Genomic DNA, 57,671 nt, shown 5'->3' with positions numbered 1-57,671 from the left:
CCCGGTTCAAACTGGTAGCTCAGTTTTAGCTTCAAGTTACCTTGATGCCAGAAATTTGGATAATCTAGATCAGTGACATGACTTGCATCGCCACGGAATAACATCTCACGCTCAAAGTTCAATAACTCAGGATCTTCTTTCGATGCTTTCTTCCACCATGAATCAAAGTGGCGACCTGACGTTACTTTCAAATCAATACGCTGATCGTAGAAATTAAACAGCTCGTCATCATCGATCAGAATGTCACGACGACGTGATTTATGCTCAAGTTCTTCAACTTCGCGCAATAGCTTACGGTTTTGTTGATAGAACTTATGGCGCGTATCCCAATCCCCTTCAACCAATGCTGAGCGGATAAAGATTTCACGTGATAACGTTGGATCAATATTGCCGTAGTTAACTTTACGTTTGGCAACCACAGGAATGCCATACAGTGTGACTTTTTCAAACGCATGAACGGCAGCTGACTTCTTCTCCCAATGCGGTTCGCTATAACTACGTTTAATCAAGTGACCTGCTAATGGTTCAACCCACTCCGGCTGAATTTTTGCGCCAATTCGCCCCCATAAACGTGACGTTTCCACCAGCTCCGCAACCATCACCCACTTTGGCTGTTTCTTGAAAATGCCAGAGCCTGGGAAGATATTAAAGCGAGCGTTACGCGCACCTTGGTATTCATTTTTCTCTTGGTCTTTCATACCAATATGCGAAAGCAATCCGCTTAATAGCGAAATATGAATACTGTCATAGCTTGCTTCGTTGCCATTCATTTTCAACTCAAGCTCTTTAATCACTTGGTTTACTTGGAAATAGATATCTTGCCACTCACGAATGCGTAAGTAGTTTAAGTATTCTTTCTTACATAAACGGCGGAATTGATTACTAGAAAGCGCTTTTTGTTGCTCTTGGACGTAATTCCATAAATTAACGAACGCAACAAAGTCAGAATCTTTGTCGTTAAATCGGCGATGTTTTTCATCAGACTGTTGCTGTTTATCTGATGGACGCTCACGTGGATCTTGAATAGATAAAGCCGATGCAATGATCATCACTTCACGTAATGCACCATGCTTAGGCGCTTCAAGTACCATACGAGCTAAACGCGGATCAATAGGAAGACGCGCTAATTGGCGACCCATTGGTGATAAACGTTTACGAGGATCTGTGGCTTTAGAGTTAATCGCACCTAACTCTTCCAATAATCGAATACCGTCTTGAATATTACGATTATCGGGCGCTTCTACAAATGGGAAAGCTTGGATATCACCCAAACCAATCGCGGTCATTTGAAGAATAACTGACGCTAAGTTAGTACGTAGAATTTCTGGATCGGTAAATTCTGGTCGCGATAAAAAATCTTCCTCAGAATATAGACGAATACAGATACCTTCTTGAACACGACCACAACGCCCCATACGCTGATTAGCACTAGCTTGTGATATAGCTTCAATCGGAAGACGCTGTACTTTAGTACGGTAACTATAGCGACTAATTCGGGCTGTACCCGGATCAATAACGTATTTAATACCCGGAACAGTCAGTGAAGTTTCCGCTACGTTTGTTGAAAGTACAATACGGCGACCAGAGTGAGATTGGAATACTCTGTTTTGCTCACCCGCCGATAGACGTGCGTACAAAGGTAGAATTTCAGTATGGCGTAATTTACGTTTTTCTAACGCATCTGCAGTATCACGAATTTCACGCTCACCGTTTAAGAAGATCAGGATATCACCCTCACCCTCATCGCACAGTTCATCGACCGCATCAAAAATTGCATCTAACTGATCACGATCGGTGTCATCACCGTCTTCAACCACAGGGCGGTAGCGAACTTCTACTGGGTACGTACGACCTGACACTTCAATAATAGGTGCATTATTAAAGTGCTTAGAAAAACGCTCAGGATCGATGGTTGCTGAAGTAATTATGACTTTTAAATCTGGGCGCTTTGGTAATAACTCACGCAAATAACCCATGATGAAATCAATATTTAAGCTACGTTCGTGCGCTTCATCGATAATGATAGTGTCATATTGACTTAAGAAACGATCGTGTTGAATTTCAGCCAGTAAAATACCGTCTGTCATTAACTTTACGTGGCTATGCTCTGAGACCTGATCGTTAAATCGGACTTTATAACCTACGTGAGAGCCCATTTCACATTCCATTTCTTCTGCAATACGAGAAGCAACAGAGCGCGCAGCCAGACGACGAGGCTGAGTGTGGCCGATCATACCGTGGGTACCACGACCGATTTCTAAACAGATTTTAGGTAGCTGAGTAGTTTTACCTGAACCCGTTTCACCCGCCACAATAACCACTTGGTTATTTAAGATCGCTTCAGCGATATCATCTTTCTTCTGGCTTACGGGTAACTGTGCTGGGTATATGATTTTTGGACGCTGAGTACGGCGACGTTCCACCGTTTGCATTGATTTCGCAATCTCTAATGCAATTTCGTCAAATACAGCGTGCTTGGATTTTTCGTTTTTAATTCTTGATGCGCCTTGTACACGTTTGTGTAGACGAAAACGATCGCGCATCATGCAATCTTTAATAGCAGACTTTAATGTTTTTTCGTTATTCAACACGTCTGCTTGAGTTTGATTCGACTGACTCAATTTAATTCCTGTCTTTCAATGACTAATGGATACCGAGAACATCATGATGACAACTCGCTTAGTATCACTTGGCGATTCGAAATTTTTGTTAATTCTATCACAATTAAAGCGGCGTGAGAGCAGGTTAAAAGACAATTACTGGGATGTAATGATGCGATATAGAACATGATGTGTAATGAATAAAAAAATAAAGCCGACTCTAAAGGTCGGCTATTGATTACGCTTTAATTCTAAGTGGATTCTCATTTGATAAATCCAACACTTCCCCTCGCGATGGGAAAACCCTGAAGTGCGTTGTTGGCTCTGTAATTCTGAACATGTGGAAAATTCTAGCCAGTGCCGCCAAACGTAATTTTAAGTTTGATAAATTATCTTTATTCTCATCAAACTCTTCATGAGAACCTGCTTCAGGATCAGCCTCAATATAGTCTTGAGAATAATCATGATTTTCGAGGTTATTGTCGATATCACAACGACCAAAAAGCTCTGCAACAACGCTGTAGCCAACAACCTTATCTAAACCAATGTCTTGTAATGCAAGCTCATCACCGTTTCGAATATGTAGCATTGCATTACAGTAATCTGTAAAAATAGCCTGATTTAATTGCTGACGGCTGTAGTTCATATTGATTAAGTGCTGATTGACGTCTTCAATTGCGTTATTAACACTCACTTGTTCTAGCCCCGCTCCCACCAATAAATCAATAACTTTAGTATCATTGGTATCTGGGTTGATGTTGTCTACAAGCGTTGAAAGTACCGTTCCTGATAAATCATCATCAATCACGCTTAAAACCATTAGCCAATATATTGGAAACGTTGACTGGTAAAGATGGCGCATATCCCAGCCCCAATTATCAGACTTATCATTAACAGTTAAGCAAATCAGGTGTTGATACATTAACTCTCGGTAAGAAGACACCTCAAGCATCGATTTCCAATGTGTATCTAAACCTTTAGCTGTACGCCAGCTTATTTCATTTTCATAATGATTAAATAAAGAATCAAATTCAGGCACATCTTCAATGACTTTGGTTTCTATTTCGAAGTCGTCGGGACCATAACAGGTGATTTTTTTATACGCTGGAATATAAGCAGCTAATGACGGTGCCTGAACATTAACTAAGGTTTGTCCATTACGACCAACATATTTAGCGGTATCGTTAATATGAATATGCCCAGCAAAATGCAGCTTTAAACCACAATCAATGAGCTCTTCAGTAGTTTCTGATGTTGGGACTCGCTTGTGGTTATACGATGAGTCAGCGAACAAATAATAAAAATCGTCAGCGCTGTAGTTTAAATATTCAATAGCAGGGTAATGTGAAAAAACGAGTAATGTTTTTCCTTGCTCATCTGCTCGCTTAATAACATCTTTTAACCAAGTTAATACCTGCGGTTTTTGAACTTTACCATCTTCATACCCTTTTGCATCATGATCCCACTGACTTCCCAGCGGATCCAAAGGTACATGAGTGTTCATGTCTACAGAGCAAATCCAAAAACCTTCTATTGGTTCGACGAGATAACTAGAGTCAGGACATTCTACTGTATAAGCTCCATCAGCAGATATTGCTTGATATACACGATCTTCAAGTTTGTTCGATTTCCATGGCGTTTCATAATAGTGATAATGCGGCTGAGATTGAAAACCAAATCGACCTAATTTTTCCATTAATGGTGTGAAACCTAGAGATTGCATTTTCGGGCTATAGAGTACATCGTCAACTTCATCACTAGGAATAAAGCTTTCAACATCGCCCTGATTGCTGGTTACTTTTACACCAGCACCATCTGATCGTAAGAAGGTCTTATCACAATTTTCACCATAGGGTGTAGTAGGATCGTGATTGCCATGAGTTAAGAAGAACTCCAATCCATATTCGTCACTATATTGTTCAAGTACTTTTTTCAAGCCATCAACATGGGCTTCTTGTCCATCATCAGAAAAATCGCCAACAAGAATAACGAACTTAATGCCCTCTGCAACAATGTCATCTAATGTCGCTTTGAAGACAAAGTAGTTTTCATTAAACATACGAGTAGAACCAACTGAGTCTTGCATCGTTCTAATACAAACTTCGTTATTGTTGAAGTCAAAATCACCATGAATATCATGAAAATGGACATCACCAAGTAAAGCAATTCTATGTGTTTGATCAGTCTGGTTATTATTACTTTGCATTTTACAACCAGGTAATACCGTTGCTGATGTCGCAGCAACACTTGCTGAACATAATAAAAACTGACGTCTTGATAATTGGTAACTCATATACAACCTTGGTTAATACCCTAAAAAATGGATGGATATTAAGAAGCTGTTATTTCATTTCTATTATTTAAAAATGACAGATTTATTAAATACTTACACGTGGCAATATTCTACCTGCAAATTTTACTTGTGTAATAAGCAACAAAATATGTTTAATATTGATATTCTTAGGCGAGTTGATTACAAATAAAAAAAGCTAGACAATCTCTGTCTAACCCTTTTTATGCAGACTTAAATCCATCGCTATGTATTGTTTTATTTTTATGCTGTCATAGAAGAGGATTCTACGTCATCATTAATAAGGTTTTTTAACCACTTACGACCATAAATCCGATAAGTTGTCAGTCCAACTTTCACGACTTCTTCTGCCAATATAGCCACAAGCACCCAATGTAATGGCCAGCCTAAAACAATACCCGTGAGGATGGCTAAAGGAATACCTATTGCCCATTGGCCAAATAAATCAATAAAAATACTGTATTTGATGTCGCCACCGCTACGTAATACCCCTCCAATACCCACCATATTGAACACTTTTAGGAACATACCTAACGCCATCACTAAGGTAACATTGAGCGACATTTCAAGGTTCGGTGCTTGAGCCTTTGCCAACCACTCACCAACAAGCCCACTCGATAGCCAAATAGATACACCTAGCACAAAAGCAATAGACACACTCAAAGCTAAAAAGAACCACGACTGATGAAACGCTCGTTGATAATTTTCAGCGCCTAATTCATGCCCAAGAATCGTTGATGCGGCAACCGCAAAACCAATAAAGGCAGAAATTAATACCGCTTCTATCGGCGATAATAAGCTAATGATGGCAAGCTCTGTTACACCTAATTTGGCAAAAATAACGCTATAAACCAGTATTCCCATCGCCCATGCACCGTCATGAACAATCATAGGCCAAGCGACATTAAAATAACGTTTCCTTGCTTTGGCGTTACTTGCTGGCTCTATATCTTCCTGTATTGGTAATACTTTTTTATAGGTTTTATAAGTAATAAACAGCAAAATAACTGTTTGTGCAGCACGCGAAATCGTTGTCCCCATCGCGGCACCAGCAACACCCATTTCAGGAAAACCATATAATCCGAAAATTAATAGCGCATTAAGTACGCCATTAATAATGACAGCCACCAGCCCAACATACGTAGGCATTTTAGCTTCGCCTACTGCACGTAAAGCAGATTCAAGCGGTACGACAATGGCTGTAAAAATAATGCTCCAGCCGCAGACATATAAATAATCTCGTGCATAGTGAATAAAGTCGGCTTGATCATTAACCAAAGCAACAATTTGCTCTGGAAAAACACGGTATGCAACAGCAAAAGGCAATGTTAAAAAGATTGCACATACCCAAGATTGCAATAACGTACGTCTCACCCCTTCCATTTTCCCTGCACCAAAATATTGAGCCGCGAGAACACCAACAGCTCCACTGACGCCAACAACAAGCAATAAATTAAAGAAAAATATGCGGTTACCAATACCTACAGCGGCAACTTGTGACTCACCGAGTTTAGAGACCATGATGACATCGACTAAACCAAGTAATGAAAACAACATAGATTGCATTGATACTGGCAACGCTAGACGCCATGTTTTTTGCCAAAAAGTTTTATCTGCTGAGTATCGCCAGTGTTGCATGACCGCCACCTAATTAATGTTATCTTACTGTGAAGCTGATCATACCTATGTTTACTCAAACACGTTTATTCTAAGCAATCAAAAAGCTTTGCTAGACTATCATTTTTTAATTTTGGAGCTCTGAATGGGGTATATTGATACTTTTACTATTTCGCCAAAATGCCAATCTATTATTATTGATCAAGTACAATCGATTGAACTTGAAAAGCAAAAAATTCTTCAATGTGGCATCAATTATGGCAAAGAGGCATTCAGTATTTATCGAAGAAACCCAGACATGTATATGCTGCTATACACAACGGGTGGAAAAGGGTTATTGAAAACACCAGACAGTGAATGGGCATTAGAAACCGGCAGTGTTATTTATGTACCGCCCAGTTATGAGAATGGCTTTGTCATCCACCCAGATGATAATCCTGATCTTATTTGGGATGTCGCATGGGTTATGCTTGAAAAACATAAGCGTTGGGATGAGAGCTTACCTCATGATATTACCTATCAAGATTCACAATCAGGCTCATTACTATTTAAGACTATCATTTGCTTAAGCGAATCTTTAAGTTTCAACTATCCATTGGGCGATGCGCTATGTAAAAGTATTACCGAACAGATTTGTTTATTAGTGAATACCCAAACCGCCTCTCACTCTCCTAAAGCACTTACCCGTTTAGAACATGTTTACCAGCAAACGAAAAGTCAGTTACATCACCCATGGCAAGTCTCCGATCTGGCCGCCTTATATCCATGCTCTGAGCCGCATTTTCATCGATTATGTCAACAGTATTACCAACAATCTCCCATTGCCTATTTAACTCAAATTCGAATGGAACATGCTGCTGGGCTACTGACTACCACCAATTGGCCAATTCAACATATTAGTGATTTATGCGGTTATCCAAACCCAACCAATTTTAGTACCCGATTTAAAAATTGGAGTAGTTTTACCCCTCGACAATTTCGAACGCAGTTTCAGCCTCAGCTTTAAAACCCCTATTCCTTTGTCGTGATTAAATAATTTTTCTCTCGAAGGCGATATCAGTTAAGCTAGTAAATAAATAAAGTGATAATAAAGCTTGTTAGATAATATACCTTTAACGATGAAAGGATCACCAGATGCAAAACTGCTTTACATATAGTTATCAACTTGATGCGAGTAATGGCGCTTCGCCTCTCTCACTTGATCAAATAAATAACTGGAGCAGTAATGATGGGCTAATGTGGGTGCATTTAAACTATACCGATGAAGAAGCACTAGCATGGATAAAAAATAGTCATTTGCCAGATGTAGAAAAAGAAGCCCTTACGACTCAGCGTATTCGCCCTCGATTAAATCAAACGAAAGAAGGTTTTTTCCTATCATTACGAGGAATAGATTTAGATTCTGATAATCAGTCTGATCCTCCATCAGAAATGGTCTCTATTCGAGGTTACTATACACACAACACCATTGTTACCACCTCAGATCGTCCTGTCAGAGCACTTGATCGTGTCGCGGCACATATAAATGGCGGCTTTGGGCCCAAAACCATTGGTGCATTCATTCTCTGTCTTTGCGATCACCTTACGAGCCATAAAATAGAAGTAATTGATTCCCTCGATGACAAGTTAACCCAGCTTGAAGATCAGGTGATGAATAATAGTGATGACGACCTCCGTAATAATATTGCACAATTAAGACGAGAGACCGTTTATCTTCGTCGCTATGTCACTCCACAACGTGATGCCATCGCTAAATTACTCACTATTGATACTCCACTGCTCTCACTATCAGACAAACAAAAAATACATGAAGTAAATGAAAAGCTACTCCATGTAATCGATGACTTAAACGCCATTCGTGAACGTGCTAATGTGACACAAGAAGAATTAATGAGCTTACAATCTGAAGCATTAAACCAACGTTTATATTTTCTGTCTTTAATTACCACTATCTTTTTACCACTCGGTTTTTTAACCGGTTTACTGGGTGTTAATTTAGGAGGTATTCCTGGCTCACAAAATCATTGGGCATTTTATATATTCTGTAGCCTGTTATTCGGTGTATTAATACTTCAACTTATCCTTTTTTATCGTAGAAAATGGATATAAAAAACTAAAATAGATAAATTGGTTACATATGTGTAATCCAATTTTTTTATTTTTAATGTTGATTTATTATAGGTATTATTAATATTATTAACTTAAACTGAAAAAATAATAAGGACAATAATGTTCAAATCGCTACGTACACTATTTCGACAACTGACGAATGATCCTAATAGTAATAAAGCCGTTGATACTCCAACGCTTCATTTAGCTATGGCTTCTTTATTATGTGAAGTAGCTATTGCCGACCATGAGAAGGATCCAAGAGAAGAGCAAGCTAAAATTCAGCTTCTAATGAAATTACTTGAAGTTGATGAAATCACATCAAAACAACTACTTGATAAAGCTCAACTACAAGCAGAGGCGTCTGTTTCTCTTTATGATTTTACTAATAAATTACGTTCACTTGAGCAACCAGAACGCTATCAATTAGTTGAAGCAATGTGGCAAGTTGCCTACGCTGATGGTGTGATAGACCCACAAGAAGAGGCTGTCATTCGCCAAGTTTCTGATTTAATATATTTAGATCATTCTGCATTTATAAAAGCCAAAATCAGCGCTAAAAATACTGCAAGCTAACCTATTTAAGAGCTATAACTATAGCTCTTTTTTTATTACCCCTTTCTTGATAGTTTTAATATCAAGACCTATCCTATGTATAGAGTGCAAAGTTAAACATATACTAATTTTTATGCACCTTTATATATTTTACTAGACAATTAAAGCAATCATTTAATAGGCAAATTTTAATAACACTATTATGTTATTAACATAGCGGCATTGATGGATAATATAACCATTTATGCTTTTTATTTAGAAAGAAAGACAGGTTTGAATATATAGACACTCCTGCCTAATTTATATTTTTATATTGATACTTATTTTAATAACTTCGCTATATGCAACGTACAATGGAAAAGTTTAAAAAATACTTTCCATTTATAATCATATAGATAGAAACACTGAAATTACTGCCTTATTAAATATTTGTTGGCTTGAAACTTGTACATTTTTTCAATGATGAACAAAACAATGCATGTCCATAAGTATTTTTAACTGAGTGAGGCAAGATATGAAGTGTTTGAAACACTCCCTGCTAGTTAGTTCGCTGGCTTTGTTCGCAAGTCCAGCTTACAGCATCATTCCCCACCCTTTTACAGATGATGGGGGGTGTCCACAAGAAGCCATCTTATTCCAAGGCGATCCAAGTGTCGTTCACAAACTTGATTTGTCGACAGGCTTCTATCAAAACTCTGATCCAATGACAGCGACTATCACTGCATCTGGTTATAACGAATCCGATGACTATGTTTACGGTCATGATAAAACTTCACAGACAGTAGTTAGAATTAATCAACTTTATCAACATGAAAGTTTAGCTGTAACAGGCTTACCAGCGACAACTTACATTACAGGTGATGTGATTAACAACAAATTGTACTTGTACAAAAATGGGGCTGGATTATATGAGATTGATTTAGTCACTTTAGCAGCGACAAATATCATGGCCTCATCGACGGCAACGCTTGGTTTGACTGACATGGCTTTCCACCCAGGTGGGCGTCTGTTTGCTGTGAATAATAGTAACCAACATTTATATGAAATTGTTGACCTCAACACAGGCAACGCAACTTTCAATGATCTCGGTGATATAGGCTTACCATCTGGTACTTATGGAGCTCAATATTTTGATTCAGCTGGCTTTCTCTATCTAAGCACCAACGGAAACGGACATGTTTATCAAATTGATTTGACTGATTTATCCTCTATCAGCCCAACAGCAGTGTTCTACTCTAACGGTCCTTCTACTAATATAAACGATGGTGCACGATGTGTTAGTGCAGCTATTACCTCGGAAAATACAGACTTTGGTGATGCACCGGACACCTATAAAACCTTACTCACTAGTAATGGTGCTCGACACTATAATGTATCAAGTGTTAATTACTTCTTTGGCCCTACTGTAGATACAGAGCCAGATGCCATTCTTTCCCCTAACTCTGATGATGCCGATAACATTGCGGATGAAGACGGTATCTCATTCCCTGCGAACTTTAAGCAAGGATCTGATGGTTTAGTCAATGTAACTATCGGTGGTTCTGCTTCAGGTTTCGTAAATGCATGGTTTGACTGGAATAATAATGGTGTGTTTGACGAAGCAACTGAGCATGCTGTTACTGATGAGGTGCTTATCGGTGGTGATGGTACAACACCTGCCAGCCATGTTCTTAAAGTGAGAGTTCCTGATGATGCTGCGACTGGTCAGATATGGGCTCGTTTCCGTATTTCACGAGATTCGGGAGTTCTCTCATACGGCGGTGCTTCCTATGGTGAAGTAGAGGATCATCAAGTTACTGTCGATTCACAAACTGTTACTCACAATTGGTACCCTTCAGCAGGTTCATGGGTAACACTGGCATTTGAGGATGATTGGCCGCAAGAAGGTGACTTTGACTTCAACGATATAGTAATGTACTACCGTGTAGACAAAGTGACTAATTCGTCTGGCGACATTCTTCGCTATGATATCTACGGAAACCTACGTTCTTACGGTGCAGACTTTGCTAATGGCTTCGCTGTTAAGCTTGATGGTATTGCAGCCACAGCAGTCGATTCAGACAGAACCAAACTTGTCATTAATGGCGCTACTCAACATGCGACACAAGTTCTAGAGTCTGGTACAACAGATGCTGTCGCTATTGCTACGAATAATCTTAAAACGGAAATTCCAGGTCCTACTTGTTCTGGTCCATTAGGGACTTATTATCGAGTATGGGCAGGTTGTACGGATGACGCTGCAGATTTATTCGAATTTGAAATGAGTATTCCGTTCTCGTCACCTATTGCAGCCTCTAGTGCCCCTAGTATGCCACTAAATCCATTCTTATTCGGTACCCCTGGTATTGATCATGGTGACGGTACTCGTGCAACCGACGGTCGTGCAATCGAAATTCATTTGAAAAATGCTGATGTAACAAGTAAGGCAAGTACTGCTTACTTTGCTACAGAACAAGATGCATCGGTTTATGTTGATGCAGATTGCCCTGGACCTAGCTGTAACACTTACCAAACTTCAAACGGTATACCTTGGGCTATTTTAGTTGATGGCACTTGGGATCACCCAAGTGAAGGTATTAATGTACTAACCGCATATCCAGATCTACAAGCATTTTCAACATCAGGTGGTGCAACTAATACAGATTGGTACCTTCGTGCTAACGCTGATGTAACTCAGCTCTTTGAATAATGGTAGGGAGTATTTAACGATGAAAAATTTATATGTGACTCTTTTTACTGCTGCTCTACTATTTGGTTGTGGTGGCGGTGGTGGTGATGATGGCGGCTCAACAAGTGCTGCATCACCAGAAGCATCACCAGAAGCATCTCCAGCAGCACCTGAAGTAAGCGATTCTGTTAGTGGTGCAGCACCAGTAACTGTTTCGAAGTTTGAGGATCTTGTTATTCCAGATAATTATGATTTGATTACTACCTATGATATGCCAATTAAGATAGACCTAAACACTTCTGAACCAATGAGTTTGAGTGTTTACTGTGATTATAATGTTGCTGACGATGGAACACTGACTCCAATTGCAAGTAGTCGCATTATTTCAGGTCAAATCGAAAATGGTGATTTTAATGGCGTTATTGCTGCAACGAGTTCAGTAAAATCTCTACTTATTGAGGCTTGGTATCAAGATACGACTAAAGCACCATTCCAAACTGTAGTTAATGCAGATGTTAACGGAGTTACCATCTCTAATTAATTCAAATAAGGCCAACTTTTACAACGGAGGAAAGTTGGCCATTTTTTTCAAAATGAACGTAAGAAAAACAGCTTTATTATTATTCCTATTTATATTTCTCGCTTGTAAAGGTGATAATGACCAACAAGCTACCACATCGTCATCTGAAAATACTTCAAATCTAATTGAAAGTTCATCAATTCAAGATGAAGTCGTAAATGATATTTATCTTGAAGGCGTCGTAACCGATAATTTTCTCCCTCAAAACACCTCACCATTAAACGATGACGAGATTTTTGAATCTATCGATAATAGTCAAGAAAATGAGATGAATTCGCAAGAAATAGTAAATAATCAAAACACTGAAACATCAACAAATAGTTCAGAAGAAATCCATTCTGTAAATAATATCGTTACATTCAGTACCCATTTTAAACAAGGTTCTGATGCTCTCATTGAAATTCAAACTCAAAAAGATATTAACTTTTTTCTTAATGCTTGGTTTGACTGGAATAACAATGGAATTTATGAAAATAATAATGAATATGTCTTAGTGAATGAACAATTAATATATGAAAAAGATAAGCCTTTTCATAAATTAAAAATTAGAGTACCAGAAAAATCATCTACAGGTCAGATATGGACAAAATTTCAATTATCTGAGCTTCAAAATAACAGCACTATAGATAAAAACACCCCCCCTATAACGGACATAGAAGAAGAGCATAACGTTACTATTGAAGCTCAAAACTTAATACATAATGTTTATCCATCAGAAAATAAATGGGTTACTTTAGCCTTTGAAGATAGTTGGCCATTTATTGGTGATTTCGACTTTAATGATGTCGCTTTACTTTACCGTGTAGACAAAATCACTAATAATCAAGGTGATATTGTACGCTATGATATTTACGGCAGCCTTAAAGCTTATGGCGCTAACTTAGCCAATGGCTTTGCAGTAAAACTTGACGGCATTCCTTCAGAAAAAGTAGATGGCTTGTTAACAAAACTTGTTGTTAATAATACAACCTTACATAATGTCCAAACGTTAGAACAAGGAACCATTGATGCGGTTATTATTATCAGCAATAACCTTAAAGATGAGATAGAACAGCCTACCTGTACAGGAGAACTTGGTGCTTTTTATCGAGTCTGGAAAGGATGTTTTGATGACGCTCCTAACCAATATATTTTCATTGCCAGCATTCCATTTATCACGCCTATTCCCCCTTCTGATGTTCCAAAAATGCCACTTAATCCATTTATTTTCGGTACTCCTGATATAAATCATGGCTCAAATATAAGAGGTATAAACGGTAGAGAAATTGAAATTCATTTAAAAAATCATGATGTCTCATCAAAAGCAAATATATCTTATTTTTCAACGCAAGATGACACATCTATTTTTATTAAAAATAGATGTCCAGGTATTGGTTGCGATACCTATCACAATTCAAGTGGATTACCTTGGGCAATACTCGTTGAATCGATTTGGAATCATCCTAGTGAAGGTTCCAATATATTACAGGCATATCCAGAGCTTACAAACTTCGCAATTTCGGGAGGCGGTGAAAATACTGACTGGTATATAAGAAGTAACGCTAACTTAGAGAAGATTTATGAATAATTCAATATTTTTTGGCACCTAACTTGCGTTAACAAATAACTGAACATATCTCTCTATAATTTTTTGATAATTATTTAAGTCTAATAAATGAAATTATTAATTCTATTAGTTGTAACTTTTCTTTTTGGTTGTAGAAGTGACACTTCTCCTGAAGCTGAGGAAAATATTAGTTACAATGAAGCTTCAGATTTGAGTGTTCAACAAAATATCGATGAACCCAGTGCCCCTCAGAATAATTCATCTATAGACACACAAGTAATTGATAATAGTCCCCCCCAAGATATTCTAAATGACTCTTCAACAACTGGGGCAACTGAGCAAAGTAATCATCAATTGTTAACTCCTTCTTTACCTGATGAAATAAAAGTTGAAAGTGAGCAGCACAGCGAAGAAGCGCCTTCATCGCAAAATGATAGCGGTAATAGTTCAGAGCCTATCTTATTAGGAGAGAATATTTCAGATTTAGAACCAGCAGAACCAGCAGAACCAGCAGAACCAGCAGAACCAGCAGAACCAGCAGAACCAGCAGAACCAGCATCAAATAATGAAAATGATGTAACAGCAAGTGACTTTAGCGAACTTTTCTTTCCTAATGATTTCAATTTAAACAGATCTTATGATATGACAATAAAACTCGATTTCAATACGGTAAAAACGTTAAGAATTAGCATTTACCAAGACTTTAATGTTATGACGAGTGGATCAGTATTGCCAATCTCATCGAGTCTGCTTACTTCCGGTACAATTGTGAATGGTGATTTTAATGGCACAATCCGTGTTACTCATTCTATGGAATTTATACTCATTCAACTTTACGACAGTAATGCCAACCAGCTCTTCTATCAGGCAGTAAAAGAAACATCACCAAGCGGCATTACTATTGTTGAATAGCCATTTAAATGAACAAGGATGAATAGTTACTGTGGATTACTATCTCATTATTTAATATCAATTGTTCGACTGGCTTTTTTATATTGCACTCGCCACCCTTGCCATCGTGGTAATTCCCATCGTTTTGGATCTGGTTTACGGTTGCCAGACTGATAATTTGCAACAACAAGTTTACGATGAATATCATATTCTATAGCCATCACAAGATCAGTGAGTTTAACTTCACACGGGTAACGCTCATCAAACTCTTGCCGTTCCCATTCAGGGATCCCCTCAAAGGTAAAATCTGAAGGTTCAAAGAGCTCGAGATCATCAATATGTTCAATCCCTAAATCTTCAATTTGTTGCGATAGCCATTCAATGGCATCAACCGGCTCAGGTGCACGTTTAACAAAATCTGCATTATATAAACCCAATGCGAGATATAAATTCCACTGCGAGATATCTGAGATAATTCGAGGTGCAAGATCTGGCATTACTTCACTTGCAAGTAGCATATCGACAATAGCAGAGCGTGCTGATTGCCCTTCAGGTTCAATCCATTGAGTATCAATAACCCGTCCAGCATAAATCCGCTGGACAGCCGTTTTAAAACTGCCATCCTGTTGTTCAACGGTATCACCTTGAACCAACTCACCTAACTCAGCATTATTTATTTGTGACAAGGTAACGGGAGAGCTACATGTTGCCAAAATGCGGTTTTGTTTAACCCCTCTTCCTGGTAAGGCAAATTGATCAAATACGATCACTGCTTGAGATAATGATCCATCTATCGGCGGGTTATCAATTAAGGAATCTTTCGCACTACTGACTTCAATAATACCGTTACTCATTGCCTGCTGACGTTTTTCTCGACGAAGAAAAACCAATTCAGGTACCGCCTTGATTACAGCATCTTGCCATAACTCTCGTTTAAATCGGCTAGCAACAGACAGCTCTGGAAGTTCAAGTAACTCTCGCATTTGAACTGACAACAAACGCGCTTCTGCTAGCATATTGTCATCTACCACAAGCCATTCTGGACACTCATCCATACGCACCATTTTTATTAATGCCGTCGCATCACAAAATACGTTACCCAGCCATCGATACAGTTGTTCAATATTTTCTTCTGATCGCGGTGGCTGCCATAACCGTTGCGGAATAGACAATGCAGCAGCAAGATCGACCATTGCTTCTTTATTTGCTCGGGTATCCATCGCTGTTATTAAGTGGGCAAATAAAGTATCGATAGGTAGTTGATATAAACAACGGCCATAATCAGTAATAACTTCATTTTCAGTCATAGCTCCCATCGACAACAAAGCCTGCTGCGCTGCAACAAAGGTTTTTTCAGGTAGAGGATCAATAAACGAAAGTTGGCTGAGTTTTGCGTTACAACATAAAGCAGCCAAATAGGCTTCTACCAATTCTTCGCGTTGCAACTCTGGCGGTGTTAATAACTCTAGCGCTGCGGCTTTACCATACAAGCGAATACAAACACCATCTGTTACGCGCCCTGCACGCCCTTTCCGCTGCTCTGAGCTTGCTTTGGAAATAGCGTGTAATGATAATACTGTTCGACCGTTTCGCTGGTGAGTACGACGTTCTAAACCAGAATCAATGATCAACGTAACCCCTGGGATAGTTACCGAGGTTTCAGCCACATTTGTCGCAACAATAATGCGTTGCTTATCACTTTGTGTTAGAGCCCGCTTTCTTTCATCATCGGTAACTGAAGCGTGTAATGGAATAATATCCATTAATCCTGCTTGTATTTGCTCACTAAACTGTTGCGTTAGTGCATTTTGCGTTGACGCTATCTCTTTTCTTCCGGGTAAAAAGATCAAAATGTCTTGGTGGCTATCAATATGCGTTTGAACCAAGCTAGTTATCCGCTTATCGATATTCATCACATCGGGCATATCTCGACTATCAGAGGTATGATGCAACACATTCACCGCAAAATTACGCCCTTTAGCTTGTAAGTGCTGTGCGGATAAATAGTTAACTAATCGTTGGCTATCAATCGTTGCAGAAGTAATAACTAAACGATGAGATTGTTGCTGTTTGAGTAACGCAAGTAGAAGATCAGTATCCCAACGTCTTTCATGAAATTCATCAATAATAATTGTTGAGAACTGATCTAAATTACCTTCACTTAACCAACGTAATGCAACACCGGGAGTCGCATAAATAATATCCGTATTTTCATCAAAGTGATGCTCAAAACGGATCGCATAACCAACGGATAACTGATCTGGGTTTGCGTCTTCTGTTAATAAATATTCAGCTAGCGATGTACAAGCAACCCGTCGAGGCTCAACCACCAGCACTTTCCCATAAATAGCAGCCCATAGTGGTAGACGGGTTGATTTACCCGACCCCGTTTCTGCTTCAACAACAATATGTTCATCACGTAACAAGGCTTTAAATTGTTGCTCAATGCTATCTATAGGTAAATTGTTCTGCATATCCAATATATCTTTAATGAATTCAAAGCTATTTTCGCAATTATTACCTACATTGTCAGTGAGAATCATAATATTCATTAAACTTGCTATTCGTATCAACCTAATTGTTTATTCCATCATCAATTACGTTTCATTATTTTATGTAAGTACTACTAATTTCATCGAAAAATTGACTTTTTTTTGTAACTCCCTAGCCTTACAGCATCAACTTATGGAGGCAACGCCACATGACAACGAAAACCATATTTAATCCTGAGCTTTGGAACGAAGTTGAAGGCTTTGATTTTGAAGATATTACTTATCATCGCGCCAAAGATCAGGGTACTGTTCGTATCGCAATTAATCGTCCTGATTGCCTGAATGCATTTCGTCCCAAAACAGTTGATGAGCTTTTCACCGCACTCGATCACGCTCGTCAATGGTCTGATGTAGGCTGTGTATTACTAACGGGTAATGGCCCATCTCATAAAGGCCAGTGGTCATTCTCATCGGGTGGCGATCAACGTATTCGTGGTAAAGATGGCTATAAATATGAAGGCGAAGAAGCGGGTACTGCTGACGTTGCGCGTATGGGTCGACTTCATATTCTAGAAGTACAACGCATGATCCGCTTTATGCCAAAAGTCGTTATCGCGGTTGTTCCCGGTTGGGCTGTTGGCGGCGGTCATAGCTTACACGTTGTTTGTGATTTAACGCTGGCATCTAAAGAACATGCCATATTCAAGCAAACCGATCCTGATGTTGCGTCGTTCGATTCTGGTTACGGCTCTGCGTATCTGGCTAAAATGATCGGTCAAAAACGTGCCCGTGAAATCTTCTTCTGTGGTTTTAATTACAGCGCACAAGAAGCCTATGAAATGGGCATGGTGAACAAGGTTGTTGATCACTTTGAACTAGAAGAAGAAGCGCTTCGTTGGGGTAAAGAAATCACAAATAAATCACCAACAGCAATGCGTATGCTAAAATACGGTTTCAACCTTTCAGATGATGGTTTAGTCGGTCAGCAACTGTTTGCTGGTGAAGCAACGCGTCTTGCTTACGGTACAGAAGAAGCACAAGAAGGTCGTGATGCGTTCCTAGAAAAACGCGATCAAGATTTTAGCCGCTTCCCTTGGCATTACTGATCGACTCAATTTCTAGATAAATAAAAGCCACTTACTGATTATCAATAAGTGGCTATACTGCTTTACTCATTTATTTTGCTATGAATCCTAACGTAGAATAATCAATCGAAACAACACTGAAGCCTTCGCTAAATAGTGATTTATGACACATCTCCTTGCGTAAATGTCTTGTTAATCTCCCCCATCGTTGGTCAATATTTTTAAATTGAGTATACCGTTGTGACGAGACGATATTGTTCAAAAAAATGATTTATAAAATATGGCACGCGTTCACGCATATAAACTAATTACATCATTAACTCGCCAAAAAACGTCACTAAAACCAAGTATCAATTTAAAAAACAGCATTTTCACAAATAATATGGCTCAACTTTCAAAATAAGTGATCATACCCTTTGTATTCTTATCTTTGACGTTCTAGCATTAGTGACCAACTGAAAACTTGCACTTGTTTTCAATTTTAATCTTCTAGCTACAGAGTCTATTTGCATGAACAACGATAAAAGACCTTTATATATCCCCTATGCAGGTCCTGCACTACTTGAAACACCTCTTCTTAACAAAGGTAGTGCATTCTCTGTCGAAGAACGTATGTTCTTTAACCTTGAAGGGCTTCTTCCTGAAGCTATTGAATCTATTGAAGAACAAACAGAACGTGCTTATCAGCAATACCTAAAGTTTGATAACGATATGGATAAGCACATTTATCTGCGAAATATCCAAGACACCAATGAAACCTTGTTTTACCGTTTGGTAGAAAATCACGTAACAGAAATGATGCCAATCATCTATACCCCTACAGTGGGATCTGCGTGTGAGGATTTCTCAAATATTTACCGTCGTGGTCGTGGTCTATTCATTTCATACCCAAACCGTGATCGTATTGAAGACATGCTGAACAACGCGTCTCGTCAGAACGTTAAAGTGATTGTTGTAACCGATGGTGAGCGTATCCTTGGTTTAGGTGATCAAGGTATCGGTGGTATGGGCATTCCAATTGGTAAGCTTTCTTTATATACCGCATGTGGTGGTATCAGCCCAGCTTATACTTTACCTGTTGTTCTTGATGTTGGTACCAATAACCCACAACGTTTATCTGATCCCATGTACATGGGTTGGCGCCATACCCGCATTACCGGAAAAGAGTACGATGCGTTTGTTGATGAATTTATCCAAGCCGTAAAACAACGTTGGCCTGAAGCATTAATTCAATTTGAAGATTTCGCACAAAAAAATGCAATGCCTTTACTTGAGCGTTACAAAGATAAAGTTTGTTGCTTTAACGATGATATTCAAGGCACAGCAGCGGTAACTGTTGGCTCTCTACTTGCGGCATGTAAAGCAGCAGGCAATAAACTGTCTGAGCAGCGTGTAACCTTCCTTGGTGCGGGCTCGGCAGGTTGTGGGATTGCAGAAGCGATTATTGCACAAATGGTGTCTGAAGGTATTTCTGATGCACAAGCGCGCAGTCAAGTATTCATGGTTGACCGTTGGGGCCTACTCATTGATGGCATGCCAAATCTACTCAACTTCCAACAAGCTCTTGTTCAGAAAAATGCACAATTAGCAGATTGGGATGTGGCAGATAATAACATCTCACTCCTTGATGTTATGCGTAATGCAAAACCAACGATTTTAATCGGTGTATCTGGTGTTCCGGGACTGTTTAGTGAAGACGTGATCCGTGAAATGTACGCGCACTGCGAACGCCCTATCATTTTCCCACTTTCCAACCCAACCAGCCGCGTTGAAGCAACACCGTTTGATTTGATCCGTTGGACGGATGGTAATGCACTTGTTGCAACAGGTTCACCATTTGAGCCTGTGATTTATGAAGGTAAAACTTATCCAATCGCACAATGTAATAACAGTTACATTTTCCCAGGTATTGGTTTAGGGGTATTAGCCATTAATGCTCGCCGTGTTACCAATGAAATGCTAATGGAAAGTAGTCAGGCCTTAGCGGAGTGTTCTCCACTTGCTATTCATGGACATGGCCCACTATTACCGCCATTAGAAGATATTCAGAAAGTCTCACGTAAAATTGCTTTTGCCGTTGCGAAGAAAGCGGTAGAACAACATAAAGCACCGAAAAACTCCGATGAACGTATCCGTGAAAAAATCGATGCTAACTTCTGGAAATCAGAATATCGTCGTTACAAACGAACTTCGTTCTAAACCTCAGTTTAAAAAAGGTGCCAATCTGGCACCTTTTTTTGATGTAAGTAATACTGCGCCTTTACTCGTTATTGAATATTATTTCAGCAGTCATAAGGTAAAATGACAATACGCAGACATTTACCTCTTAATTAATAAACATTTTATTAAATGATTAGGGTAAGATATAAGATAAGAACTTTGTACTTTCGTGGATAATTATGAAACTGCTCAACTTCATCCGTATTTCTGCAGTTATCTGTATCTTATTTGTTTCAACATTATTGTTATTTGATCGTTGGGTTTCAGCTCGTACATCTGATCGCATTTATCATGATATCTCTACAGTACCCAAACATTCTGTGGGATTAGTTCTTGGAACAAGTAAATATATAGCTAAGACACTAAACCCATATTATGAATATCGTATTACAGCAGCATTAGATTTATTTAAACAAGGTAAAATAGATTATTTTTTACTCAGTGGTGACAATGCACACCGCTCATATAATGAACCTTGGACGATGAAACGAGATTTATTAAAAGCAGGTGTTCCTGATGACAAAATTGTTTTAGATTATGCTGGGTTTCGAACGCTTGATTCTATCGTCCGCGCAAAAGAAGTGTTTGAAACGGATAACTTTACAATTATTACCCAACAATTCCACTGCGAGCGCGCCCTATTTATTGCTGACAGTTATAACATAAAAGCTACATGTTTGGCGGTACATGAGCCAAATGGTACGGCACAACTTAAAATCCGTATTCGAGAAGTACTTGCTCGTGTTAAAGCATTGAGTGATCTGTTTATACTGAATGTTCAGCCTAAGTTTCTAGGCCCTAAAGAACCTATTATAAAACCCGCACCTTCCACTGTTATCAGTGATGATACAGCACCATCTTCAGCTATTAATAGTCAAAAGCAGTTAGATAATTTAGCAGTGACAAAAAGTAACACTTCAAAGTAAAACATAAAGCCAGTGATTTCACTGGCTTATATTTTTAACCTGTCTTTAGCTTTTATCTCTCATCATCTTCATAAACCTATGCTTTACATCTTTCATATGATGAAAAACGTCGGTTTTCATCTTCTTTTTTAACTCTGTACGTTTAGTCTGTCTCTGCATCCCTGCCATTTTACTGCCCATCTTTGCGTCAATAATTTGTCGGAAAACATATTAGCACAGGCTACAAAAGTTATAGCGGCGATTCTTTGTGATCAACACCTAAATTATTAGTCATTGATAGAATGATATTGCTCTATTTTCTTAACCTTCGAATAAACAATAAAATATCTTTTTATTTCAATCGTCTAGAAATAACAAAATCACTTAATTATCACCAAAAATTAACCGATTATATACATAAGTCTCAAATTCTTTCGTTAACAAGCCTTATATTAGCAGCGCAACTAGATGCATTAACTACTGGCCTTGCTATTGGAGAAACGCTATGACAGCGCTCACACTCACGATTAAACAATGGATATTGAATCGTAATAGTCTAATTATCATTGCAGATATACTTTTGTTTTTAACGCTACTAAACACGCTACCATTTGAAGCTAATATCACATTAGGGCTTAGTATATTAAGCTTTATCGCTGTGCTCTGGTTAACTGAAGCATTACATGTCAGTGTCACTGCCATTCTCGTTCCCTTACTCGCCGTATTCTTTGGTGTTTTTCAAACTCAGCAAGCATTAGCAAACTTCTCTAATCCAATTATATTTCTCTTTCTTGGAGGCTTCGCGTTAGCTGCAGCATTGCATAAACAGCAACTCGATCAAGTCATTGCAGATAAAGTGCTAGTAGCTGCAAAAGGTAAAATGTCTGTTGCCGTATTAATGCTATTTGGTGTAACAGCAGGGCTATCAATGTGGATAAGTAATACAGCCACTACCGCAATGATGCTGCCATTAGTACTAGGGGTATTAAATAAGGTTAATAGTAAAACAGGTCATAACACTTATGTCTTTACCCTACTTGGTATTGCTTATTGTGCCAGTATTGGCGGCATTGCCACGATTGTCGGCAGCCCTCCTAATGCCATTGCAGCCGCAGAAGCAGGATTAAACTTTACCGAGTGGATGTACTTTGGCATACCTGTGAGTCTTTTTTTGTTACCGCTAACCGTTGGTCTGTTATATATTCTTCTAAAACCAAATTTAAATCACACCTTTGAGATTGACCACACTCCTGTCACTTGGACAAAAGGAAAATTTCTTACTCTAGCTATTTTCCTTCTCACAGTTAGCTGTTGGATTTTCAGCAAACCTATTAACGCATTTTTAGGTGGGTTCGCTAAATTTGATACGCTGGTTGCCTTAAGCGCCATCGTATTATTATGTGTATCACGCGTGGTTAGCTGGAAAGATATTCAAAAATCAACAGACTGGGGTGTACTTATTCTATTTGGTGGCGGTATCTGTTTGAGCAATATATTAAAAGCCACGGGAACAAGTGTCTTCTTAGCACAAGAGTTAAGTACGTTTTTAAACCAAGCGGGTTTATTCCTTACTATTTTAGTTGTTGCTATCTTTGTTGTTTTTCTCACCGAGTTTGCAAGTAATACTGCCAGCGCAGCGCTGTTAATCCCTGTATTTGCAACCGTTGCAGAAGCATTAGGTGTATCGCCTGTTGTGTTATCAGCTCTTATTGCTATCGCGGCTTCTTGTGCCTTTATGCTGCCTGTTGCGACACCACCTAATGCGATCGTATTTAGTACAGGCTATATAAAACAACAAGAAATGATGCGTGTTGGTATTTATCTCAATATCTTATGTATTGCATTTCTAACAATATTTACTTGGCTATTCTGGTAATTTTAATAAAAAATACATATAAAGAAGGTGCCTGCCAACACCTTCTTTATCTATTATTTCATAATAAGGTTATGAGTAACCTTTCATTGTTTCCATTTTCTTTTTCTAATTTACACTTTCCTTTTTGTTCTATTTTTTTTAATTGCTCTTCTTCTAAAGCAAAAGGTAATAATAATAAAATACTTTTTATACCTTCATTTCGTGATAATAATAATAATCGAATAATATTCTGCGTATCACTGGCACTGCTTGATAATACTTTTAACGCCTGTTGATGTAACTTTTCTGCGGGGCTTATTTGTGAATATGTGCCTGTTTTAATATTTAATTCAAAAGATGAAATGATGTTTTTTACAACATCAATAAATGTCCATTTTTGATTACAAAGAAGCGAGAGGAAATGCGTGTAATCAAATATGATTTGCTCTTTTTCTGATGTGTTCAACATTGTTTCCATAACTATCCTTAGGTAGAAACATAACATCTTCTAGCATTAACTTAATGTCCTTATCACTATACGACTAGTAGAATAACAAACTAAATCACCCAACCTTGATTTGTGATTATCGTCACATAAAACATTTGATTTAACATTACAAAAAACACTTTCAAAACAAAGATTTAACAACAAGAAACCTTTTATTATCACTACTCATTTATGATTAAGCATGTTACGTGACCATATATTCTGTGGTAGCAATACCCCAAGATCTCCTTTAATACACAAAAAAAAATGCTTAACCATTCGATCAGGTTATTGAGAATAACAATCAATCGATATATTTAAGCGCGTAATTTTACCTTTAAAAACGCTGTGCCATTATATAACTGCTTTATATGGTAATCATTTTGAAAAACGACTGGAAAATTTGTCAATACAAGACTAAAATCGCCTTGTTTTGGGGAGTAGTCACAATTGTTCGTCTGTCGTCATCTCGAAGTTTACACTTCCGGCAGCCGTGAATGGATTTGCATTATTATTCATGCACCATTTTGACGAGACCAATGCCATTATCGCTTGCACATTGGTGCAGTCATACTCAAACACTCAGAGGTTTGAGTTTTTAATGCGCGTAAGGTTGATTGTGAAACACCCTTTTACCCTGCCTTCCGCGTTTTTAATCTTTATGCGATAACATATTGTTGCCAAACTATATTGCCTTTTTATAGGCATATAACTTTATACTTATAAAAAACTAATATTTATTATTTAGTTTATAAAATAACAATACGTTATCGCTTTAAGGTCGATTTTTAGGAGAGACTCTATGAGCCTTTTTAGCTATGAAGGGTTCGCTGTATTAACAGTGTTAATGTTTGCGTTGGATTTGTATCAAACACGTGGTGGTAAGATTTCCATCAAGAAAGCAGCTATCTGGAGTGTATTCTGGGTTTTTCTCGCTTTCTTATTTGCGGTGTTTATCTACTTCAATTGGCAGTTGATGGCACCAGAAAGTACCTACAGTAATTCAAAAGCAGCAACTGCTTTTGTCACGGGCTACTTATTAGAAAAATCATTAAGTGTTGATAACTTATTTGTTTTCGCCCTAATTTTTGGCCAATTTATGGTACCTGAGCGTTTACGCCCGCGCGTATTAATGCTCGGCATTGTCGGTGCGCTTTTTTTACGTGGTGGTATGATCGCAGTCGGTGCTCAACTCTTGGATGACTTCCATTGGGTTATGTACATCTTTGCCGTTTTCCTTCTTTACACTGGCTTCAAACTCTGGAAAGAAGATGAAGAAGAACAAGAAGACTTCTCAGATGCGTTACCGGTACGTATTGTAAAACGCTTCTTTAAAGTTACAGATGATTATCACGACCATAAAATGTTCGTTAAAGGAGAGCATGGTTGGTTAGCGACACCATTACTTGTTGTGGTTGCAGTGATCGCGCTTACCGATGTCATGTTTGCACTCGATTCTATTCCTGCGATCTTTGCGGTAACACGTGAACCGTTCTTGGTGCTTACTGCTAACGTATTTGCATTACTAGGCTTACGCTCACTGTATTTCGTACTTGAGGGTATGTTAACGCGTTTCTGCTACCTACGTGTCGCACTGGCATTTATTCTAAGCTTCATTGGCTTGAAGATGCTTTTAGTCGGTACCGCTTGGGCTATCCCAACAGCGGTATCACTGTGTGTCATTGTTCTTACTATTTCCATCGCCATTGGCGCATCGCTATGGAAAACACGTAACGACGAACAAACGCCTATCAATCATGAATAAAAAGTAAAAAAAACGCCACAGGTGTCTGTGGCGTTTTTTATCTTTATTGTCTAAGCCAATTTAGCAACAATAGTTTGAATATCAACAGGGTTAGTAACAATATAGTCAGGTTTAATCAGCGCTAATTGCTGATGATCGCTGTCTTTTTGGGTATCAACCCATACGCTCTTAATACCTGCATTTTTAGCACCTATAATATCTGCCGCCAATGAATCCCCCATATGGATGACTTCTTCAGGTTTACAGTTCACCAAGTTTAGTGCTTTTTCAAAAATACTTACTGCCGGTTTTTCCTCAGGCTCTTCCCCACCCACAATAATATGATCAACATATTGCTGCATTTCTGTTGCGGCCAACTTTGGATGTTGTGAAAAAACCGGACCATTGGTAATAACAACCAATTGATATGATTTGCGCAATGCCAACAGCGTTTCTTTCATCTGAGGAAAAAAATCAAAGCTAGCCATACGAGATTGATCAAAGCATGCTTGAATAGCGACTGCAGCATCAAAAGATAACTCAATGCCCTGCTCTTTAAATAAAACTAAAATAAGGTTTTGGCGGAAGAGAAGCTCATCGGATATTAGTGGCACTAGCTCAGGTAATTCATCATTGAGTTTTTTATATACACCTGCAATATAGCGTTCTAAAAACATGTCTACATTTAATTGTGGGTACAAATTACTGACATATAATTTCAGCTCGTTCGCGGCATGTTTGTCAGCTAAAGACGTTGCACACAAGGTTTCGTCCATATCGAGAAAAATAGCTTTTAACACGTTAACCTTCTTTATTAGTGATTACAGGCACACTTATAGTAACGAGTATGGTGCGCTTAACCTAGTATTTATCATGATTTCATTACCCAAACTGATGAGTATCACGTATTTTAAGTATAAAAAAACCAGCAACCTAGTGCTGGTTTTTATCTTTAATTACGACTTAATTTTTAACAAAATCTTTCATCGTAATAAATTTATTTTTAATCTTATTTGCACTTGGCGAGTCATAACCGTAGATATCTTCACGCATTTGTACTTTACCATTATTATCAACCCATGCCGTGAGATAGACAAAATCGACACCAATCCGCTTAGATAAACTCACGGTTTTTTGCTTTTTCGCATCTAACATTTGTTTAAATTCTGGAATGTTTCCACGATTTTGGTACTCAATTACATAATTAGCAAGATCATAAGCACGTTCAACACGTACACAACCAGAGCTTAAATCACGCTTAGTTTTGCTAAACAATCCGCGTGAAGGAGTATCGTGCAAGAAAATAGCGTAATCATTTGGCATAAGGAACTTAACACGACCAAGTGAATTACGAGGACCAGGACCTTGCTGAAACTCATGCGGAAATGTTTTTGGATTCACCGTCGCCCAGTCAATACTCGTTGGTGAAATCACAGTACGATCACGCCAACTATTTAAAATCTGCATATTATGCTGCTTTAAATAATCAATATTGTGCTTCACTTTTGGGATAACATCATGCTGCTTGATTGTAATCGGTACGTTCCAGTATGGGTTTACAACCATAGTCGTAATAGCCGATGAGAATAAGTTTGTAGGACGGCTATCACGACCGACAATGACTTTAGATTCAAATACGATGTTACCTTTATCAAACACTTCTAACTTATAGTTAGGAATGTTAACCCAAATATGAGGACGATTTTCATTATACTTATTTAAGGTAGCCACACGTAGCGTATTCAATGCTAAACGACGCGCAATATCCGCATAAGGCATAACAAGTTGCTGAACAGTTGCCTCACCAATAATACCATCACTTGCTAAACCATGACGTTTTTGGAATGCTTTTAAGCTTTCAAAAACAGCACCAGAATTGGTGATCTGATGTTCAAGTGATAAACGGTCGTAATCTGTCTGATCCATATCACCAAGGGTATACAATACTTTAATCAACTCATGCCCGTTAGGCAGTGTTGCCCCTTTGCGATAAACCTGCTTAAAGTTCGATGATGTTAAAGTATGCGCGGGTAAATTCAGGTATTTGGCAATCGCATCCATTGTTGGTTTAAATGCAATATAACCAGGACGTAATTGCTCAAGTCTCGCAAGTGTCATCGGATAAACATTAACGCCATCGGCATATTTGCTCATCGACTTACTCATGTTAATAGGCTTAGACAAGAACAGTACATCACGGTGAGTTGCAATGTAGTTTTGGAATGCGCGATACACATAATAGGTATCAGTCGCTAATAAGTCATAAGCTTGCTCGTTATTTTCACTCTTAAGCTTATTCAGTTCGGAAAGACGTTGGGATAAACCCGGTAGCATTTTTGTATCTACAACGGCTTTTAACTGTAGTTCAAACTCATCTCGCAGTGCTTTATTTTGCCAAAAAGGATAAAACTTATTCTCAGTATACGCTTGTTCTATTTGAGACTTAAAACAAATCTTATTCACCGAATCAGCACAAAGTGTTTTGGTGCTAAACACTGTTTGATTGTTTAAAGAAGACCAATCCACACTACCTGTACTCGTTGCAGGAGCTTCTCTATCATTTACAGGAGGAAACACAACAGTATCTTTATCCGGCCCTGTAATGTTCACATAGTTATGTGGTGCAATGTGTGCTAATTCAATAGCAAAAGCACTACTCGGAAGAATCAAAGATAAAACAAGAAGCTTGCTGAAACACTGAGTGACAACACGCTGAGAATTAAACATCTTTAAAGCGATCCTTATCAAATAAAAGAAGAAAGATATCCGTATTAAAATAACTAAACGTTCATTTACAAGCATGTAACGCTTACATACGGCACACAAACAAAATAACCTGTATAAAGGCCAATATCAGTATATTTAGACAAATTTTTAATCACGATACAATTCAAATAACGTAACTTTAAACGTTAAATATACCCTAACAGGATTTTTTATACTGAGTATCACACATTTAATACAAATATCACCTTGATTTAAAAGATAAAAAAAACATTATTTGAAATGGTGTTCATAAAAACACCATTTATCTAAAATATCTATTAGCGCAAGTTAATCGGCATTTTATAGTGAGTTCGTCTCAATTATGCTCAAAAATAAAGCTACTTATTGTTTTCGCGATAGAAAGCCCACTCTTCTACAACTTTACCATCCGCTAAGTGACAATATCCCACTTCACCTTTTTCTTCTTTTTTAATTTCAAGTTTCCCACCCTGCTCCTCACAGTAAACAGAAGCTGGATTCGCCATACCAACCGCTTCTTTTTTGGGTTGTTCTGGTTGTTTTTGCTCTTCTTTATTACACCCAACTAATGCGATACCCAAACCGATAACAGCGAATAAAACTGTCCACTTTTTCATATTCATCCCTTATGTCATTCGCTTTTCCATTTTGGAAAACATACGTTAATTCTTTTTCACTTCTGGAAATTGTTAATCTCATCTAAAGTGCCACTAAATTATAACAATGCACGGTACTTGCAATGTCATTACATTCCAAAATAAAACAGATTATTTCTTCTTCTACATTAAGCCCGAAACAAAAAACATTGTTTCTCTCTCTCGAAGCTGAAGCAATTGTAGACTATATGCCAGTAAGTGACGAAATTTTAGAAGCAAAAAATGAAGGAATTATCTGTGATATGTTCGAAGGTAATGCGCCTTTTAAGCCTCGCTACATACTGCCCGACTATGCTAAATACTTACAGAATGGTTCAAGCTATTTAGAGCTAGAGCCCGCAAAAAATCTGGATGACGCGCTCAATGCGCTCACCATTATTTATCATCACGTACCATCTGTAACTAACTACCCTGTTTATATCGGTCAACTTGATGATTTATTGTTACCGTTTGTAAATAGTGAATCTGAAACTGATATTTACAACAAGCTAAAGCGTTTTTGGATTATGCTCGACCGCACCCTACCCGATGCGTTTATGCATGCCAATATTGGTCCAACTGATAACATTATTTGCCGTACTATTTTAAAAATTGATGCAGAGCTTAAGCAAGTCGCGCCTAATCTCACTTTTATGTACGACGCTGAAGTATCACCAATATCTTTACTCGAACAAGCTTGCCAAAATATTTGTGAATGCAGTAAACCCCATATTGCCAACTACCCAATGTTTAAAGATACATTTGGTAAACAAGGCTTTGGTATTGTTAGTTGCTACAACTCACTACCGTTAGCAGGCGGCGCAAATACACTTGTACGCTTAAACTTAAAAGCGGCGGCAGAAAAAGCAACAGATGTAGATAACTTCATCAACCAAGTGCTACCGCATTATTGCCAAATGACTTTCGGACTTATTGAAGCGCGTTCAGCATTTCTTCATGAAGAATCAAACTTCTATACTAGCTTTTTAGTACAAGAACAATTGATTGATGAAAACCGTTTTGCCCCAATGTTTGGTATCTACGGTATGGCAGAAGCAGTCAATTTATTATTGGAGAAATCAGGCTCAACAGAAAAATATGGCCACAGTGATTCAGCCAATGCATTAGCATTATCTATCACTCAACTATTAAGTGACATTGTCACGAATACACCAGTGAAATATGGTTATAACCAGCGAGCACTATTGCACTCGCAAGGTGGTATTAGCAGCGATCAAAACGTAACACCAGGGATCCGTATTCCTTATGGTACAGAGCCTGATCCTGTTTTGCACATTAAAGCGCTGGCTGCACATCATCAGTATTACCTATCAGGTATCAGCGATATTTTAACCATTGATGAAACAATCAAACAAAATCCACTCGCCATGGTTACCTTATGTAAAGGCGCATTAAATATGGGGTTTCGTGAGTTTACCGTAAACGTTCACTCAAACGATCTTGTTCGAGTAACGGGCTATATGATTAAGCTATCTGATGTTGCTAAATTCAAAGAGGCCGGTTCACGTACCAATACAACGTGGTTAGGCTCAGAAGCCAGCGAACAAACCGACATTTTAAAACGTATACCTCGTGTGTTAAGTCACGAGCAAACACCTCATTATTCACATCTCTCTATTGAGAATTAAGAGTTAACAAGTAAATGATTTCAGCCACTATTAGTAAGATACTTAATTTTTCGTGCGTTGATGGACCCGGCAACCGAATGGTGATTTTTTTTCAAGGATGTAACTACAACTGCAAAAATTGCCATAACCCACAAACCATCGGTCTTTGTAACCATTGTGCAGACTGTGTTAAGCAATGCCCAACACAAGCATTACAAGCTATTCATACGGAAAATGAAAAAACTAAAGTGGCATGGAATCAAGCATTATGCACTGAATGTGATAAGTGTATTGAGGCTTGCCCTCGACAAGCGAGCCCTAAAACCATAACGATGTCTGTTTCTGAATTAATTGAAAAAATTCATGAAAATAGGTTATTTATTAATGGTATTACCGTTTCTGGTGGCGAGGCATCACTTAATTTACCTTTTATTATTTCGCTATTTCGTTTAATAAAAACGACGGCTTCACTGAAACATTTAACATGCATGATAGACAGTAATGGCAGTTTAAGCGTAACGGGTTGGAAACACCTTACCCCCTACCTTGATGGTGCGATGATTGACTTAAAAGCATGGCACGATGAAACGCATAAATGGTTAACCAACAGAAGTAACCACCGCGTTTTTGAAACGATGAATTTTCTTCATGCTCAAAACAAATTACACGAAATAAGACTTCTGCATATTCCTAATAATACCGATTTTATGGAGCAGATAGAAAAAGTAGCGTATTACTTACGTCCCTTTTCAAGCAGTGTGAAAATAAAGCTCAATGCTTTCAGGCATCATGGTGTGGTAGGTGATGCACTCAACTGGGATGAGTGTAACCAAGAAGAGATTAATCAATTAGCTAACGAACTATCAGAGCGTGGCGTGAAAAACTTACTGACTCCTGCTATTTATTAAATCAAAAATTTAGATATTCCGTCTGCTGATCATAGCGACATAATTAATTAAGTCGCTCAGCAGTCGGAGTTACGTTTTCTTTAGAACCTCACTTCCTAACGTAACTTTTGAAGTGAGACTTTATAAATCAATCTCTGCTGTCTTATCTTCAACGCCACAAAGAATTAAAATTTGCTGATGTAACCAACGAAGAGCAGGATCATTCATGCTCGGTTGATGCCACACCAAACTATAAGCAACCTTGCCATAATTAAACGGTAACGGCTTTTCAACAAGTGCTTTAGACTGTAATGCAGTACTTGCCCAACGTTTAGAGCAGGTAAATAACAAATTACTGTTATGACACATCGTCGCTGCACCACCAAAGTCTGCGACATTCACCACCACTTTTCTTTTATGATGCTGTTGCGTTAATTGCATCTCAAAAAATGGCACACTTAAATCACTATCCAAAATACCAATATGACCACAATTTAAATAATTTTCTATTGTCAGCTCTTTATCGGCAAGAGGATGATCATGCGCCATTAAGCAAACCATCTCATCGGTAAACAAGGTCTGCCATACTAAGTTATTTTGCATCAATGGTGGCTGGCTAAGATCGTGTGGCAAAATCACAAAATCCAATATGCCTTTGGTTAAACCATCAAAACCAATGCTGTCTTTCGACCAAATATCAAAACGGACATTCGGCGCTTTTTTTAGAACATGGGCATAAAGACCACCGGCGATTAATTCAAAAGTACTTTCCCGCATCGCAAGTGAAAAACTCCCTTCATACTCTTCTGGCTGAAACGCTTCTTTGGTCATGATCTGATTCATATCACTGATCATTTGGTGAACCGTAGGGCCTAGCCTACGAGCTAAAGGAGTAGAAATTAGCTTATTACCATGACGATAAAAGAGTTCGTCATTGAGATTGTCACGTAATTGGCTGAGTGTTTTACTAACGGAAGAAGGGCTTACACATAATCGCTCTGCACATGCCGTAACACTTAGCGTATCTAGCATTACGTGCAAGGTAATTAAGTGTTTCATACTTATACGAGAAAGTTTAATTAAATCCATCTGCGACCTTTAATATATAAGCCAGAAAATCGATAATTCAGCAGTATGAGATAAAAAAAATGCTAGTCAATAAAGGACTAGCATTTCTGTTCATTTATTAATAGCGCACGTTGTTTTTGTTTTAAATTTCAACAATAGCGTAAACTATTATTTATCGAATACCGTTTAAGAACTCTGCACGTGTCGCTGAATTTTTCTTAAAAATACCACCAAGCGCTGTGGTTGTGGTTACACTGGTTGCATCCATAACACCACGCGCTTTTACGCAATAATGCGTTGCATCAATCGTAACTGCGACATCATCACTTTCTAATAATGTTTGAAGTGCGACTAACACTTGTTGTGTTAAACGCTCTTGAACTTGTGGGCGCTGAGCAAAGAAACGAACAATACGGTTAATTTTGGATAAACCAATAATTTTCCCACGAGGAATATAAGCAACCGTCGCTTTACCATCAATCGTTACTAAATGGTGCTCACACGTACTGGTTAACGTGATGTCTTTAACTCGCACCATTTCATCACACTTCATTTTATTTTCAATGACGGTGATTTTAGGGAAATTGGCATAGTCTAAACCTGAAAACACTTCATCAACGTACATTTTCGCAATGCGGTGTGGGGTTTCAACCAAGCTATCATCAGTCAGATCTAGCGCGAGTAACGATAAGATCTCACGCATGTGGTATTCAATCTTTTCTTTTTTCTCTTCGCGGCTAACATCTTGTTCAACCATTGGGGTTTCAAGACCACGGGCTGCTAATGCATCACGAACTAGTACTGCAGATTCACTTAATGCTGTCATTCTTTTCCTCCAACTGGCACAGGCTGAAATGCAATAAAACAAGCCTGTTTTCGCTCGCCAGCGCTAAAAACATACGCAGAATACCTCCAAATGAAAATAATTACACCTCCCATTTATTAGGGATTAGTCCAATTGGCCTAATTTTGGCATAATCAATCCCTTACAGCCCTTAACAATAAAGGGTAAAATCATAATTAAGCGATTTAATACGTGGTTTGAAGGGCTATTAATATTTATCATTTTACTGATGCTCTTGCTTCAAAGCCACTATGATTCAAATTAAACAATAACGAGATGGATACCATTATGGGATGCTGCGACGTACCAGGCCTTATGCCCGTTGAAACTGCCATTGAAAATATTCTTGAGCAAGTTTCCTCTACAACTACAACATCAACGGTAGCATTAGCCGATGCAATGGGATTAGTGCTAGCGCAAGATATTCTTTCGCCTATCAACGTACCACCATTTGCGAACTCGGCAATGGATGGTTACGCGCTTCGTGCTGAAGACTTAGCAAATACAGATACATTGATTTTAGCGGGTAAATCTTTCGCTGGTGTTCCATTTGAAGGTAAATGTCAGCAAGGTCAATGTATCCGTATTATGACGGGTGCTGAAATGCCTGCCGGTACAGATACCGTGATTATGCAAGAGGAAACGTCTGTTGATGGTGAGAACATCACTTTTAATATCAAGCCAAAAGCGAACGATAACGTGCGCCCAATTGGTGATGACGTAAGCCTTGGTGAAACTGTGCTAGTAACAGGTACACGTTTAACTGCGCGTGAAATGCCTTTACTTGCATCACTTGGTATTGCAGAGCTTGAAACGTACCACCGCCCGAAAGTGGCTTTCTTTTCTACTGGTGACGAATTACGTCCAGTAGGCGAAACACTAGAAGCTGGTCAAATCTACGACAGCAATCGCTACGGTATTCGCGCTCTACTAGAAAAATTTGGTTGTGAAGTGTTAGATTTAGGCATTATTCCGGACTGCCCTGAAAAACTGCGTGACGCATTTTTAAAAGGCTCAACAGAAGCCGACGTATTAATCACATCAGGTGGCGTTAGTGTCGGTGAAGCGGATTACACCAAAGATATTTTGGATCAAGAAGGCCAAATCGGTTTTTGGAAAATCGCCATGAAACCGGGTAAACCTTTCGCGTTTGGTAAAATCAATAATGCTTGGTTCTGTGGCCTACCGGGCAACCCAGTATCAGCAATGCTGACTTTATACCAACTAGTACAACCTATGCTGGCGAAACTAGCAGGTAACAGCCAATACCAACCGCCTGTTCGTGTAAAAGCAAAAGCGACAACAATGTTTAAAAAACGCCCTGGTCGTACCGATTTCCAACGTGGTATTTACAGCATTAACGTTGAAGGTCAATTAGAAGTAGCAACAACAGGCAATCAAGGCTCTGGTGCCTTTAGTTCAATGCACCTTGCTAACTGCTTTGTGGTACTAGAGCAAGATCGTGGTCGTGTTCAAGCGGGTGAAGATGTGACTATCGAAATCTTCAACCACACCTTGTACTAAGCAAACGGTATTTCTAATGACAACAGAAAACACAAATAACGTTGAACTGACAGATGATGAAATGCTGCGGTATAACCGCCAAATCATTTTGCGTCAGTTTGATTTTGAAGGGCAAGAAGCATTAAAGTCTTCTTCTATGCTTATCCTTGGTGCTGGAGGCTTAGGCTGTGCTTCTACGCAATATTTAGCCGCTGCTGGTGTGGGTAAACTAACCCTGATTGATGATGATAAGGTTGAAGTTTCTAACCTTCAGCGTCAAGTGTTACACCATGATGCTACGGTTGGCCTATTAAAGGTCGATTCTGCAAAAGAAGCGTTATGTCGTATTAACCCATATCTTACGGTAGAGACCATAGCCAAACGCTTAACCGATGAAGCGTTACTACCACTCATAGAAAGCCACGACATTGTTTTAGATTGTAGCGATAACGTTGATACTCGTAATCAACTTAACCGCCTATGCTTTAGAACCAAAACGCCGCTTATCTCCGGCGCAGCAATTCGTATGGAAGGTCAGCTCAGTGTTTACACGTACCAAGATAACGAGCCGTGTTATCAGTGTTTAAGCGCCCTATTTGGTCAACAAACATTAAGCTGTGTTGAAGCAGGCATTATGTCGCCCGTTGTCGGCATCGTTGGTGCAGTTCAAGCGATGGAAGCAATCAAAGTGGTTGCCAACATGGGGACACCATTAACAGGTAAACTGCTCATGCTAGATGCGCTCACAATGAGCTGGCGAGAAATGAAGTTAATGAAACAACCCACTTGCTCAGTTTGCGCTAATTGATCATATCCGCTGTATATGCCATCCATGAAATATACAGCGGTAATTCCTTTCACCCATCACTGCTTTACTAACGACTACCTCTAAATCCCCTAGCCGATCGGTTTCACACAACTCAAGCTCAAATTTATATATCGAGCATTTTTTTGCTAAAACACCTTAATACAAAAAATAAATTACGGGATAAAGTAAACCGTTTACTCTTCAGGTATTAAAAAGCCGACTGTGACTATTTTTCTAGTACTCATTCGGCTCTCTTATCCAATACTATTTTTCACTCTGCTACTAGAGCAATAAAATAATACTCACAATCGCTGCACTCATTAAGTTTGCCAGTACACCAGCCGCAACTGCGCGGATACCGTATTTCGCAATAAATGGACGGCGCTCAGGAATTAAGCTTCCCATACCACCAATCAAAATAGCCAGCGTTGTAATATTGGCAAAACCACATAATGCAAAAGTAACAACAGCAAGGCTGTGTGGCGATAAGGTATCCTGCACTTTAATCATATCAATGAAAGCAACAAACTCGTTCATCACTACTTTTTGACCAATTAACGAACCCGCAGTTACCGCCTCGCTCATTGGAATACCCAGTAAAAGTGCAACTGGCGCAAACAGGTAACCAATCAACATTTGGAACGTTAAGCCATGAATACCAAAGAACTCACCAATATCGCCTAACAAGCCATTAAATAATGCGATTACACTGATAAAAGCAATCAATGTTGCACCAATAGTCACTGCCATACGCAAGCCAGACATTGCACCATCAGCTAACGCTTCAACTACATTGGTTGCTTTAGGGATTTCAACACTGGTAATTTCATTGGCTGATAGCTTATTCTCGCTTGGTGGCATAATGATTTTTGACATTAATAAACCAGCAGGCGCAGACATAAACGCAGCGGCAATCAAGTAATTTAAATCAACACCAACAGCGGCATAGCCCACCATCGTAGAGCCTGCAACAGAAGCCAAACCACATGTCATCACCGCAAAAAGTTGTGAATCATCCATAGATTTTAAGTACGGTTTAATAACCAGTGGGACTTCAGACATGCCGACAAAAATGTTGGCACCAGCAGATAATGATTCAGCACGACCCGTACCTAAAATACGTTGCAGTGCGCCACCAAAAATATTAACGACTTTCTGCATAATGCCTACGTGATACAGCATAGAAATCAGTGCAGAAAAGAAAATAATAATACCAAGTACATTAACGGCAAATACAAAACCGATACTACCTGTTGCCAAACCACCAAATAAAAATGACAAACCATCTTTACCATAATCGGTGACGTACGTTACGCCATTGCTGACAGCTTGAAGTGCTGTTTTACCTGCTGGGATATATAAAACAATTAAAGCAAACAGTACTTGTAACGCAAACGCGATAGACACCATTTTTACAGGAATACGCTTTTTATCCGTTGAGATAAGAAACGCGAGTAAAAGTAGAACGAATATACCTAATAAAGCAATCATGAGATCTTTGTTGTTACCCAAAAGAGGGTTGCATTGTATTTACACTAAAAATACAAGCAACATCACATTGTTGTTTAGTTGTTACACCAAGAGTGATACACCTAAACTTATTGAGCCAAAAACAAAATCGAACCCATAAAAATCAAAACATTAGCTGTAAATGCTGCTTTATTATTTCCATATAAAAAAAATAATTTGCTTTAACGCAATAAAATCGAAAATATCAGCGTATTTAACAAGCATGTATGTGCTGATATTTTCAACAAAATAAAATACGTATTTGCAAAGCAATCTATAAGTTACAGCGTTATCACCTATGCCTTTACCGTATCACTTCTTTATTACTGATAGGAAAAAGTAAACAGGCTTAAAAACTTGTTTGATTTAGACCACTTGTAACTACTGTTCTGTCATTACTATCTTTCATTTCATTTATGTTAGAGTTACAGCAAATATTAAAATAAAAGAAACATCCCAATGAAACGTATTGTCTTATTTAGCCAGAAAAACTGCTCAAACTGTAAAGATGCACAACAATACATGACAAATAAAAACTACAGTTATCGTTTGGTTGATATCAGCTCACCAAAAGGAAGAAAGGAATTTAATAGTACTGGCGCTAGATCTGTCCCTGTTTTAAAAGTGGGTGATCAGGTGTTAATTGGCTGGAATATTACCAAGTTTGAAAAAGCATTAAAGTCAAAAGACTAAGAAAGCATTTCATACTACTTTTCAGTGAGTTATTATTTTTTAGATATAAAAAAACCGACAGCATGTGTCGGTTTTCTTTTACTCGATTTATCGAGCAAGTTGTTAGTCGTTGTCGTTTAAGCGGATACCTTCACGCTCAATAACAATTAACCCTTTCTTGTATAAGCCACCAATCGTTTTCTTAAAGGTCGCTTTACTTGTACGGAAAACTTGGAAGATTTCATCAGGAGTTGATTTATCACTTACTGGGATAAAGCCACCTTTACGCTCTAACGAGGTTAAGATTTTATCCGCTAGATCGTCAACACGATCTTTACCCATTTTCTGTAGTGATAGGTTTAACTTACCATCTGGACGAATTTCTTTAATGTAGGCTTTTAATGCTTTACCAATAAATAGCTTACCAAATGATTCTGTTTTAAAGAAAAGTCCCCAATGTTTACCTTCAACCACGGCTTTAAAACCAAGATCTGTTACTTCAGCAATAATTACCTGCACTTCTTGACCGATCTGGTAAGTTGCTGGTGTCTTATCTAAGTAACGGTTAAATTTAGTAGTACCCACAATACGACCAGACGCTTTGTCTGTGTATACGTGAATAACCACTTCTTGACCTTCTTCTAAACGACGGCGTTGCTCACTAAATGGAATAAGCAAATCTTTCGTTAAACCCCAATCAACAAACGCACCAATGTTGGTTACACCCACTACACGTAGTTTTGCGAAATCGCCAACTTGTGCATAAGGTTCCGTTGTTGTAGCAATGACTTCGTCATTCGAGTCGAAGTAAATAAATACTTTTAACTTATCGCCTAGCTCGGTACCTGCTGGAACTGAGTTCTTAGGTAACAGGATATTACCGAAGTCTTCACCACCATCAAGAAATACGCCAAAATCTACTAGTTTGACGACTTCTAGTGTGTTGTATTTTCCAATTCTAATCATGTATCAGGTACTCTCTGCATAGGCAACGACACGCGTTTGGTGATGTTGCTTCAATATCTTTATCAATCAATTTATTAGCTGCATGATGAATTAGCTATATCTCGCTAATCAATCGGCTATAATGCACGTGTTGTGCTTAGATTGCTGCATTATACGTGATGTTGGTTCGCAACGCCTGACCTATCTGCATTTATTTGATGATTTTTCATGCTATCAGCGCAAACTTATATAGTTAACAGTAATATTTAAAACCAACTTATTCTAAAATTAATAGAGTAAGTTATTGTTGTAGATCTTGGAGGATATCAATAAGTGATCACTGTCGATAAAAAAGATGGGCATAAATTAAAAATATCCCATGTTATTCAAGAAACAACCAATCGGCAGCTCGATATGTACATCTTCATTCCCGGTGAGCTTGGCTTAAATGCCAATATCATTTCTGAAGAAGAGTTCTATCATAACGCTATCCACGGTAAACGTACTTATTTCAGTGATATTAATCACCTTCCTCTTGTTCATAGTCGCCTTGCCAGCCGTGGAAAATTATCTATCGAACAATACCGTTTAAGCTTAAGCCTTTACGCTTATCAGTATGCACTCGCGCTAGAAAAAGCCACCAATGATTTATTAAATCAAAATGATAACCCGACATTTGAAGATGTTGAGGAATCTGCCAATATCTCGGTGCGTATTTTAAAGCGCTTACGTCGAAATATTCCAACCGACAAAAAGCTGCTTAAGTATTACGAGAATATTGATAACTATCTGTCTTGGTTTACTGAGCAGCGCTTCCTTCAGTTAATTTCTCATCTTCCGCGTGGCAACGATTACAACGCCATTAAAACAACGTTACTTGAAATCTGTGAATCTGAAACACAACACCGAATAAAGCATAATTATAACTCGGCTAAAGCGATGGAAGATCCAACCCGTATGTCGAATAAAATGCGGCTATTACGACGTTTGATTGAATACCCTGTTACGATGAGTGAGAAAACCATTGAGCTGGGTGCAAGCACAAAAAAAGTGGTGACAGGCGCAGCTGCCGGCATTGTGATGATTTTTGTCACCATGATGCTGATAAAAGCACGCGGTATGCTCGGTGATATTACCGCGTCATTCATTTTGGTGTTATCGCTAATTTATGCCGCACGTGAAGTGTTTAAAGATGACTTAAAAACCATGCTTTGGCGTTGGTTACGGAAAGGTAAAGCTCGTTGGCGGAAGCAGTTCTTTGATGCGAATACCACTCATTTAATTGGTCGACAGCTCGAATGGCTTGAATATATTAGCTATGACAGTTTACCAACCGATATTCGTAAAACGCGTAAACATAAAGTGTCTCACCGGGAAGAAACCATTCTTCACTATAAAAGTACCACCCGTATGTCACCAACAAAGTTTTTAAGTGGTTATGAGCAAACACGAGAATCGATCATTTTAGATTTACGTACTGTTGCAGCATTAATGGAAAAAGGCTCTCAGCGTTTATACCAGCTGAATGATGGCCAGGTAACAAAAGAGTCTGTGGAAAAACGTCACCTGATTAACTTAATAACCAAAGAAACAGACGAAGATAAAACAGTGCGTATTCAGCGTTGGAAAATTATTATGAGTCGTTCCAAAATTGTGGATATTGAGCCTATTCTCCCTCCAGAGAAAAAGCCAATTGCGGAAGCTCAAGCTGCGAAGGAAAGCGAAAAAGCGCAAACGGCCTAACACTCAAAAAGCTCACTGTTGACGATAACAATCGTGCAATAGTGAGCTTTTTACTGTGGTATTGAAAATTATGCTGCACGAACAGAAACTGGTAATTCTGCACCTTTTTTGGTTAAACCAAATTGCCACACATTTAAATCACGACAACGGAATGCCCCAGCGCAAGACAGCAAGTAATAACGCCACATACGGTAGAAACGCTCACCATACTTCTCTGCTAATGTCGGCCAAGCGGCTTCAAAGTTATCATTCCAAGCGACGAGTGTTGTATCGTAATCAGGACCAATGTTCTGTACATCTTCAATATTGAAATAATCTTCAGCTGACGCACCAATTTGCATCATTGATGGGATCACACCGTTAGGGAAAATGTACTTATTGATCCATGGGTCAACTGACGTTTTTGATTTCGGACTACCAATGGTGTGAAGTAAGAAAATACCGTCTTCAGCAAGAAAACTGTACGCAGATTTAAAGTAGTCTTCATAGTTTTCGGGGCCAACGTGCTCCATCATGCCAATAGAGACAACGCGATCATAAGGCTGCTCTGGGTGATATAAGCGGTAATCTTGAAGAATAAAGTTAACGGGTAAGCCTTTCTCGTCTGCTCTCGCCTGACCAAGTGCTGCTTGTTCTTTTGATAAGGTTAAACCATCACAAATAACACCATACTTTTCAGCAGCAAAGATCATAAAGCTGCCCCATCCACAACCAATATCAAGTAAACGCATGCCCGGTTGTAAACCCATTTTGCGGCAGACTAAATCTAGTTTTGCTTCTTGCGCTGCTTTCAGGTTGTCGCTGTCTTTCCAATAAGCACACGTATAAGTCATACGAGGATCGAGCATAGCTTCAAATAAATCATTGCCTAAGTCATAATGAAAAGGCACATCCTGAGTTACACGCTCAACACTTTGAGGGTTAAATAATTGCTTAAGTTTAGACGCGCCAGCTTTTAACCCTAATTGTATTTTTGTTGTGGTGGTTAGCCTATCTTCGATACCAGCATGTAATACACGAGAAATCATTTCATCAATAGCATCACAGTCCCACATGCCATCCATATAGCTTTCACCAAAGCCTAAAGAACCATCTTTTAATACGCGATCAAAAACACCTTCATCATGAATTTTAATATCCCAAGGACGATTACCATTAATTTTCACATCAGCAAAATCTAAAATGTCTTGAAAAAATTGATTATTTGTCATTCTGTATACCACTACTTTTTATTTGTATGACAAATTGCCTTTTTGTATTTATATTCACAATATAAAAATTCAAAAACTAATTTTTAGTTAATAATATCAATAAGTAAAATAATAATATTGCAGAAAAACAGTTTAACAATTTTCTAATTAAGAATTGAATGATATTTCTTTTCAATTAACGCTCATCAACGTATATTTAGCTCAAATTTTTTCCATTATTTCGACATAATCATGTCAAGCTAACAAAGCATAAAGGAGCATGCAATGCGTCTACCAATGACGTCTTTACTTATCATTGATCCTCAATATGACTTTTATGATGTTCCCGTTAATGAACAATTCACATTAGGTTCAGCATCTCAGAAGATTACTATTTCGCCAGCACTTCCCGTTCCTGGTGCATGGGAAGACGCTAACAAACTTGCTGCATTTATTACAAAGCAACAAAAGAATATTAATCAGATTATTGTGACACTGGATAGCCATCATGAATACGATATTGCTCATGCGCCCTATTGGAAAAATGAAGCAGGCGAACACCCAGCCCCATTTACTCTAATTAGCCATCAAGACATTGTAGATGGTATCTGGCAGCCTACTGATCCAACGCTTTTAAATCATGTCCTTAATTACACCCAATCATTAGAGCAAACGGGAAAATATAACCTTCTTATCTGGCCGACTCATTGTGTGATTGGCTCTGTTGGACATGATATCGTTAAACCTATTCAGGCTGCTATTCATACTTGGGAGCAGCAAGCGAATACACAACATATAAGTATTGCTAAAGGCGAGAACCCACATACAGAGCATTACGGTGGTTGCGAAGCTGAATATCCGTTAGAAGATGATAAAAAGACCCAATTTGATCCTCAACTAGTCGAGCTCGTTAAGCAAAATGATCAGGTTTATATTTCAGGCCAAGCTCTTTCCCACTGTGTTGCCAGTACGGTTGAACAAATAGTCGAAAAGCTCACAAACGAAGAGATCAAAAAGCTAACAATTTTAATCGATACCACCAGCCCTGTTGCTGGATTTGAACAAAAAGCAAAAGATTTTATGAATAGAATGTCATCTATTGGTGTGAATTTTGTAACCTCATCGAATTTATAAGACTATTATTGGTCTGATAGGTATATGAATTCTAATTATTTAGGGTGCAAAATGAATAATTTACTGTGTTTATCTCTTATGATTGGCTGTATCTCCCCTGCGTTTGCGGCTAAACATAACAATGATGACATTTATGTCTGCACCCTTTCTCCGTTTACCGACACGTTTGCAGATGCCGCTAGAACTGAAGATGCAGCCCGCTATAAAGTTGCACAGCGCTGCTTAAAGTCACAAAGTGATATGTTTTGCCGAGCACAAGAAGCTAATTGCTTTACAACTTCGCTATCAGCAAATAATGACCACAACTCGAATAAATCAGTGAAGCTATTTAGTAAAAAGAATCAAAAAGGCCATTCCATTGATATCAGTCGCGATCAACCTAACTTTTTCGACACTGATTTTAACGACAAAATGGTGTCATTTAAGATCCCTTCTGGCTGGAAAGTTCGCTTTTACGAAGATATTAACTATCAAGGCAAATCTTATACTTACAATGGTGGCAAAGATAATGCCGATGGTTTTGAGCACGCTATCAGCTCAATGAAGATTTTGAAAAAGTAATATTAATAAAAATATAAGCCCTATAATCATTGGTTTATTACTAGTGACTATTATGGGGCTTTATTCACATAATTGACGAAACACCTCCGGATATTTAAATACGTTAACGGTGTCATTAACATTAACGAAAATCCAGTCACTGCCTTTTATTAATGGGATATACCATTTTGCATCATTTTTAATAATGACTAATGCAGGCAATGTTTTTATCTTCATAATAAAAGCATCACTTTCTTGATACATAGCCTTTAATGGCAGCAACTCTCTTCTTTCAATTTGTAGATAGAATTGAGCAATCTTTTTATCTACTGCTTCTAAATCACAACCATTATTATCTTTATGTTGATATAAGACTTTACCTAAATCTTTTGATTGATAAACCACATCAGATTTAACATTACAACCATAAGTCAGCATCAATAAAAATAATAATGGTGCGCACGAAGAAAACATTTTCAGCATATGCGCACCTCTCTAATTATTTAACTTCTATGTTATCAATCAATATCGCACTATCGTATTCTGTATCACCTTTATCGATAGCCTCTATTGTTAGCTTCACGCGTTTGTTGGCCAAAGCAGAGACATCTAACTGCTCTTTTATCCAAGGGGTGTTATACACACCTCCTTGATCAAACGATACATCAGACTCCACCAGTACTTCTTGATTCTCGCAAAGTTTATTAACACTGGTTTCAAACGATGCGCAATTTGTTGTGCCTTCCTCGCACACGTTTAAAGTAAATGAATCATCAAAACCGGTACCACAATATTCTAAAAATTCCTCTGAATAGAACTTCCAGTCAAAATTTAATGTTGTTACGTTTTTATCTAAACAAGCAGATTGTTCGATACTACCTAGCTCATTGGTATAGCCTAATCCTGTTGATACAACACCAACAAATTGACCATCTAACGGTTTAGTTCCACCAAGATTTGTAATGATGCGACCATCACCCTTTTTCGCCCAAGCATTCAATTCGCCTTGTTCAAAACTGAGATTATCAAATGAGCCACTAGATAGTTTTAAATCTTCTTCGCCTCTCATACGTATAAATGCTTCATCACTGCTGTTATCACTGATACCATGTTTATTAACAGCAACATCAAAGGCTTCCTTCAATGTCGAATCATTTTCAAGCATGTCACTAATAATGGCATTCGTCGTATCTTGAGCATAAGAAGAAAGGACATAGTCATCATAACCAATCACCGCCCCTGCACCTTTTGATAAAAACACATTGGCAAGTGAATTATTGTAAACAGACCGACACGCTGACAGTACGACTAAGCTCTTAGGCATAGTGGAAAGATAATGATCAAAGAACGAAGGAAGAATAATCAACGCGCCACCAGCACCAATGGCTAGGCGCTTCATATAAAGATCGCTTTCATAACCTTCAAGGTTATAAGTGCCATCCTCATTTTTAGGTAAAACTATGCCTGTATATAAACCAGAAACCGATAAATACCCTTTTAAGAAGTCACTTGGCCCCCACTTCTCATCCCAGATTTTAAATAATCCATTGAAATAGTTATTACCGTGGGTAGAAAAATGAATATATCCAAAAGTAGTAAAGTCTTTAAAGCTATCAAGCGAAACACCCACAGTTTCGTTATTCACAAACTCACTATCAGGGAATAATTTACATGATTGACTATCTTTAATCGTTTTCCAAACACCATAGTAATCATCTGCTTTGAAGAAGTTACTAAACTCAGACACATCAGGATTATTAATATACGGGCTGATCATCACGGCTTTAGAGCTTTGAATCCGGTTTGCCGGCGCTACTGATGAGTAGGTTGTGGCCTGTTTTTTAAATACATCATCATAATAACGCGTTTCACGTGCCGCTTTCACAACAGGTGTTGGCGCAACAGTCCCACTACGAGCCGCTGACTTTGAATTTTCAACCAGAGGATTATGAAGCCCTAAAATACCATCTTCATTTACCCACCAAATACCACCTTCATAGGTATACCCAGCAGCACCTACATCCTTATGGTTGTTAAGTTGATCAAGCACCGCCTTGGCTGAAGCATGAACATCTTTTCCTTTATCTAATTCTGAGGTTAACCATGTTTCAACACTGTCAGCAATATCAACAGACTTAGTGACCTGATCTGAGGTGTATTTTTCAGCCACCCAAATACAGGCAGGCTCTGATTGGTATACATTCTTTTCGCTATCAGATACTTGTGCTTGATAACAAAATTTACCTTTCTTAGTTGGATTAAAAGAGAAAGAGGTCGCATAAATACCATCATCATCGATTCCATCAGCACCTTCATCAAAACTAATGCTACCGCCAGAGCCGATCAAGTTAACTTCAGGATTCTTATTATTTGATGTACCAATATTAGCGTAAATCGTTACTGCATCTTCATTTAACACAAAAGAGCGCTGGCTTAATGTTAACGGGGTAGTGAAATCCATCGCTGGGTGATAGTTAATCGTAGAAACAATCTCAACCTGCGCTTCATCAGCGGTTAACGCCATTACGGTGATTTGATTTTTACCTTTTACCAAATCAATTGTTGCTGACCACATTTCATCGACTTCAGCATTCACAGAAAGCTTGGTGGTACTGTTAGTCACTAAGATCTGTTTAATATCATGATCAGAAACAACATTTCCTTTTAAAGTCACCTTTGCTTCATTGGTTACTTTCTTGATATCACCTAAGCCAACAAAAGAAAGAGATAAGGATTTTTCCGCTGGTTTTGCATATACACTGATGTCATCAGTTGCTGTGTCACCGTCGTTATCAGTGACCGTAACGGTAAAATTAAACACTTCATTGTCTTGAATATCAGGAACAGTAAACATAGCGCTATTGTTTACTTTTATCAGTTCGACTTTTGTTGCATCTGCGTCTGATTGCGTCCAAGAAACATCCACAATTGTCCCGTTTGGATCAATATTGTTAGATGAAATCACCACACTTTTATTGGCATAGGTATAAATATCATCACCAGCTTTAGCTTGTGGTGTTGACTCACCACTTCCACCGCCACCACAACCCAATAGCGCTAAGGCGGTGCTGGCAAAAAGTATGTTCCTTGTTAAGTTCATTGTATTCCCTTCAATAACAAACCAATAGAAATGAACAAAGGATCATATTGCTAAGCTAAATACTATTCTATTAAGCGATACCCCTACTCGATACACTTCATGATTAGAAATGTAATGGATGTAAGTACTTAACTATAATATATGGTTAGATCTATAATCCTTGTTAAACCCACCGAATACCTTTGTTATGAAATCATTACAACAGCTTGTTTTTAATAATACTTACAGTCAACTCCCTTCACTTTTCGGCACTTTCGTTAGTCCGCAACCGCTGAGTAACCCTTACTTAATCAGTGTGAATCCACACATTGCGAAATTATTAGAACTCGATATAAACGCCATTCAATCTGATGATTTTATTAATATATTCAGTGGTAACGACACCTTAGCTGGATTTGATCCCATAGCAATGAAATACACTGGCCACCAATTCGGGCAATACAACCCCGATCTGGGTGATGGTCGGGGTTTATTATTGGGGGAAGTACAAACAAGTCATGGTAAAAAGTGGGATATTCACTTAAAAGGCTCCGGACTTACACCTTATTCGCGTATGGGCGATGGCCGTGCCGTTATTCGTTCAAGCATTCGAGAATATTTAGCCAGCGCCGCGATGGCAGGCCTTGGTATTCCGACCTCACATGCACTCGCGGTTATTGGTAGTGATACCCATGTGTACCGTGAAAAACAAGAATTTGGCGCAACCCTGATCCGAATCTCAGAAAGCCACATCCGATTTGGCCATTTTGAATATCTGTTTTATACCCAACAACACGATCAATTACGTTTATTAGCAGATTACGTTATTCAGCATCATTTCCCTGAGTGCCAACAAGTCGAAAAACCATACGCCGCCCTGTTTGAGCAAGTTTGTGAAAATACAGCTAAAATGATCGCCCATTGGCAAGCAGTAGGCTTTGCTCATGGCGTTATGAATACCGACAACATGTCGATTTTAGGCTTAACGTTTGATTATGGCCCTTATGGTTTTCTGGACGATTATAATCCGGGTTATATTTGTAATCATTCTGATTATTCTGGTCGTTATGCCTTCAATCAACAGCCATCTATTGGGTTGTGGAACTTATCAGCACTCGGTTACGCCTTAGCACCTATCATTGATAAATCAGACATAGAACATGCATTAGAAATTTATCAGCACCAACTACAAATGCATTACAGCAAACTGATGCGTCAAAAATTAGGCTTATTCGATAACCAAGAACAAGACACTGAGTTATTTCAGCAGTTATTTAATTTACTCAAACAACAGTCGATCGATTACACCCAGTTCTTCCGCACGCTTTCGACGCTTTCCCAAGACGAACTCGATAACACCAGTTCTCATTTTTCATCTCTCACTGAAAATACAACCGCAATCGATGAATGGTTAGCTGATTACAAAAAACGTATCTCAAATATCGATGATCAACAACGTTTAGCATTAATGCTTAACAGCAACCCGAAATATATTCTTCGTAACTATTTGGCACAGCTTGCTATCGATGCTGCCGAGCAAGGAAATTTCACATTTATAGAGAATCTATTAACCGTTTTACATGATCCTTTTGATGAGCATCCTAACTTTGAAGATCTTGCCGATCTTCCTCCTAAATGGGGTAAAGAGTTAGAAATTAGTTGCTCTTCTTAAATCATTATTTCGTTTTTGTAATAAAAAAAATGCCCTATTCAATAGGGCATGTTTCTCAATATTTCATTTAATACGCATTACAAATAATAGCTCTGTACAGGTTTCATTTGCTCGTTAAATTCATAAACTAATGGTGCACCTGTTGGTATTTCTAATTCTGTAATTTTGTCATCAGGGATATTATCTAAATATTTAATCAAAGCACGTAAGCTGTTACCGTGAGCGGCAATTAAAATATCAGAGCCAGGTTTAACATTAGGGACAATATTTTCATTCCAGAATGGTATTACCCTATCATAAGTATCTTTCAACGATTCACCATGTGGAAGTTGGCTATGTTGTAGTTCTTGGTAACGTCTATCATTACCTGGATAAAAAGAGCTATCTTCACTTACTTGTGGTGGCTCAATATCATAACTACGACGCCAAATGTGTACTTGTTCGTCGCCAAACTCCTCTGCGGTTTCTGCTTTATTCAATCCTTGAAGATCACCATAATGACGTTCATTCAATTGCCAGTCGTGCTCAACAGGGATCCATAAAGAATCAAGCTGTTCTAATGCTAAGTTAGATGTTTTGATCGCACGATCAAGCATTGAGGTATAGCAAAAATTAAAGTTGAAACCATTCTCTTTCAATTTAATACCTGCGTTACGCGCTTCGTTTTCGCCTAATTCAGAAAGAGAGACATTCGCCCAGCCAGTAAAACGGTTTTCTTTGTTCCAAACACTTTGACCATGACGAAGTAAAACAATACGTGTATTTTTCATAACAGCCCCTTGAAACTCAACATCATGAGTTAAGTAGATTCGTCTTTTTAATCGCTGTCATTTCCATATGGCATTTAACAATTACTTTCTAATTGATAATCATTATCATCTTTGATTGTAGATTAAATCCATTCCTCATCGATTACAATACTGACTATAAAGAAAAGTTATTAAATAAAAGTGCTACATACCGTCATTATGTGTATCTATCGCGTCATTATAGAGTTTGAGCAGAGTAACAATAGACATTAACCAGTTGATAAAATTAATTATTTTAACTTTATGGGGATGATTGAAAAACTCATTCGTAAAGTATTATTTACATGAATAATAAAAAATCGCTTCTTCAAATGCCATAACAGATGAAAAAAGCGATTTAGTTTGTAGGATATATTTAAGGTTAATTAAGCGATGCGGCTAAAGCCATTGGCTAAATCTTCAATGAGATCGTCGCAATCTTCTAAACCAATATGAACACGAATAAGCGTGCCCTCAAAATCTACTTTGCCCACAGGACGAATACGATTTAACTCTTCAGGTTGACTTGCCAAAATAAGAGATTCATAACCACCCCAAGAGTACGCCATACTAAAATGCTCAAAGTTATCTAAGAAATTAGCAACTTCTTCACTCGATAACCGTTTATTAAGCACAAATGAAAACAAACCACAGCTTCCAGAAAAATCACGCACAAAGAATTCATGGCCTTTACAGCTTGGTAGTGCTGGATGATTAACGGTTGCAACTTCTGGACGCTTTGCCAGCCATTCTGCTACTTTGATACTGCTTTCATGATGTTGTTTTAAACGAACGCCCATAGTGCGCAATCCGCGAGCAGCCACATACGCGGTATCAGCATCAACCATTTGCCCCATTAAATAAGAACGTTCACGTAGTTTATCCCAGCAACGTTCATTACTAACTGCCGTCCCTATCATCGCATCAGAGTGGCCAACAATGTATTTCGTACCGGCTTGAACAGAGATATCAACACCGTGCTCGAGCGCTTTAAATAGCACCCCTGCCGCCCATGTGTTATCCATAATAATCACAGCATCAGGGTTAACAGCACGCACTGCTTTCACAATTGCTGGAATATCTTGCACTTCCATTGTGATAGAGCTTGGTGATTCTAAGAAAACAACCTTGGTATTTGGCTGTACAAGTTCAGCAATCCCCTCACCAATCAAGGGATCGTAATAAGTAGTACTAACCCCTAATCCTTTAAGGACAATATTACAAAACTCTTGGGTAGGCTCATAGGCGGCACCTGTCATCAATACATGATCGCCAGAAGCAACAAACGCTAAAATACTGTTAGATACCGCAGCCGCACCGCATGGATATAAATAACAACCAGCACCGCCTTCTAATTCCACCATCGCATCTTGAAGTGCAAAGTGGGTTAACGTGCCACGACGTCCGTAAAACAACTCACCTTTCGCACGGTTCTTAATAGCATGTTTTTTATCTGCAACCGTATCGAAAACTAATGATGAAGCACGTTGAATAACACTGTTCACCGCACCGTGAGTGTATTTTTTCTTTCTTCCTGCACTCACTAATGCAGTATCAATTTTCTTACTAGACATAACTTCGTGATTCCCTTACTCGTCTATCTATTCTGTTTCTTGTATAACATGAATAAACACAACAAACTAGCAAGTTATCATAAGTATCAAGCACTAAACTGATGAACAATTCACCCTAAAGTTTGGTGTTTACTTTTCGGTATTGTTGCGTTTTTCCCTCAAACAACAACTGCTGTGAAATAGCATTAAAATAACTTCCCTCGGCAAAAAGAGATTCGCTCCAAGCTTGCTCAGAACACTCTAATCGTTTTTTAGTCACAACATCATTATCAATATCAAAACAAGAATGTAGCTCACCAGTCGCACTATCTATCGCAACACCATGATTTTTGGTTAGCCAAAAGAAATTCGTGCCATACGAAAAGCTTGAGCGACCATCATAGCTATCATCAAATAGCGAGTTGCCAGTAAACCATGGAACATAACCACCAAGCCAATCAATAATCGTCGGTGCAATATCTCTCTGAGATGAGGTGATCGACCTCTTTTCATTAGGGATAGATTGATCACTCGCATAGATGAGAAGTGGAATAGAATTTTTAACTAATCCTCCAGTTATCGTTTTTGCCGTGTGATCTGAGAGCAAAATAACGATGGTCGGCTTATCGAGTTGAGCAAGCTTCGAATCCAATTTAGGAATAAAACGTTTCAGTGCATCATCAGCGAACTTCATCACACTTCTACGCTCGTTAATGATGTTTTCGCGACCAAAAACATATTCAACATTATCCGGTAAAAAAGAACCGTGAGTGGTCCCTGTATTGATGGTCATAAGAAAGGGTTTACCCGTTTGGCTGAATTTATCGATTTGGTTTAAAGAAAAACGATAGATATCATCATCCATAAATCCCCATTCATTGTGCACCGCTTTGAATGGGTAATCATACTTACCGTACGACTCCTCAAACCCTAACGTTTGTGCAAAAGCCCCAACCGCCCCTCTTCCACTTCCCTGAATAAAGGCTGTTTGCCAACCTCGCTCAGCTAAAATATGTGGTAAACATGAATAAGAAGCATTTTGTAATTGGCTATTTGCCATAAAGCCGTTTATAGGATTTGGGTAAGAACAAAATGTAGAAAACGTCCCTTGTACTGTTCGATAAGCATCGGCATAGGTTGAATACGTCGAAAAAGAACGTGCTCTAAGTTGATCAAAAAATGGCGTGGCATTCACAACACCCGAGTAACTTTGCATATCAAAAGCCAACCAACTCTCAAGCAGAACAACAATGACATTGGCCGATTTAAGTGATTGAAGCTGTGCAGGAGAAGCTGTTTCTTGTGTATGTTCAAAAAGCTTAACTTGCTGTGACGTTGGATTTTTAGTGATTTTTTCTATGGCCGCAAGATCGCCTTTAGAGAGATAGTAACCAATGCTATAGGGAGCATTCCAAGCAATGAAGGCTTTATCTAAGTCACCAATAGTATAAACACTCATCGGACTCTGAGGTGAGTCTTTCCAGCCTCCGCGAACAATAATAAGTGTGACTGCTAACCACAAAAATATAAACAGACTATTAAAATACCAGCTTGCTTGCTTTCTATTGGATAATGGCAAATATTTCCAAATGAAAAACAGTGATACTAATAAACATGCAATACCAAGCGCGACAGTTCCAAAGTAACTTTTAAACGCAGTCTGAATAAGTGACACTTCCATACCTTGCGTATTAAACAGTTCAAATGTGACATGTTTACTGGCTTCTTTGGCATAAATTGCATCAGAAAAGGTAGTAATAACAACCCAACAAATCGCAATGCTGAGTAAGAATCGAGTTAATTGATTGGTTGCTCGTTTAAATAAACTAGCAATGATTAAGCTAAGGAAAATGGGGATAGTCAGTAAAACAGCAGCGCTAGCATCAAAGTAAATACCAAAAAGTAAAGCATCGATGCCATCTTGCGAATTAAGTTCGATGGGAAGTTCAACAAAACTTAATAAAGCGAGCAACTTAGTAATAAAGATCGCTGCGATTAAAAAGGCAAAAGATATAATGGTATTTATTGCAAGCACAGCTATTCCTTGCTAATGAATGATTCCTTTTAGAGAAGCAAAAAAATGCACCTACGTCCAATTTATTCGCAGTATTGATTTAGATTAACCATATCATTTTCTTCATTTCTAACATCTGTTGAAAGTTAATTCAGTATTGATAGTCAATTTTGTTGAATAAGGGGTGAGCATTTTTGAAAATAATAGTGATTTTAATCCAAATATTAAGTAAGCCTTAAGTTATAAAATGGATGATATGGCTATTCGCTAATTCATAAGAGCTCGTAATGCGTCAAATTTTCCAAATTAAGATGACAAGCTTCATCGTGGTGATGTCAGCATACTTCACCCTATGCTTTAACTATCCGATCCTCGCTAAGATTTTCGATTTAAGCCATTCAGTGTCTAATGTCTTTTTTCCATATACTGCACCGATTGTATTGATGGCGGCATTTCTGATTATCTTCACAGTGTTATGTTGGCCATACCTGTTTAAGCCAGTAATGATTTTCTTAACCATTACTTCATCGATGGCACTCTATGCAGAAGTGAATTACCACACCTTATTTAATAATGCCGTAATTGAAAGTATTTTCGAAACACGTTCAGATGAAGCGCTGTCTTATGTCAATGCCCATTCTATTATCTACGTCATCGTATTTGGTATTGTGCCAAGTATTTGGATTGCAATGGTAAAAATCACCAAGCGAGAGTCTTTTATTAAAGATATCGTTGCTCGTGTCGCGTTAATCGGTATCGCTTGTACAGCGATTTTGCTCGTCGGATTAACGACATTTAAAAGCTATGCTTCTGTGGGTCGAAATAACCATTTTTTAAACCGTATGATCATTCCAGGTCATGTATATGCGGGTGGTAAGTACCTCTATAAGAAGTTTATTTACAAACCACTACCATTTAAACAACAAGGGTTAGACGCAAAACTAAGCCCAAGTAAAAACCATAAACCTACTTTATTTGTGATGATCTTAGGTGAAACCGCACGTACCTATAACTATGCTTATAACGGTTATAAACGTGACACCAATCCATACACCAAAAATGAAGGCATAATATCGTTCAAAAACGTTGAATCTTGCGGTACCTATACTGCCCTTTCCGTGCCTTGTATGTTCTCGAATTTAACACGAGCACATTACAACCAAGATCGTGCATATTCTCAAGATAATGCCGTTGATATTATCCATCGCGCAGGGGCGAAAGTACTGTGGCTTGATAACGATGGCGGATCAAAAGGCGTAGCAGATCGCGTTAACTATCAAGCAATCGATCCTTCACAGCATAATCAATTCTGTAATGGTACCAGTTGCTACGACAGTGTAATGCTAGATAAAGCACAAAGCTTTATTGATAAAGGCGATACAAATAAATTTTTGGTACTGCACTTAATCGGTAGTCACGGACCGACTTATTTCAAACGCTACCCTAAAGCGTTCGATAAATTTAAGCCATCATGTAATCGCAGCGACATTGAAAATTGTACTGACGAAGAAATTAGGAACGTGTACGACAATACTATTCTGTACACCGACTATGTGACAGAACAAGTGATCAAAATGCTAAAAGCCAAAGAAGATAAATATAATGTTGCTTTATTATATATGTCAGATCATGGTGAATCTTTAGGTGAGAACGGTTTCTATCTTCATGGTGCGCCCTTCTCTATTGCGCCTAAAGAGCAAAAACACGTGCCTTGGTTACTATGGTTGCCAAAGCAATACGCACAAGCGAAAGGGTTAAATAAAGCGTGTTTAGAGAAAAAAGAAAACCAAGCAGGACTATCACAGGATAATTTATTCCCTAGCCTATTGAGCTTATACGGTGTGAAATCAAAAGTGATAAATCCTAAGCTAGACATTACTGCAAGCTGTCGAGTAAAAGCATAACTATTCAATGATCCCATTGACTTAATGTATACTTGTAAGATATTACAGGTATACATTTTTATTTGAGCTCTCATTCCATGAAAATACTGATTATCGAAGATTCCTCGGCATTACGTCGTAGTTTAGCTGTGGGGTTTAATAATTTAGGCTTTTCCACTGATGAAGCAGAAAATGGTAATGAAGGGCTCACTTTAGCATTAGACAATGATTACGATATTATTATTTTAGATCTCATGCTCCCTGGCATTGACGGTATGACGATTTTAAACAAATTGCGTCAAACAGGCATTGATACTCGTATTATTATTCTTTCAGCCAAAACACAAAGCCAAGATCGTATTGATGGCTTAATGCAAGGTGCTGATGATTATGTCACTAAACCTTTTTCATTTGATGAGCTCCATGCTCGTGTGGTTGCAATTTCCCGTCGTTGCCAACCTGTAAGCATTACCAATACCATTGAAATTGATGGCTTTTTGTTAGATCTTAATAACAAAACGTTATTCTATGGTAACAACGATTTAGAACTCACACCGAATGAATTTAAGATCATCGATTATCTCTTCACTCACCGAGGTCAAATCCTGACCGCTAGTATGATCAGCGATAATATTACTAATAACTTCGACTATATTTCGAAAAATACCATTGAAGTACATATCTCTACGATGCGTAAAAAAGCGAAAAATATTGAGGCTGTATTGCCAATAAAAAATAAACGCGGTTTTGGGTATTACGTAGAGAGTTAAACATGACAAATCCTCGATCAATTAAAAAGAATTTAATTAACGCGATCAGCGCCGTATTTGGCTTCTTTATTATTATTGTTTTTACTTTCGTCGATTTCAGTGTAGATAATTGGGTTCAAGAACAATTTGAATTAGAGATCCAACAAAAAGCCGGACAGTTTAAAACCATCACCAATATCCAAGATTTTGCACAAACGATTAAAAGCGATAAAGATTATGCCTATTATCAGATCTGGAAAAATGATGATGTCATTTATCGTTCTACATCGCTCAATGATTATCCCAACATCCATTTACTACACAAGAAGTTACCACTAAATAGCTATCAAATTGTCGATGTCACTTTACCAAACCATGAGATAGGTAAGGCATTTCTATACTCTTATCTCGCAAAACCTAAAGATAAAAAGCCAACCCCTATTTATTTAACCATTTATGCATCAACGACAGGACTTGATAAGGTTACGGGCATTCTCGATATTTTACTGGTTGGTAGCTTTTTACTCTCGATGATCATTATGCGTGTCGTCGCTAAAATCATTGTGACTAAAGGTCTCGATCCTCTCGTAAACTTAAACAATCAAATAAAACTGTTTAACGAAAATAAACAGCAACGACACAATCACACCTTTGCGTTTAAAGAAAATGCATCCTCTTATATTGAAATTGATTTGATCCGCAAAGAGCTTAATAACTTCCTCGAAACTAACCGTAAAATGGTCGATAACGAAAAACGGATCACCGCTGATATCGCCCACGAAATCAAAACGCCTATTGCAGAACTCATCACCCTAACCGAAGTGCATCAACGCTTTCCAGATGATGAACGTATAGCGAAAACCTTTACCTCGGACATTCTACAAATATCGAACCGAATGAAAGTAATAGTAGAAAACCTATTATTACTACAACGCACGTCTCATTCGCTTTCTCTTTATAAACAGCCGATTGAAATCACAACCTTATTAAGTACCGTGATTCACGATTTAAACTTTAAATATGACGACATTAAGCAACGTGTAGTTTTCAATAACACACTTCAGCACCCTATTCTCGCTGATGAGTTTTGTTTAAAAACTATCGTCACCAACTTGTTAGATAATGCACTATTTTACAGCGAGCCTAATACCGCTATTAATATTACGATTAATAATGATGCTCAGGATGTGGTATTCACTATCACCAACTCATCCTCTATTAATTACTCGCAGCAGGAAGTCGATAAACTGGTGCAACCGTTATTTCAGCATGATGATTCACGTTCTAATAACAATCGCTATGGTTTGGGGTTATCCATCGTTGATAACATCTGCAAAATCAACGAATACGATCTATCAATAAACCAGTTAGATCATGGGAATTTTCAGGTATTAGTAAGGATTCCAAAAAAAGAATTGTAGCGAATAAAGCTAACCAATGAGCTAAAAAAAACAACAACTGAGATTCTTTATTGCTGCCTTATTAAAGATAATCTAATTATAAATCATAGCGTTAAAACTATTTAGTCACACCAAGGATAATGCTCGACTTTTTTTGCTATCCCCCTTCATGATATTTCCAATATTTACATATATAAGGTAGCTTGGGCTTGTCCAACCATTCGGATAGGTGTTGACTGCGCGACACATATCCTTATTTGTTATATAAAAATTCCTCTATCATGAGATTATTGGTAATAAGAACATCAAGCTGACAAATGCAAGGGCCTTTGAAATAAGAACCATAATTATCAATTCTCCTACTTCTGCTTCGGTTTCTTTCTTTAAAAAATAAAATAGAACTACCCAAGACAAAATAAAACCAACATATGGAATTAAGTCTGCCAATGTGGAAAAGGTACAAACCTTGACTATTGAAAAGTAGCTACAATAGGCACTACTTAGTGGCATTCCCGCATAGATAGAAGAGCACTTCATACCTACCCAAAGGAATACAGAGCTAAGCGCGATTCCAAGCAACACAATGATAATATTTATCCCTAAATCCATAAATTTCTCCTTTTATATAACGCTTCGATAAGCGGTGAGTAACAGTTTGCTAAAACTGGGAACGCAGTGACACTGAGCAAACTGTTACGAATCCGACTTTATTAACTTGTTGAACGAAGCCGCTGCGCGGCAGAGTGAAAGCCCATAAGCTCGACTACGGTAAATATACCTTTAAAAAAGGAGTATTTATCATGAATAAAGCACAGCAACATCGTTCAGATTATCTTTATGAACAACACCTTACCCATCTTACCTTGCAAGGTAAACGCCCCGCTACGATTGATGCTTATAGTCGTGCTCTACGTCGCATTACCCATCAACTGGATAAATCACCAGACACATTAACTACCGAAGATCTTAAACAACATTTTACACAACTGATCAAAACACATTCATGGAGTACCGTGA

General features: G+C 38.3%; 44 protein-coding genes (1 of these 44 running past the window's edge). 25 read left to right on the top strand and 19 right to left on the bottom strand.

Going from position 1 to position 57,671, the window contains the following annotated elements; genetic code table 11:
• The 3 genes from hrpA to C9J40_RS09100 form a co-directional block, all read right to left on the bottom strand.
• Positions 1-2,621: the 5' portion of an ATP-dependent RNA helicase HrpA gene (gene hrpA, locus C9J40_RS09110; RefSeq protein ID WP_107246603.1), read on the bottom strand. The gene continues 1,294 nt to the left of window position 1, outside the view; 2,621 of the gene's 3,915 nt are visible here — the first part of the coding sequence; it begins with the start codon at positions 2,619-2,621; its stop codon lies off the left edge, out of view.
• A 217-nt stretch (positions 2,622-2,838) separates the two neighbouring features.
• Entirely contained in the window at positions 2,839-4,893 is a 2,055-nt protein-coding gene (locus C9J40_RS09105; RefSeq protein ID WP_107246601.1) for a metallophosphoesterase, read from the bottom strand.
• A gap of 261 nt (positions 4,894-5,154) precedes the next feature.
• Entirely contained in the window at positions 5,155-6,549 is a 1,395-nt protein-coding gene (locus tag C9J40_RS09100; RefSeq protein ID WP_107246600.1) for an MATE family efflux transporter, read from the bottom strand.
• A gap of 124 nt (positions 6,550-6,673) precedes the next feature.
• On the opposite strand from C9J40_RS09100, the gene C9J40_RS09095 reads away from it, so the two are divergent.
• From C9J40_RS09095 to C9J40_RS22135, 7 genes are all read left to right on the top strand, one after another.
• The gene (locus C9J40_RS09095) at positions 6,674-7,534 is read left to right on the top strand and encodes an AraC family transcriptional regulator (RefSeq protein WP_107208449.1); all 861 of its coding nucleotides are present in this window, start codon (positions 6,674-6,676) and stop codon (positions 7,532-7,534) included.
• A gap of 128 nt (positions 7,535-7,662) precedes the next feature.
• Entirely contained in the window at positions 7,663-8,637 is a 975-nt protein-coding gene (locus C9J40_RS09090; RefSeq protein WP_107208450.1) for a zinc transporter ZntB, read from the top strand.
• Positions 8,638-8,757: 120 nt separating this feature from the next.
• Positions 8,758-9,213, top strand: coding sequence for a TerB family tellurite resistance protein (locus tag C9J40_RS09085; protein ID WP_107208451.1), 456 nt, complete (start codon positions 8,758-8,760; stop codon positions 9,211-9,213).
• A 493-nt stretch (positions 9,214-9,706) separates the two neighbouring features.
• Positions 9,707-11,881 (top strand): LruC domain-containing protein, encoded by a 2,175-nt coding sequence (locus C9J40_RS09080; protein ID WP_107208452.1) that lies wholly within the window; start codon positions 9,707-9,709, stop codon positions 11,879-11,881.
• A gap of 19 nt (positions 11,882-11,900) precedes the next feature.
• Positions 11,901-12,401, top strand: coding sequence for a hypothetical protein (locus C9J40_RS09075; RefSeq protein ID WP_107208453.1), 501 nt, complete (start codon positions 11,901-11,903; stop codon positions 12,399-12,401).
• A 34-nt stretch (positions 12,402-12,435) separates the two neighbouring features.
• The gene (locus tag C9J40_RS09070; protein ID WP_158259280.1) at positions 12,436-14,007 is read left to right on the top strand and encodes an LruC domain-containing protein; all 1,572 of its coding nucleotides are present in this window, start codon (positions 12,436-12,438) and stop codon (positions 14,005-14,007) included.
• 87 nt (positions 14,008-14,094) lie between these two features.
• Complete coding sequence (locus C9J40_RS22135; RefSeq protein WP_199187060.1) at positions 14,095-14,898, top strand: hypothetical protein; 804 nt, start codon at positions 14,095-14,097, stop codon at positions 14,896-14,898.
• A 47-nt stretch (positions 14,899-14,945) separates the two neighbouring features.
• Here the strand turns inward: C9J40_RS22135 and C9J40_RS09055 are convergent, their stop codons facing one another.
• Positions 14,946-17,429, bottom strand: a complete 2,484-nt coding sequence (locus tag C9J40_RS09055; RefSeq protein ID WP_107246595.1) for a helicase-related protein — start codon at positions 17,427-17,429, stop codon at positions 14,946-14,948.
• Between the two features lie 149 nt (positions 17,430-17,578).
• On the opposite strand from C9J40_RS09055, the gene C9J40_RS09050 reads away from it, so the two are divergent.
• From C9J40_RS09050 to C9J40_RS09035, 4 genes are all read left to right on the top strand, one after another.
• The gene (locus tag C9J40_RS09050; RefSeq protein ID WP_107246593.1) at positions 17,579-18,475 is read left to right on the top strand and encodes a 1,4-dihydroxy-2-naphthoyl-CoA synthase; all 897 of its coding nucleotides are present in this window, start codon (positions 17,579-17,581) and stop codon (positions 18,473-18,475) included.
• 489 nt (positions 18,476-18,964) lie between these two features.
• Positions 18,965-20,653, top strand: a complete 1,689-nt coding sequence (locus tag C9J40_RS09045) for an NAD-dependent malic enzyme (RefSeq protein ID WP_107246592.1) — start codon at positions 18,965-18,967, stop codon at positions 20,651-20,653.
• Positions 20,654-20,853: 200 nt separating this feature from the next.
• Entirely contained in the window at positions 20,854-21,600 is a 747-nt protein-coding gene (locus C9J40_RS09040; RefSeq protein ID WP_107208459.1) for a vancomycin high temperature exclusion protein, read from the top strand.
• Between the two features lie 484 nt (positions 21,601-22,084).
• Entirely contained in the window at positions 22,085-23,455 is a 1,371-nt protein-coding gene (locus C9J40_RS09035) for a DASS family sodium-coupled anion symporter (protein ID WP_107208460.1), read from the top strand.
• 58 nt (positions 23,456-23,513) lie between these two features.
• On the opposite strand, the gene C9J40_RS09030 is transcribed toward C9J40_RS09035, so the two are convergent.
• Positions 23,514-23,912 carry a hypothetical protein gene (locus tag C9J40_RS09030; protein ID WP_107246590.1) on the bottom strand — a complete coding sequence of 133 codons (399 nt, stop codon included), beginning with the start codon at positions 23,910-23,912 and terminating at the stop codon, positions 23,514-23,516.
• A gap of 811 nt (positions 23,913-24,723) precedes the next feature.
• Between C9J40_RS09030 and C9J40_RS09025 the strand changes: the two genes are divergently transcribed.
• Positions 24,724-25,686, top strand: a complete 963-nt coding sequence (locus C9J40_RS09025) for a TerC family protein (protein WP_107208462.1) — start codon at positions 24,724-24,726, stop codon at positions 25,684-25,686.
• Positions 25,687-25,736: 50 nt separating this feature from the next.
• Here C9J40_RS09025 and C9J40_RS09020 read toward each other — a convergent pair whose 3' ends face one another.
• The 3 genes from C9J40_RS09020 to C9J40_RS09010 all read right to left on the bottom strand — a co-directional run bounded on the left by C9J40_RS09020 (position 25,737) and on the right by C9J40_RS09010 (position 29,027).
• A complete protein-coding gene (locus tag C9J40_RS09020; protein ID WP_107208463.1) occupies positions 25,737-26,465 on the bottom strand; it encodes an HAD family hydrolase in 729 nt (242 codons plus the stop codon).
• Positions 26,466-26,628: 163 nt separating this feature from the next.
• Positions 26,629-28,392 (bottom strand): murein L,D-transpeptidase, encoded by a 1,764-nt coding sequence (locus tag C9J40_RS09015; RefSeq protein ID WP_107246588.1) that lies wholly within the window; start codon positions 28,390-28,392, stop codon positions 26,629-26,631.
• 377 nt (positions 28,393-28,769) lie between these two features.
• Positions 28,770-29,027, bottom strand: coding sequence for a DUF333 domain-containing protein (locus tag C9J40_RS09010; RefSeq protein WP_107208465.1), 258 nt, complete (start codon positions 29,025-29,027; stop codon positions 28,770-28,772).
• A gap of 122 nt (positions 29,028-29,149) precedes the next feature.
• Between C9J40_RS09010 and C9J40_RS09005 the strand changes: the two genes are divergently transcribed.
• Positions 29,150-30,694 carry a YjjI family glycine radical enzyme gene (locus C9J40_RS09005; RefSeq protein WP_107246586.1) on the top strand — a complete coding sequence of 515 codons (1,545 nt, stop codon included), beginning with the start codon at positions 29,150-29,152 and terminating at the stop codon, positions 30,692-30,694.
• A 14-nt stretch (positions 30,695-30,708) separates the two neighbouring features.
• The gene (locus tag C9J40_RS09000; protein ID WP_255418320.1) at positions 30,709-31,581 is read left to right on the top strand and encodes a YjjW family glycine radical enzyme activase; all 873 of its coding nucleotides are present in this window, start codon (positions 30,709-30,711) and stop codon (positions 31,579-31,581) included.
• A 120-nt stretch (positions 31,582-31,701) separates the two neighbouring features.
• On the opposite strand, the gene C9J40_RS08995 is transcribed toward C9J40_RS09000, so the two are convergent.
• A complete protein-coding gene (locus tag C9J40_RS08995; protein WP_107208467.1) occupies positions 31,702-32,649 on the bottom strand; it encodes a LysR family transcriptional regulator in 948 nt (315 codons plus the stop codon).
• A 151-nt stretch (positions 32,650-32,800) separates the two neighbouring features.
• Complete coding sequence (folE, locus tag C9J40_RS08990; RefSeq protein ID WP_107208468.1) at positions 32,801-33,454, bottom strand: GTP cyclohydrolase I FolE; 654 nt, start codon at positions 33,452-33,454, stop codon at positions 32,801-32,803.
• A gap of 306 nt (positions 33,455-33,760) precedes the next feature.
• On the opposite strand from folE, the gene moeA reads away from it, so the two are divergent.
• Both moeA and moeB read left to right on the top strand, forming a co-directional pair.
• Positions 33,761-34,996 (top strand): molybdopterin molybdotransferase MoeA, encoded by a 1,236-nt coding sequence (gene moeA, locus C9J40_RS08980; protein WP_105060310.1) that lies wholly within the window; start codon positions 33,761-33,763, stop codon positions 34,994-34,996.
• A gap of 16 nt (positions 34,997-35,012) precedes the next feature.
• Positions 35,013-35,783 carry a molybdopterin-synthase adenylyltransferase MoeB gene (moeB, locus tag C9J40_RS08975; RefSeq protein WP_107246584.1) on the top strand — a complete coding sequence of 257 codons (771 nt, stop codon included), beginning with the start codon at positions 35,013-35,015 and terminating at the stop codon, positions 35,781-35,783.
• A gap of 282 nt (positions 35,784-36,065) precedes the next feature.
• Here the strand turns inward: moeB and C9J40_RS08970 are convergent, their stop codons facing one another.
• Complete coding sequence (locus C9J40_RS08970) at positions 36,066-37,274, bottom strand: NupC/NupG family nucleoside CNT transporter (RefSeq protein WP_105060313.1); 1,209 nt, start codon at positions 37,272-37,274, stop codon at positions 36,066-36,068.
• Positions 37,275-37,751: 477 nt separating this feature from the next.
• Here C9J40_RS08970 and C9J40_RS08965 point away from each other — a divergent pair, with 477 nt between their 5' ends.
• Entirely contained in the window at positions 37,752-37,985 is a 234-nt protein-coding gene (locus tag C9J40_RS08965; protein WP_107208474.1) for a glutaredoxin family protein, read from the top strand.
• 102 nt (positions 37,986-38,087) lie between these two features.
• Here C9J40_RS08965 and C9J40_RS08960 read toward each other — a convergent pair whose 3' ends face one another.
• The gene (locus C9J40_RS08960; protein ID WP_005367598.1) at positions 38,088-38,930 is read right to left on the bottom strand and encodes a S1 RNA-binding domain-containing protein; all 843 of its coding nucleotides are present in this window, start codon (positions 38,928-38,930) and stop codon (positions 38,088-38,090) included.
• Between the two features lie 312 nt (positions 38,931-39,242).
• Here C9J40_RS08960 and C9J40_RS08955 point away from each other — a divergent pair, with 312 nt between their 5' ends.
• Positions 39,243-40,652 (top strand): hypothetical protein, encoded by a 1,410-nt coding sequence (locus C9J40_RS08955; protein WP_107246582.1) that lies wholly within the window; start codon positions 39,243-39,245, stop codon positions 40,650-40,652.
• Between the two features lie 68 nt (positions 40,653-40,720).
• Here C9J40_RS08955 and cfa read toward each other — a convergent pair whose 3' ends face one another.
• Positions 40,721-41,863 carry a cyclopropane fatty acyl phospholipid synthase gene (gene cfa, locus C9J40_RS08950; RefSeq protein ID WP_107246581.1) on the bottom strand — a complete coding sequence of 381 codons (1,143 nt, stop codon included), beginning with the start codon at positions 41,861-41,863 and terminating at the stop codon, positions 40,721-40,723.
• Between the two features lie 264 nt (positions 41,864-42,127).
• On the opposite strand from cfa, the gene C9J40_RS08945 reads away from it, so the two are divergent.
• Positions 42,128-42,976 (top strand): hypothetical protein, encoded by an 849-nt coding sequence (locus C9J40_RS08945; protein ID WP_107246579.1) that lies wholly within the window; start codon positions 42,128-42,130, stop codon positions 42,974-42,976.
• A 51-nt stretch (positions 42,977-43,027) separates the two neighbouring features.
• A complete protein-coding gene (locus C9J40_RS08940; RefSeq protein WP_107246578.1) occupies positions 43,028-43,537 on the top strand; it encodes a beta/gamma crystallin-related protein in 510 nt (169 codons plus the stop codon).
• Between the two features lie 60 nt (positions 43,538-43,597).
• On the opposite strand, the gene C9J40_RS08935 is transcribed toward C9J40_RS08940, so the two are convergent.
• Complete coding sequence (locus C9J40_RS08935) at positions 43,598-43,999, bottom strand: hypothetical protein (protein ID WP_107208478.1); 402 nt, start codon at positions 43,997-43,999, stop codon at positions 43,598-43,600.
• 16 nt (positions 44,000-44,015) lie between these two features.
• On the bottom strand, positions 44,016-46,616 hold the full coding sequence (locus C9J40_RS08930) for a choice-of-anchor L domain-containing protein (protein ID WP_107246576.1): 2,601 nt from the start codon (positions 46,614-46,616) through the stop codon (positions 44,016-44,018).
• A gap of 187 nt (positions 46,617-46,803) precedes the next feature.
• On the opposite strand from C9J40_RS08930, the gene C9J40_RS08925 reads away from it, so the two are divergent.
• Positions 46,804-48,267 (top strand): YdiU family protein, encoded by a 1,464-nt coding sequence (locus C9J40_RS08925; RefSeq protein ID WP_107246574.1) that lies wholly within the window; start codon positions 46,804-46,806, stop codon positions 48,265-48,267.
• Positions 48,268-48,344: 77 nt separating this feature from the next.
• On the opposite strand, the gene gpmA is transcribed toward C9J40_RS08925, so the two are convergent.
• The 3 genes from gpmA to C9J40_RS08910 all read right to left on the bottom strand — a co-directional run bounded on the left by gpmA (position 48,345) and on the right by C9J40_RS08910 (position 52,643).
• Entirely contained in the window at positions 48,345-49,037 is a 693-nt protein-coding gene (gene gpmA, locus C9J40_RS08920) for a 2,3-diphosphoglycerate-dependent phosphoglycerate mutase (RefSeq protein WP_107246573.1), read from the bottom strand.
• A gap of 404 nt (positions 49,038-49,441) precedes the next feature.
• On the bottom strand, positions 49,442-50,629 hold the full coding sequence (gene metC / locus C9J40_RS08915; protein ID WP_107246571.1) for a cystathionine beta-lyase: 1,188 nt from the start codon (positions 50,627-50,629) through the stop codon (positions 49,442-49,444).
• 115 nt (positions 50,630-50,744) lie between these two features.
• Positions 50,745-52,643 carry an LTA synthase family protein gene (locus C9J40_RS08910; RefSeq protein WP_107246570.1) on the bottom strand — a complete coding sequence of 633 codons (1,899 nt, stop codon included), beginning with the start codon at positions 52,641-52,643 and terminating at the stop codon, positions 50,745-50,747.
• Positions 52,644-52,909: 266 nt separating this feature from the next.
• On the opposite strand from C9J40_RS08910, the gene C9J40_RS08905 reads away from it, so the two are divergent.
• The 3 genes from C9J40_RS08905 (at position 52,910) to C9J40_RS08895 (ending at position 56,675) form a co-directional block, all read left to right on the top strand.
• Positions 52,910-54,526, top strand: coding sequence for a phosphoethanolamine transferase (locus tag C9J40_RS08905; RefSeq protein ID WP_107208484.1), 1,617 nt, complete (start codon positions 52,910-52,912; stop codon positions 54,524-54,526).
• Between the two features lie 77 nt (positions 54,527-54,603).
• Positions 54,604-55,275, top strand: coding sequence for a response regulator transcription factor (locus tag C9J40_RS08900; protein ID WP_107208485.1), 672 nt, complete (start codon positions 54,604-54,606; stop codon positions 55,273-55,275).
• A gap of 2 nt (positions 55,276-55,277) precedes the next feature.
• Positions 55,278-56,675 (top strand): sensor histidine kinase KdpD, encoded by a 1,398-nt coding sequence (locus C9J40_RS08895; protein WP_107246568.1) that lies wholly within the window; start codon positions 55,278-55,280, stop codon positions 56,673-56,675.
• A 258-nt stretch (positions 56,676-56,933) separates the two neighbouring features.
• Here C9J40_RS08895 and C9J40_RS08890 read toward each other — a convergent pair whose 3' ends face one another.
• Positions 56,934-57,263, bottom strand: coding sequence for a hypothetical protein (locus C9J40_RS08890; RefSeq protein WP_107246567.1), 330 nt, complete (start codon positions 57,261-57,263; stop codon positions 56,934-56,936).
• Positions 57,264-57,454: 191 nt separating this feature from the next.
• Here C9J40_RS08890 and C9J40_RS08885 point away from each other — a divergent pair.
• The coding region (locus C9J40_RS08885) for a phage integrase N-terminal SAM-like domain-containing protein (RefSeq protein WP_199188071.1) at positions 57,455-57,671 on the top strand (217 nt) is incomplete at its 3' end.

This window comes from Photobacterium sp. GB-72, from assembly GCF_003026095.1.
Taxonomy (GTDB): domain Bacteria; phylum Pseudomonadota; class Gammaproteobacteria; order Enterobacterales; family Vibrionaceae; genus Photobacterium.
The sequence above is the reverse complement of the archived record's forward strand: the minus strand, read 5'-3'. Positions and strand labels throughout refer to the sequence as shown.

Excerpts from the sequence above, each read along its gene's own strand:
- C9J40_RS09105 (WP_107246601.1), bottom strand. The coding sequence starts at position 4,893 with ATGAGTTACCAATTATCAAGACGTCAGTTTTTATTATGTTCAGCAAGT.
- C9J40_RS09100 (WP_107246600.1), bottom strand. The coding sequence starts at position 6,549 with ATGCAACACTGGCGATACTCAGCAGATAAAACTTTTTGGCAAAAAACA.
- C9J40_RS09095 (WP_107208449.1), top strand. The coding sequence starts at position 6,674 with ATGGGGTATATTGATACTTTTACTATTTCGCCAAAATGCCAATCTATT.
- C9J40_RS09090 (WP_107208450.1), top strand. The coding sequence starts at position 7,663 with ATGCAAAACTGCTTTACATATAGTTATCAACTTGATGCGAGTAATGGC.
- C9J40_RS09085 (WP_107208451.1), top strand. The coding sequence starts at position 8,758 with ATGTTCAAATCGCTACGTACACTATTTCGACAACTGACGAATGATCCT.
- C9J40_RS09080 (WP_107208452.1), top strand. The coding sequence starts at position 9,707 with ATGAAGTGTTTGAAACACTCCCTGCTAGTTAGTTCGCTGGCTTTGTTC.
- C9J40_RS09075 (WP_107208453.1), top strand. The coding sequence starts at position 11,901 with ATGAAAAATTTATATGTGACTCTTTTTACTGCTGCTCTACTATTTGGT.
- C9J40_RS22135 (WP_199187060.1), top strand. The coding sequence starts at position 14,095 with ATGAAATTATTAATTCTATTAGTTGTAACTTTTCTTTTTGGTTGTAGA.
- C9J40_RS09055 (WP_107246595.1), bottom strand. The coding sequence starts at position 17,429 with ATGAATATTATGATTCTCACTGACAATGTAGGTAATAATTGCGAAAAT.
- C9J40_RS09050 (WP_107246593.1), top strand. The coding sequence starts at position 17,579 with ATGACAACGAAAACCATATTTAATCCTGAGCTTTGGAACGAAGTTGAA.
- C9J40_RS09045 (WP_107246592.1), top strand. The coding sequence starts at position 18,965 with ATGAACAACGATAAAAGACCTTTATATATCCCCTATGCAGGTCCTGCA.
- C9J40_RS09040 (WP_107208459.1), top strand. The coding sequence starts at position 20,854 with ATGAAACTGCTCAACTTCATCCGTATTTCTGCAGTTATCTGTATCTTA.
- C9J40_RS09035 (WP_107208460.1), top strand. The coding sequence starts at position 22,085 with ATGACAGCGCTCACACTCACGATTAAACAATGGATATTGAATCGTAAT.
- C9J40_RS09030 (WP_107246590.1), bottom strand. The coding sequence starts at position 23,912 with ATGGAAACAATGTTGAACACATCAGAAAAAGAGCAAATCATATTTGAT.
- C9J40_RS09025 (WP_107208462.1), top strand. The coding sequence starts at position 24,724 with ATGAGCCTTTTTAGCTATGAAGGGTTCGCTGTATTAACAGTGTTAATG.
- C9J40_RS09015 (WP_107246588.1), bottom strand. The coding sequence starts at position 28,392 with ATGTTTAATTCTCAGCGTGTTGTCACTCAGTGTTTCAGCAAGCTTCTT.
- C9J40_RS09010 (WP_107208465.1), bottom strand. The coding sequence starts at position 29,027 with ATGAAAAAGTGGACAGTTTTATTCGCTGTTATCGGTTTGGGTATCGCA.
- C9J40_RS09005 (WP_107246586.1), top strand. The coding sequence starts at position 29,150 with ATGTCATTACATTCCAAAATAAAACAGATTATTTCTTCTTCTACATTA.
- C9J40_RS09000 (WP_255418320.1), top strand. The coding sequence starts at position 30,709 with ATGATTTCAGCCACTATTAGTAAGATACTTAATTTTTCGTGCGTTGAT.
- C9J40_RS08995 (WP_107208467.1), bottom strand. The coding sequence starts at position 32,649 with ATGGATTTAATTAAACTTTCTCGTATAAGTATGAAACACTTAATTACC.
- folE (WP_107208468.1), bottom strand. The coding sequence starts at position 33,454 with ATGACAGCATTAAGTGAATCTGCAGTACTAGTTCGTGATGCATTAGCA.
- moeA (WP_105060310.1), top strand. The coding sequence starts at position 33,761 with ATGGGATGCTGCGACGTACCAGGCCTTATGCCCGTTGAAACTGCCATT.
- moeB (WP_107246584.1), top strand. The coding sequence starts at position 35,013 with ATGACAACAGAAAACACAAATAACGTTGAACTGACAGATGATGAAATG.
- C9J40_RS08970 (WP_105060313.1), bottom strand. The coding sequence starts at position 37,274 with ATGATTGCTTTATTAGGTATATTCGTTCTACTTTTACTCGCGTTTCTT.
- C9J40_RS08965 (WP_107208474.1), top strand. The coding sequence starts at position 37,752 with ATGAAACGTATTGTCTTATTTAGCCAGAAAAACTGCTCAAACTGTAAA.
- C9J40_RS08960 (WP_005367598.1), bottom strand. The coding sequence starts at position 38,930 with ATGATTAGAATTGGAAAATACAACACACTAGAAGTCGTCAAACTAGTA.
- cfa (WP_107246581.1), bottom strand. The coding sequence starts at position 41,863 with ATGACAAATAATCAATTTTTTCAAGACATTTTAGATTTTGCTGATGTG.
- C9J40_RS08945 (WP_107246579.1), top strand. The coding sequence starts at position 42,128 with ATGCGTCTACCAATGACGTCTTTACTTATCATTGATCCTCAATATGAC.
- C9J40_RS08940 (WP_107246578.1), top strand. The coding sequence starts at position 43,028 with ATGAATAATTTACTGTGTTTATCTCTTATGATTGGCTGTATCTCCCCT.
- C9J40_RS08935 (WP_107208478.1), bottom strand. The coding sequence starts at position 43,999 with ATGCTGAAAATGTTTTCTTCGTGCGCACCATTATTATTTTTATTGATG.
- C9J40_RS08930 (WP_107246576.1), bottom strand. The coding sequence starts at position 46,616 with ATGAACTTAACAAGGAACATACTTTTTGCCAGCACCGCCTTAGCGCTA.
- C9J40_RS08925 (WP_107246574.1), top strand. The coding sequence starts at position 46,804 with ATGAAATCATTACAACAGCTTGTTTTTAATAATACTTACAGTCAACTC.
- gpmA (WP_107246573.1), bottom strand. The coding sequence starts at position 49,037 with ATGAAAAATACACGTATTGTTTTACTTCGTCATGGTCAAAGTGTTTGG.
- metC (WP_107246571.1), bottom strand. The coding sequence starts at position 50,629 with ATGTCTAGTAAGAAAATTGATACTGCATTAGTGAGTGCAGGAAGAAAG.
- C9J40_RS08905 (WP_107208484.1), top strand. The coding sequence starts at position 52,910 with ATGCGTCAAATTTTCCAAATTAAGATGACAAGCTTCATCGTGGTGATG.
- C9J40_RS08900 (WP_107208485.1), top strand. The coding sequence starts at position 54,604 with ATGAAAATACTGATTATCGAAGATTCCTCGGCATTACGTCGTAGTTTA.
- C9J40_RS08895 (WP_107246568.1), top strand. The coding sequence starts at position 55,278 with ATGACAAATCCTCGATCAATTAAAAAGAATTTAATTAACGCGATCAGC.
- C9J40_RS08890 (WP_107246567.1), bottom strand. The coding sequence starts at position 57,263 with ATGGATTTAGGGATAAATATTATCATTGTGTTGCTTGGAATCGCGCTT.